Annotated in this window: 65 protein-coding genes (2 of these 65 running past the window's edge); 61 read left to right on the top strand and 4 right to left on the bottom strand. The window is 70.3% G+C overall.

From position 1 onward, the window contains the following. Positions 1-258, top strand: the final stretch of a protein-coding gene (locus AB0F17_RS28485) for a tripartite tricarboxylate transporter permease (protein WP_358028680.1). It extends 1248 nt beyond the left edge of the window; only the last 258 of its 1506 coding nucleotides appear in the window; the start codon falls outside the window, past its left edge; its stop codon occupies positions 256-258. Positions 259-305: 47 nt separating this feature from the next. On the opposite strand, the gene AB0F17_RS28490 is transcribed toward AB0F17_RS28485, so the two are convergent. Further along, positions 306-2048 (bottom strand): proline--tRNA ligase, encoded by a 1743-nt coding sequence (locus AB0F17_RS28490; protein WP_358028682.1) that lies wholly within the window; start codon positions 2046-2048, stop codon positions 306-308. Positions 2049-2119: 71 nt separating this feature from the next. Beyond that, positions 2120-2794 carry a hypothetical protein gene (locus AB0F17_RS28495; protein WP_358028685.1) on the bottom strand — a complete coding sequence of 225 codons (675 nt, stop codon included), beginning with the start codon at positions 2792-2794 and terminating at the stop codon, positions 2120-2122. 130 nt (positions 2795-2924) lie between these two features. On the opposite strand from AB0F17_RS28495, the gene AB0F17_RS28500 reads away from it, so the two are divergent. Continuing rightward, entirely contained in the window at positions 2925-3899 is a 975-nt protein-coding gene (locus AB0F17_RS28500; RefSeq protein WP_358028688.1) for an acyl-CoA dehydrogenase family protein, read from the top strand. Here the strand turns inward: AB0F17_RS28500 and AB0F17_RS28505 are convergent. Then, entirely contained in the window at positions 3885-4313 is a 429-nt protein-coding gene (locus AB0F17_RS28505; RefSeq protein WP_358028690.1) for a hypothetical protein, read from the bottom strand. The two genes, AB0F17_RS28500 and AB0F17_RS28505, sit on opposite strands and share 15 nt — an antisense overlap. A 151-nt stretch (positions 4314-4464) precedes the next feature. On the opposite strand from AB0F17_RS28505, the gene AB0F17_RS28510 reads away from it, so the two are divergent. From AB0F17_RS28510 to AB0F17_RS28750, 49 genes are all read left to right on the top strand, one after another. Further along, positions 4465-5532 (top strand): LLM class flavin-dependent oxidoreductase, encoded by a 1068-nt coding sequence (locus AB0F17_RS28510; RefSeq protein ID WP_358028692.1) that lies wholly within the window; start codon positions 4465-4467, stop codon positions 5530-5532. After that, entirely contained in the window at positions 5529-6614 is a 1086-nt protein-coding gene (locus AB0F17_RS28515) for a hypothetical protein (protein ID WP_358028695.1), read from the top strand. Before AB0F17_RS28510 ends, AB0F17_RS28515 begins: the two co-directional genes overlap by 4 nt. A gap of 52 nt (positions 6615-6666) precedes the next feature. Further along, positions 6667-8172, top strand: coding sequence for an AMP-binding protein (locus AB0F17_RS28520; RefSeq protein ID WP_358028698.1), 1506 nt, complete (start codon positions 6667-6669; stop codon positions 8170-8172). Positions 8173-8313: 141 nt separating this feature from the next. Continuing rightward, complete coding sequence (locus tag AB0F17_RS28525) at positions 8314-9615, top strand: FAD-dependent oxidoreductase (protein ID WP_358028700.1); 1302 nt, start codon at positions 8314-8316, stop codon at positions 9613-9615. Positions 9616-9631: 16 nt separating this feature from the next. Continuing rightward, positions 9632-10195 (top strand): hypothetical protein, encoded by a 564-nt coding sequence (locus AB0F17_RS28530; protein WP_358028702.1) that lies wholly within the window; start codon positions 9632-9634, stop codon positions 10193-10195. Positions 10196-10319: 124 nt separating this feature from the next. Next, a complete protein-coding gene (locus AB0F17_RS28535) occupies positions 10320-10667 on the top strand; it encodes a hypothetical protein (RefSeq protein ID WP_358028704.1) in 348 nt (115 codons plus the stop codon). Positions 10668-10670: 3 nt separating this feature from the next. Then, the gene (locus AB0F17_RS28540) at positions 10671-12131 is read left to right on the top strand and encodes a recombinase family protein (protein ID WP_358028707.1); all 1461 of its coding nucleotides are present in this window, start codon (positions 10671-10673) and stop codon (positions 12129-12131) included. Between the two features lie 473 nt (positions 12132-12604). After that, positions 12605-12841 carry a hypothetical protein gene (locus AB0F17_RS28545; RefSeq protein WP_358028709.1) on the top strand — a complete coding sequence of 79 codons (237 nt, stop codon included), beginning with the start codon at positions 12605-12607 and terminating at the stop codon, positions 12839-12841. Between the two features lie 10 nt (positions 12842-12851). Next, positions 12852-13595 carry a hypothetical protein gene (locus AB0F17_RS28550; protein ID WP_358028712.1) on the top strand — a complete coding sequence of 248 codons (744 nt, stop codon included), beginning with the start codon at positions 12852-12854 and terminating at the stop codon, positions 13593-13595. Continuing rightward, the gene (locus AB0F17_RS28555; protein WP_358028714.1) at positions 13592-13819 is read left to right on the top strand and encodes a hypothetical protein; all 228 of its coding nucleotides are present in this window, start codon (positions 13592-13594) and stop codon (positions 13817-13819) included. Before AB0F17_RS28550 ends, AB0F17_RS28555 begins: the two co-directional genes overlap by 4 nt. A gap of 53 nt (positions 13820-13872) precedes the next feature. Further along, positions 13873-14160, top strand: a complete 288-nt coding sequence (locus AB0F17_RS28560) for a hypothetical protein (protein ID WP_358028717.1) — start codon at positions 13873-13875, stop codon at positions 14158-14160. Between the two features lie 176 nt (positions 14161-14336). Continuing rightward, on the top strand, positions 14337-14735 hold the full coding sequence (locus AB0F17_RS28565; RefSeq protein WP_358028720.1) for a hypothetical protein: 399 nt from the start codon (positions 14337-14339) through the stop codon (positions 14733-14735). 155 nt (positions 14736-14890) lie between these two features. After that, entirely contained in the window at positions 14891-15343 is a 453-nt protein-coding gene (locus tag AB0F17_RS28570) for a hypothetical protein (protein ID WP_358028723.1), read from the top strand. Then, on the top strand, positions 15340-15795 hold the full coding sequence (locus tag AB0F17_RS28575; protein ID WP_358028726.1) for a hypothetical protein: 456 nt from the start codon (positions 15340-15342) through the stop codon (positions 15793-15795). The genes AB0F17_RS28570 and AB0F17_RS28575 overlap by 4 nt, the downstream gene beginning before the upstream one ends. A gap of 3 nt (positions 15796-15798) precedes the next feature. Then, positions 15799-16194: a hypothetical protein gene (locus AB0F17_RS28580; RefSeq protein ID WP_358028729.1), complete on the top strand. Its 396-nt coding sequence runs from the start codon at positions 15799-15801 to the stop codon at positions 16192-16194. 2 nt (positions 16195-16196) lie between these two features. Next, complete coding sequence (locus AB0F17_RS28585; protein WP_358028732.1) at positions 16197-18617, top strand: hypothetical protein; 2421 nt, start codon at positions 16197-16199, stop codon at positions 18615-18617. A gap of 190 nt (positions 18618-18807) precedes the next feature. Then, positions 18808-19161 (top strand): hypothetical protein, encoded by a 354-nt coding sequence (locus AB0F17_RS28590; protein ID WP_358028735.1) that lies wholly within the window; start codon positions 18808-18810, stop codon positions 19159-19161. Between the two features lie 61 nt (positions 19162-19222). Next, a complete protein-coding gene (locus AB0F17_RS28595; protein WP_358028738.1) occupies positions 19223-20656 on the top strand; it encodes a hypothetical protein in 1434 nt (477 codons plus the stop codon). Next, positions 20653-21072, top strand: coding sequence for a hypothetical protein (locus tag AB0F17_RS28600; RefSeq protein WP_358028740.1), 420 nt, complete (start codon positions 20653-20655; stop codon positions 21070-21072). The genes AB0F17_RS28595 and AB0F17_RS28600 overlap by 4 nt, the downstream gene beginning before the upstream one ends. A gap of 44 nt (positions 21073-21116) precedes the next feature. Beyond that, positions 21117-21371 (top strand): hypothetical protein, encoded by a 255-nt coding sequence (locus AB0F17_RS28605; RefSeq protein ID WP_358028743.1) that lies wholly within the window; start codon positions 21117-21119, stop codon positions 21369-21371. Between the two features lie 302 nt (positions 21372-21673). Then, positions 21674-22894 carry a helix-turn-helix transcriptional regulator gene (locus tag AB0F17_RS28610; protein WP_358028746.1) on the top strand — a complete coding sequence of 407 codons (1221 nt, stop codon included), beginning with the start codon at positions 21674-21676 and terminating at the stop codon, positions 22892-22894. A gap of 114 nt (positions 22895-23008) precedes the next feature. Continuing rightward, entirely contained in the window at positions 23009-23449 is a 441-nt protein-coding gene (locus AB0F17_RS28615; protein ID WP_358028749.1) for a hypothetical protein, read from the top strand. A gap of 501 nt (positions 23450-23950) precedes the next feature. Further along, complete coding sequence (locus AB0F17_RS28620; RefSeq protein ID WP_358028751.1) at positions 23951-25369, top strand: DNA modification methylase; 1419 nt, start codon at positions 23951-23953, stop codon at positions 25367-25369. 242 nt (positions 25370-25611) lie between these two features. Then, entirely contained in the window at positions 25612-26121 is a 510-nt protein-coding gene (locus tag AB0F17_RS28625) for a hypothetical protein (protein WP_358028753.1), read from the top strand. Continuing rightward, positions 26118-27716 carry a terminase family protein gene (locus AB0F17_RS28630; protein WP_358028756.1) on the top strand — a complete coding sequence of 533 codons (1599 nt, stop codon included), beginning with the start codon at positions 26118-26120 and terminating at the stop codon, positions 27714-27716. The genes AB0F17_RS28625 and AB0F17_RS28630 overlap by 4 nt, the downstream gene beginning before the upstream one ends. 168 nt (positions 27717-27884) lie before the next feature. Continuing rightward, on the top strand, positions 27885-28106 hold the full coding sequence (locus AB0F17_RS28635; protein WP_358028759.1) for a hypothetical protein: 222 nt from the start codon (positions 27885-27887) through the stop codon (positions 28104-28106). A gap of 119 nt (positions 28107-28225) precedes the next feature. After that, on the top strand, positions 28226-28738 hold the full coding sequence (locus AB0F17_RS28640; RefSeq protein WP_358028762.1) for a hypothetical protein: 513 nt from the start codon (positions 28226-28228) through the stop codon (positions 28736-28738). A gap of 78 nt (positions 28739-28816) precedes the next feature. Next, positions 28817-29332, top strand: coding sequence for a hypothetical protein (locus AB0F17_RS28645; protein WP_358028764.1), 516 nt, complete (start codon positions 28817-28819; stop codon positions 29330-29332). A 218-nt stretch (positions 29333-29550) separates the two neighbouring features. Beyond that, positions 29551-30174, top strand: a complete 624-nt coding sequence (locus AB0F17_RS28650; RefSeq protein WP_358028767.1) for a hypothetical protein — start codon at positions 29551-29553, stop codon at positions 30172-30174. A gap of 156 nt (positions 30175-30330) precedes the next feature. Further along, complete coding sequence (locus tag AB0F17_RS28655) at positions 30331-30534, top strand: hypothetical protein (RefSeq protein ID WP_358028770.1); 204 nt, start codon at positions 30331-30333, stop codon at positions 30532-30534. Next, positions 30531-30758 carry a hypothetical protein gene (locus AB0F17_RS28660; RefSeq protein WP_358028772.1) on the top strand — a complete coding sequence of 76 codons (228 nt, stop codon included), beginning with the start codon at positions 30531-30533 and terminating at the stop codon, positions 30756-30758. The genes AB0F17_RS28655 and AB0F17_RS28660 overlap by 4 nt, the downstream gene beginning before the upstream one ends. Positions 30759-30795: 37 nt before the next feature. Beyond that, positions 30796-31092: a hypothetical protein gene (locus AB0F17_RS28665; protein ID WP_358028775.1), complete on the top strand. Its 297-nt coding sequence runs from the start codon at positions 30796-30798 to the stop codon at positions 31090-31092. 11 nt (positions 31093-31103) lie between these two features. Then, positions 31104-33032 (top strand): hypothetical protein, encoded by a 1929-nt coding sequence (locus tag AB0F17_RS28670; RefSeq protein WP_358028777.1) that lies wholly within the window; start codon positions 31104-31106, stop codon positions 33030-33032. Continuing rightward, the gene (locus tag AB0F17_RS28675) at positions 33023-33250 is read left to right on the top strand and encodes a hypothetical protein (protein WP_358028779.1); all 228 of its coding nucleotides are present in this window, start codon (positions 33023-33025) and stop codon (positions 33248-33250) included. The genes AB0F17_RS28670 and AB0F17_RS28675 overlap by 10 nt, the downstream gene beginning before the upstream one ends. Next, entirely contained in the window at positions 33247-33435 is a 189-nt protein-coding gene (locus AB0F17_RS28680) for a hypothetical protein (protein ID WP_358028781.1), read from the top strand. The genes AB0F17_RS28675 and AB0F17_RS28680 overlap by 4 nt, the downstream gene beginning before the upstream one ends. Beyond that, a complete protein-coding gene (locus AB0F17_RS28685) occupies positions 33425-35743 on the top strand; it encodes a phage minor head protein (protein ID WP_358028783.1) in 2319 nt (772 codons plus the stop codon). Before AB0F17_RS28680 ends, AB0F17_RS28685 begins: the two co-directional genes overlap by 11 nt. Then, positions 35743-35907, top strand: a complete 165-nt coding sequence (locus AB0F17_RS28690) for a hypothetical protein (protein WP_358028786.1) — start codon at positions 35743-35745, stop codon at positions 35905-35907. Before AB0F17_RS28685 ends, AB0F17_RS28690 begins: the two co-directional genes overlap by 1 nt. 10 nt (positions 35908-35917) lie before the next feature. Further along, positions 35918-36274, top strand: coding sequence for a hypothetical protein (locus AB0F17_RS28695; protein ID WP_358028788.1), 357 nt, complete (start codon positions 35918-35920; stop codon positions 36272-36274). A gap of 89 nt (positions 36275-36363) precedes the next feature. Beyond that, complete coding sequence (locus AB0F17_RS28700; protein ID WP_358028790.1) at positions 36364-36759, top strand: hypothetical protein; 396 nt, start codon at positions 36364-36366, stop codon at positions 36757-36759. A 59-nt stretch (positions 36760-36818) separates the two neighbouring features. Continuing rightward, a complete protein-coding gene (locus tag AB0F17_RS28705) occupies positions 36819-38618 on the top strand; it encodes a major capsid protein (RefSeq protein WP_358028793.1) in 1800 nt (599 codons plus the stop codon). 79 nt (positions 38619-38697) lie between these two features. Next, a complete protein-coding gene (locus AB0F17_RS28710) occupies positions 38698-39546 on the top strand; it encodes a hypothetical protein (RefSeq protein ID WP_358028796.1) in 849 nt (282 codons plus the stop codon). Between the two features lie 14 nt (positions 39547-39560). Continuing rightward, positions 39561-39938, top strand: coding sequence for a hypothetical protein (locus AB0F17_RS28715; RefSeq protein ID WP_358028799.1), 378 nt, complete (start codon positions 39561-39563; stop codon positions 39936-39938). Continuing rightward, on the top strand, positions 39935-45511 hold the full coding sequence (locus AB0F17_RS28720; protein ID WP_358028802.1) for a hypothetical protein: 5577 nt from the start codon (positions 39935-39937) through the stop codon (positions 45509-45511). Before AB0F17_RS28715 ends, AB0F17_RS28720 begins: the two co-directional genes overlap by 4 nt. Then, positions 45508-46596: a hypothetical protein gene (locus tag AB0F17_RS28725; RefSeq protein WP_358028805.1), complete on the top strand. Its 1089-nt coding sequence runs from the start codon at positions 45508-45510 to the stop codon at positions 46594-46596. The genes AB0F17_RS28720 and AB0F17_RS28725 overlap by 4 nt, the downstream gene beginning before the upstream one ends. Before the next feature lie 139 nt (positions 46597-46735). Next, entirely contained in the window at positions 46736-47011 is a 276-nt protein-coding gene (locus AB0F17_RS28730; RefSeq protein WP_358028808.1) for a hypothetical protein, read from the top strand. A 140-nt stretch (positions 47012-47151) separates the two neighbouring features. Next, positions 47152-47811: a hypothetical protein gene (locus AB0F17_RS28735; RefSeq protein WP_358028811.1), complete on the top strand. Its 660-nt coding sequence runs from the start codon at positions 47152-47154 to the stop codon at positions 47809-47811. A 64-nt stretch (positions 47812-47875) separates the two neighbouring features. Continuing rightward, positions 47876-48688, top strand: a complete 813-nt coding sequence (locus tag AB0F17_RS28740; RefSeq protein WP_358028814.1) for a hypothetical protein — start codon at positions 47876-47878, stop codon at positions 48686-48688. A 6-nt stretch (positions 48689-48694) separates the two neighbouring features. Then, on the top strand, positions 48695-49213 hold the full coding sequence (locus tag AB0F17_RS28745) for a hypothetical protein (protein WP_358028817.1): 519 nt from the start codon (positions 48695-48697) through the stop codon (positions 49211-49213). A gap of 315 nt (positions 49214-49528) precedes the next feature. After that, positions 49529-49957: a DUF4262 domain-containing protein gene (locus tag AB0F17_RS28750; protein WP_358028820.1), complete on the top strand. Its 429-nt coding sequence runs from the start codon at positions 49529-49531 to the stop codon at positions 49955-49957. A 34-nt stretch (positions 49958-49991) separates the two neighbouring features. Here the strand turns inward: AB0F17_RS28750 and AB0F17_RS28755 are convergent, their stop codons facing one another. Then, a complete protein-coding gene (locus AB0F17_RS28755; RefSeq protein WP_358028823.1) occupies positions 49992-50486 on the bottom strand; it encodes a hypothetical protein in 495 nt (164 codons plus the stop codon). Positions 50487-50612: 126 nt separating this feature from the next. On the opposite strand from AB0F17_RS28755, the gene AB0F17_RS28760 reads away from it, so the two are divergent. From AB0F17_RS28760 to AB0F17_RS28805, 10 genes are all read left to right on the top strand, one after another. Then, positions 50613-50825 (top strand): hypothetical protein, encoded by a 213-nt coding sequence (locus AB0F17_RS28760; protein WP_358028826.1) that lies wholly within the window; start codon positions 50613-50615, stop codon positions 50823-50825. A gap of 246 nt (positions 50826-51071) precedes the next feature. Then, positions 51072-51554 (top strand): hypothetical protein, encoded by a 483-nt coding sequence (locus tag AB0F17_RS28765; protein WP_358028829.1) that lies wholly within the window; start codon positions 51072-51074, stop codon positions 51552-51554. Between the two features lie 136 nt (positions 51555-51690). Beyond that, entirely contained in the window at positions 51691-52146 is a 456-nt protein-coding gene (locus AB0F17_RS28770) for a hypothetical protein (RefSeq protein WP_358028832.1), read from the top strand. Positions 52147-52292: 146 nt separating this feature from the next. Continuing rightward, the gene (locus AB0F17_RS28775) at positions 52293-52589 is read left to right on the top strand and encodes a hypothetical protein (protein WP_358028835.1); all 297 of its coding nucleotides are present in this window, start codon (positions 52293-52295) and stop codon (positions 52587-52589) included. A gap of 61 nt (positions 52590-52650) precedes the next feature. Next, positions 52651-52911 (top strand): hypothetical protein, encoded by a 261-nt coding sequence (locus AB0F17_RS28780; RefSeq protein ID WP_358028838.1) that lies wholly within the window; start codon positions 52651-52653, stop codon positions 52909-52911. A gap of 1 nt (position 52912) precedes the next feature. Beyond that, complete coding sequence (locus AB0F17_RS28785) at positions 52913-53380, top strand: hypothetical protein (RefSeq protein WP_358028841.1); 468 nt, start codon at positions 52913-52915, stop codon at positions 53378-53380. A gap of 20 nt (positions 53381-53400) precedes the next feature. After that, entirely contained in the window at positions 53401-53793 is a 393-nt protein-coding gene (locus AB0F17_RS28790; protein WP_358028844.1) for a gamma-glutamylcyclotransferase, read from the top strand. After that, complete coding sequence (locus AB0F17_RS28795; RefSeq protein WP_358028847.1) at positions 53790-54305, top strand: hypothetical protein; 516 nt, start codon at positions 53790-53792, stop codon at positions 54303-54305. The genes AB0F17_RS28790 and AB0F17_RS28795 overlap by 4 nt, the downstream gene beginning before the upstream one ends. Further along, on the top strand, positions 54302-54892 hold the full coding sequence (locus AB0F17_RS28800) for a hypothetical protein (RefSeq protein WP_358028850.1): 591 nt from the start codon (positions 54302-54304) through the stop codon (positions 54890-54892). Before AB0F17_RS28795 ends, AB0F17_RS28800 begins: the two co-directional genes overlap by 4 nt. Before the next feature lie 58 nt (positions 54893-54950). After that, positions 54951-56606 carry the 5' end (the start) of a hypothetical protein gene (locus tag AB0F17_RS28805; protein ID WP_358028853.1) on the top strand. 2232 nt of this gene lie beyond the right edge of the window, so only the first 1656 of its 3888 coding nucleotides appear in the window; its start codon is at positions 54951-54953; the stop codon falls past the right edge of the window.

Genomic DNA, 56606 nt, shown 5'->3' on the forward strand with positions numbered 1-56606 from the left:
GCGTACGGGTTCGGGCTGGTGGGGTTCGTGCTGCGGCGCACCGGCTATCCGGTGGCGCCGCTGATCCTCGGGGCGGTGCTCGGGCCGCTGATGGAGGTGCAGTTCAGGCGGGCGCTGGCCTTCAGCGAAGGGGATCCGGCGGTGTTCTTCACCCGGCCCGTGTCGCTGGCCATCCTCGTTATCGCCGCCGCCTGCCTGGTCGGGCCCGTGGTGCTCCGCCGCCGCGGCAAGATCAGGATGCCCGCGGCGATGGACTGACGCGAAAAACGGCTCCCCCGCCACTGGCGGGGGAGCCGTTTTTCGCGTTATGAGCAGGCGGCCAGTACGCGGTCGGCGGCCGTGTCGAGGGGGATCTCCTCCTTGGTGCCCGTGACGCGGTCACGGAGCTCGACCACGCCCTGGGCCAGCCCGCGGCCGACGACCACGATCGTGGGCAGGCCGAGCAGCTCGGCGTCCTTGAACTTGACCCCCGGCGAGACCCCGGCCCGGTCGTCGACGAGGACGCGCAGCCCGCGTGCCTCCAGGTCGGCGGCCAGCTCGAGGGCCGCCTCGATCTGGTTGTCCTTGCCCGTGCCCACGATGTGCACGTCGGCGGGCGCGACCTCGCGCGGCCAGACCAGCCCGAGCTGGTCGTGGGCCTGCTCGGCGATGACCGCCACGGCCCGCGAGACGCCGATGCCGTAGGAGCCCATCGTGATGCGGATCGGCTTGCCGTCCGGACCCAGGGCGTCGAGCCCGGCCGCGTCGGCGTATTTACGGCCGAGCTGGAAGATGTGCCCGATCTCGATGCCGCGGTCGATGGACAGCGGCGAGCCACAGCGGGGGCAGGGGTCTCCGGCGCGCACCTCGGCGGCCTCGATCGTGCCGTCGGGGATGAAGTCACGGCCCGCGACCACGCCGGCGGCGTGCTTGCCGCGCTCGTTGGCGCCGGTCACCCAGGAGCTGCCAGTGACCACGCGGGGGTCGACGAGGTAGCGGATGCCGAGGTCGCGCAGGACCTGCGGCCCGATGTAACCGCGCACCAGGCCGGGGTGCTTGGCGAAGTCCCCGGCCTCGAAGATGGCGGGCTCGCCGGGGGCCAGCGCGGCCTCCAGTCGCTTGAAGTCGACCTCGCGGTCGCCGGGCACGCCCACGATCAGCGTCTCGACCTTGTCGGAGCCGGGCGTGGTGACCTTGACGACGACGTTCTTCAGCGTTTCGGCGGCGGTGATCGACAGGCCGTGGTGCTCGTTGACGAACGACACCAGCGACTCGATGGTCGGGGTGTCGGGGGTGTCGAGGACGCGCTGCGGCTCCAGCCCGTCGAGGGCGCGGACCGGGGGCGCGGTCGTGGTGACGGCCTCGGCGTTGGCCGCGTAGCCGCAGGAGTGGCAGGCGACGAAGGTGTCCTCGCCGGTGGGCGTGGGCGCCAGGAACTCCTCGGAGGCCGAGCCGCCCATCGCGCCCGACGTGGCGAACACGATCTTGTAGCTGATGCCGAGCCGGTCGAAGGTCCGGATGTAGGTCTCGCGGTGCTGCTCGTAGGAGTGCTTGAGCCCGTCGTCGTCGAGGTCGAAGGAGTAGGAGTCCTTCATCAGGAACTCGCGGCCGCGCAGGATGCCCGCGCGGGGCCTGGCCTCGTCGCGGTACTTCGTCTGGATCTGGTAGAGCGTGACCGGATAGTCCTTGTACGAGGAGTATTCGCCCTTGACCATGTCGGCGAAGAGCTCCTCGTGCGTGGGACCGAGCAGGTAGTCGGCGCCCTTGCGGTCCTTGAGCCGGAAGAGCGTGTCACCGTATTCGGTCCAGCGGCCGGTGGACTCGTAGTATTCGCGCGGCAGCAGAGCGGGGAACAGCACCTCCTGACCGCCCATCCGGTTCATCTCCTCGCGGACGATCTTGGCGACGTTCTCCATCACCATCTTGCCGAGGGGCAGCCACGAGTAGATGCCGGGCGCCACCCGCCGGACGTAACCGGCGCGGACCAGGAGCTTGTGGCTCGGCACTTCCGCGTCTGCCGGGTCGTCCCGCAGGGTGCGAAGAAACAACGACGACATGCGCAGCAACACGGCTACTCCTTGGTGGGGCCCGGATATGGAGGACTACAGGCTATCGACTCGGAGCAACCTACCGCGCGGCCTTATCCGGTGATGGAGATCCAGCCGACCAGCGCGCCGGTCACCCCGACCGCGAACGGGGCGGTCAGGACCGCCGACAGCGCCAGCGCACGCGCCCGGCCCGCCATGGTCCTGCGCAGCGCCAGCACCAGCGCGACGGACAGGACACCGATCACGATCGCGGGGCCGGGCCAGAACGCGGGCTCGCTGTCGAGGAAGCCGGGCGTCGCGCGGTCGATCGTGTCGGCGAGCAGCAGGGCGCCGATGACGCCGGCGGCGACATCGCCCCAGCGGTCCGTCCTGCTCGTCACGTAGGCCAGCAGGCCCAGCCCGACCAGCAGGACGAGCGCCCAGTTCAACCCGATCGCGGGCCCACCGGCGACGGGGCCGAGGTCCGTCCCACCGCGCAGCACGCTGCCGCCCAGCGACGCGACGATCATGGACAGAGCGGCCAGGAACGTGGCGAGCAGCGCCCACCCGAAACCCGAGGCGCTCGCCCCGACGACCAGCGCCAGCGCCAAGTACATGTAGGGGTCATAGAGCTGGCCGAGCCACTGGGGAACCCGTCCAGAGGCGACAACGCCGATGATCCCGACGGTCATTCCCCCCAGGAAGGCCGCCACCACGTGAAGAGCGATGCCGCGTTGCCGCCGGTCGTATTCGGCGAACTCGGCATAGTCGAGTGCTGTCTCTTTCATCTCCAGTCCCTGGTCATCCCACCCCCGGAAACTTCTGGGAATGACCACAATCAGATTATGTGCCTGTACAGAAAAGGCAAATTTCGGCCAACCATATGTAATCAAGCAATCGCTTGGTTACACTGATCCGGTGACCGTCACAGACGAGCTGCGCGCCGTCGTCCGCGCCTACCTCGCCGACCGCCCCGCCGCGCCCTGGCCGGCGTTCGCGCGCGACCTCGGCGCCGCCGGGCTCGCCATTCCCGAGGAGTACGGCGGAGCGGGCTGCGGCCCGGCCGAAACCGCGGTCGTGGCCGGAGAGCTGGGCAGAACCTTGTCCCCCTACCCCTTCCTGCAGAGCGCCGTCCTGGCCGTCGAGGCACTCAAGGCGGGCGGCGACGAGGCGGCGATGGCCCGGCTGCTGCCCGCGCTGGCCGACGGCTCGGCGACGGCGACCGTCGTCCTGCCGGGCGACGGCGACCTGACCCTCCGGGACGGGCTGCTCACTGGCGTCGTCCCGTACGCGCTGGAGGGCGACGTGGTGCTCGCCTACGCGGACGGACTCCTGGTCGAGGCCGTGCCCACGCGGCGCCTGGCGCACCCGACCATGGACGAGAGCCGGCCGCTGGCCGAACTGACCTTCGACCACGTCCAGGTACGGCCGGCCGGCGACGGCGCGGCGTGGAGCCGGGTGCGCGACCTCGGCATCGCGGCGCTGGCGGCCGAGCAGGTGGGCGGCGCCGAACGCTGCCTGGAGATGGCCGTCGAGCACGCGAGGCTGCGCCACCAGTTCGGCCGGCCGATCGGCTCCTTCCAGGCCATCAAGCACAAGCTGGCCGACCTGCTGCTGCTCGTCGAGTCGGCCAGGTCGGCGGCGCGGGCGGCGGCCGGGTCCGAGTCCTTCGCGGCGATCGCCGGGTCGTACTGCACCGAGGCGTACCTAACGGCGGCGGGCGAGAACATCCAGGTCCACGGCGGGATCGGCGTGACCTGGGAACATCCGGCCCACCGCTACCTCAAGCGGGCCACCTCCGACGCGCAGCTCTTCTGCCCGCCGCAGGCGCACCGCGAACGGCTGGCCGCGTACGTCTTCCAGGGCCCGGCCGGCGGGTCAACCGCCCAGTAGCGTTTCCCAGGGACGCGGGGCGTTCGTGCTGCGAGTGGTGTCGAGCGCCTCGGCCAGCCGCCAGAAGCCCGGCTTGTCGCGTACGCGCTCGCGGCCCAGCGGATCGATGGCCCGCAGCTCGAAACGGACGCCCATCACGTCGAGCACCGCCGACCGGCTGTCGCCCGGCCCGTTGGGCCTGCCGAGCTCGTCCTCATACGCGGGATTGCACACCTGCTCGGCCAGCAGCGCCGCCACCTCGGAGGCGTAGGGGCCGTCGCGCCATTCGATGTGCCAGCTGTGGTCGGAGCCGCGCCACCAGGTCAGATCCCGGCACGACTCGATGAACTCGGCCTCGGTCGCGAGGGCGGCCATCACCCGGCCGAACGCCTCGAAACCGCGGCCGCTGGTGAGTGAGAAGTCATCGGCCCGCATATCGGGGAGCGTGCCATCTTTCGGCCGCCTTAGCGCGTGCTTTCGCCTCACGTGCATCACTCTGATCGCGAACGCGCCCTTCCCGCAAGTCTTTGGTGCTGGTAGTCTCTACCAAGCGAGCGCTTGGTTTACTACTTTCGCCGGAGGCGCGATGACGTCCCTACGGATCAGCCTGGGGTACGAGCTGGAGGTCCGCGGGCGCTCCCGCGAGGTCGAGCAACAGGCGTTCCAGAACGTGATCGACCAGGTCGTGCTCGGCGACCGGCTCGGCTTCGACACCGCCTGGTTCGTCGAACACCACTTCACCCGAGGGTTCTCCCACTCCTCCGCGCCCGATCTGGTGCTGGCCGCGATCTCCCAGCGGACCGAGCGGATCCATCTCGGGCTGGGCGTGGTGCTGCTGCCCTTCCAGTCGCCGATCCGTACGGCGGAGCGGGTCGCCACCCTCGACGTGCTGAGCGGCGGCCGGGTGGAGTTCGGCACCGGGCGGGGGGCCTCGCCCCTGGAGTACCAGGCGTTCCAGCGGCCGTTCGAGAAGTCGCGGCAGATCTGGGAGGACTCGCTGGACGCGACCCTGGCCATCTGGCGGGCCGACGGGGAGCCGGTCAGCCGGTCGAACGAGTTCTTCGAGATCCCGGACGTGGCGGTCTACCCGCGCCCGGTGCAGCAGCCGCACCCACCGGTCTGGGTGGCCTCGACGTCGCTGGAGGGCTACCTGGCGGCGGCCGACCACGGCTACAACCTGCTCGGCATGACGATGGTCAAGGGCATCGACGACGTGGCCGCCGACATCGCCCAGTATCGCGAGCGCCTGGCCGCGGCCGGGTTCGACCCCGCCTCGCGCCGGGTCGCGCTGATGATCCCCTGGTTCGTCGCGCCCACCCGCGACGAGGCCAACGAGAGGGCCGCCGACGCCGTCCTGTGGTACATCCGCCGCCAGGTCAACCTCGTCACCCCACCGGACTACTACGACGCGCGGCACGCCACCCATCGGGTCCTCGGCCAGCTCGCGGCCGGGATGCCGCCCGAGGAGGCGATGGCGACGCTGCGGGAGCACCTGATGGTCGTGGTGGACGACGTGGCGGGCTCGCGCAAGGCCCTGGCCAGGATCGCGGAGGCCGGGGCGACGGATCTGATCATCCAGGCGCAGGTGGGCGGGCTGGCGCACGACCGGGTGTGCGAGGCGATGACGCTGTTCATGACCGAGGTGGCCAAGTGACCGCCGCGCGGTGGCTGACGCGGGACGATCTCCGGGCGGGCGCGCGGTCCGCGACGGGGCTGCTGCTGGTCGCTCCCGACGCCTCCAGCGCCTTCCCGCTGGGGTCCGGCGACCGTGCGGAGGCGGAGGGACTGACCGGGTCGGCGCTGCGGGCGGTGGGTGTCGGCGAGCGCGACCGGGTCGTGGTGGCGCTGGCCGAACCGATGGGCGCCCTCTGGGCCGCCGCGGCGGCGGATGTGGCGTCGGCCGCGGCCTCCGTGGGGCCGCGCGGCCGGATGCGGCTGATCCACGCGCTGTCCGCCCTGGGCGCCACCACGCTGGTCGCCACCCCGACGGGCGCAATGGACCTGCTGGCCAGGCTGCACCTGGAGTTCCTCCTCGACCCGCTCGACCTGGGGCTGCGGCACATCGTGCTGACCGGGGAGATCGCCTCCAAGCGGACGCTCCGCCACCTGGCGGTCGAGTTCGACGCCCACGTGACCGAGGTGTACGCCAACCCGTTCAGCGGCGGCGCCCTGGCCTGGCGGACGGCGGAGAACGACCCGCTCACCCCACTGGCCGACGGCGTGCTGCACCTGGCCTCGCTGACCAAGGACGTGCTGCGGCACTCGGAGCCGTCCGGGGTGGCCGAGTTGGTGATCACCCCTCACGGTCACTCGGCGCTCGGCGACGCCGTCCTGCGTACCGGCCAGGTGGTGCGTACCGACTCGCCCGCGTCCGGTGACCCCGGGTTGCCCGCTCCCGCGCACACGGTCGGCGAGCACGTGCTGGTCCGGGGCGTGTGGCTGTCGCTGCCGCGGATCGAGAAGGCTCTGGCCAAGATCGACGGCGTGTCCAGATGGGAGCTGTCGATCAGCCGGCCGGGCACGCTCGACACCGCGGTGCTGACGGTCACGTTCAGCAGGGAGAGCCTGGTGCGCAACCCGATGTGGCGGGGGCGGATCCAGCAGGCGATCCAGGGGCTGACCCCGATCTCGATCGGCGTGGAGATCGCACCGGAGATCGCCGAGGCACCGGGCCCCGGCGTGCTGACCGACCTGCGCGGCCACCACCTGGGCCGCGACCGGACGCTGATCGTGTAGCCGGGGGCGCGCACCGATGGGACCGATGCCGGACTGGGGGACGCTCCCTCGCATGCTTCGCGACCAGGCGGACCGCCATCCGGACGCGGTCGTGATCGTCGACGGCGGCACGCGCGTGACCATGGCGGAGCTGCGCGCCGGAGCCGCCCGCGTGGCACACGGGCTCATCGAGCTCGGGGTCCGGCCGGGTGACCGGGTGGCCATGTGGGGCGTCAACGACCCGTACTGGGTGACGCATGCCTTCGGCATCTGGGACGCCGGTGCGGTGATCGTGCCGCTCTCCTCGCGCGCCAAGGGCCTGGAGGCGGCGGCGATGATCGCGAAGACCGGCGCCGAGGTCCTGGTCACGGGCGAGGGTCCGCCCGGCGTCGTACTCGCCGACCTCCTGCCGCCGGGCACCGGCCCGCGCCACGTGCTGGGCCCCGGCACTGCGCGGGGAGCGCACGCGAGCGGCGCCGGGGGGCCGCAGGACGTCGAGGAGCGGGCGCTGGCCGTACGGCCAGGCGATCTGTGCGAGATCATGTCCACCTCCGGCACCACCGGCACCCCCAAGGGCGTGATGCTGGACCACGCCCAGGTTCTGCGCGGCTACTGGGACTGGGCCGAGATCGTCACCCTGGACGAGAACGACCGCTACCCGGTGATCGCCCCGTTCAGCCACGGTTTCGGGCTCAACGCCGGGCTGATCGCCTGCGTGCTCCGCCGCGCGACCATGATGCCGATCAGGATCTTCACCCCCGACGCCCTGATGTCGCTGATCTCGGAAGGCCGGGCGAGCATCCTGGCGGGCCCGCCGACGCTGTTCCACCGGCTGCTCGACGAGCTGGACCGCGCCGACTGGGACGTCTCGTCGCTGCGCGTGGCCATCTGCGGTGCCGCCGCCGTGCCCGCCGCGCTGATCACCCGGCTGGTCGAACGGGTGGGGCTGGAACGGATGATCAACGCGTACGGCCTGATGGAGGGCACCGTCGTCTCCATGACCAGGGCCGGCGACCCGATCGAGGTGATCGCCGCGACCACCGGCAGGGCGGTGCCGGGGATCGAGGTGCGGATCGTCGACGACGAGGGCAAGGAAGTGGCCGCCGGGGAGCGCGGCGAGATCCTGCAGCGCGGGTACGGGGTCATGCGCGGCTATTGGGAGGAGCCCGGCAAGACCGCCGAGGTCGTCGATCCGGACGGCTGGCTGCACACCGGCGACATCGGCGTGCTCGACCCGGCGGGCAATCTCGCCATCGTGGACCGCAAGAAGGAGCTCTACATCGTCAACGGCTTCAACGTCTCGCCCGCCGAGGTGGAGTCGCTGCTGCTGCGCGAGGGCTCACTGGCGCAGGCGGCCGTGATCGGCGTACCCGATCCGGTCTCGGGTGAGGCGGGCTGGGCGTACGTGGTGCCCAGAGCGGGAATGACGGTCGATCCGGGCACGCTGCTCGGCTGGGCGAAGGACAACATGTCCAACTACAAGGTGCCGAAGCGGATCATCGTGGTCGAGGCGCTGCCCGCCAACGCGAACGGCAAGATCGACAAGATGGTCCTCCGCGCCCGCGCGGCCGGCTCCTGAACCCCCTGTTCGGGAAAGACCCACATTCGCGAGATGGGTTCATTCGTCGCGGTGATCGGGGATACATCGATCACAGTGCCTGGTTGTATCTGGTGGGACGCATGCCCCGTGTAACAGAATCGCCGACATAGAGGAGGCAGCGTGACGTTGCGCGTGGCGGTCATCGGGTCGGGCCCTGCCGGTATCTACACGGCCGAGGCCCTGGTCAAACAGGCGCAGGAGGACGTGCGGGTCGACGTCGTCGAGCGGCTGCCCACGCCGTACGGGCTCGTCAGATACGGCGTCGCGCCCGATCACACGTCGATCAAGTCGATCGCCAACTACCTCCGCCGGGTGCTCGAACTCCCCGAGGTCCGCTTTCTCGGCGGCGTCACGCTCGGCGCGCACCTGTCGGTCGAGGACCTGCTGAACCACTACGACGCGGTCGTCTACGCCACCGGCGCGATGGTCGACCGGAAGCTCGGCATCCCGGGCGAGGACCTGCCGGGCAGCGTGGCCGCCACCGACTTCGTCAACTGGTACTGCGGCCATCCCGACGTCTCCGCCTCCATGTTCACCCTCGACAGCCCCGAGGTCGCGGTCATCGGCGTCGGGAACGTGGCCGTCGACGTCGTACGCGTGCTGGCCAAGACCGCCGACGAGCTCAGCTCCACGGACGTGCCGCACGACGTGCTCGAACGTCTGGGTGCCAGCCAGGTCAAGGCCATCCACATGATCGGCCGCCGTGGCCCGGAGCACGCCAAGTTCACGCTGAAGGAGCTGCGAGAGCTCGGCGACCTGGCGAACGCCGACGTCTGCGTCCGCGACGACGAGGCCGTCGTGCTGGGCGGCGACTTCCCCCGCCAGATCCGCGGCAACATCGACGTCCTTCAGTCCTGGGCGGCCCGCCCCCCGGTCGGCCGCCCGCGCCGCCTCGATGTGCGCTTCTGGCTGCGCCCGGTGGAGATCCTCGGCACGGACCGGGTGGAGGGGCTGCGGCTCGAACGTACCCGGCTGTCCGAGGAGGGCCGGGTGGTGGGCACGGGCGAGTTCGAGACGCTCCCGGTGGGCATGGTGCTGCGCTCGGTGGGCTACCAGAGCGTCCCGCTGCCGGGGGTGCCGTTCGACGAACGGTCGATGACCGTGCCCAACGAGGCCGGACGGGTCCGCGACCGCGAGTACGTGGCGGGCTGGCTCAAACGCGGCCCCACCGGCGTGATCGGCACCAACAAGTCGGATGCGGCGGAGACGGTCCGCACGCTGCTGTCCGACCTGGCGGGCCAGGATCGGACACGGTCGGCGCCCATCGACGCGCTGCTGCTCGAACGGGGTGTACGGCCGGTGACGTACGACGAATGGCTGGCCATCGAGGCGGCGGAGGGCGCGCTGGCCAAGTCGCTGGGCCGGGGCGAGCGCGTCAAGCTCGCCGGCCTGGAGGCCATGCTGCGGGCCTGCCGGCCGTGATGGCGGACGCGTCACAGTGAGAGACCAGTCCCTTCCCGGGTTCGAGGAAGCCCACCGGGTCCAGCGGGCCCGCTATCCGGCCGCCGAGCCGGGCTGGCAGCCGGTGCACACCGTGTACGTCCCCGCCGACCGGCTGTCGCCGAGCACGGTCGTGGGATGGCGCGCGCAGGCGCTGGACCTGGTCAAGGAGCACCTGAGCGGCCCCGACGAGCTGGCCGCCGTGTTCGAGGTGCCCGACGCGCTCGCGCGGGACGTACACGAAAGAGTGCTGCGCAAGCTCGCCCGCGAGCCGGTCGAGGACCTGCGGATCGACTTCGAGGACGGGTACGGCGGGCGGCCCGGCGACGAGGACGGCCACGTCGAGCAGGCCGTCGAGGCCGTGGCCGTGATGCGGGCCGCCGGAGCGCTGCCGCGCCGGTGGGGGCTGCGGGTCAAGTCGTTCGCCGACGGGGATCCTGGGCGGTCGGTGCGGACGCTCGACGGGTTCGTCACCGGGGTCGTCGAACGGGTGGGCGAGTTGCCCGCCGGGTTCGTGGTCACCTTCCCGAACGTTACGCTGTCATCTAAGGCAGCCCCATAGGAGGGTCATCACCGTGACGGCATCATCTAAGCCATGTCCCCTTAGGGGGGAAACGGTCTAAGAGGGGCCGTCATACCCTGTTGTGTAACTCCGAGAGGGCACAACCCCCGTCGATTGGAGATCCATGCCAACCCCCGGTGCGCCTCAGGCGGCCCTGAGTGCGACGCAGAGCGGCGAACACCCCCACGCCGGTCTCCCACACTCCAAGGTCGGCCGATGGGCGCCCTACGCGCGCTCCGGCGGCCTCGCCCGCCTGGCACGTAAGGACACCGAGACCGGCGAGCCGCTCGAAGCACTCGCCGACGTCGGCCTGACGCTGCTCGACGTCTCCGACCACCCGCACCCCGCCGGGGGCCTCGACATCGGCCGGCCCCTGACGGCCCTCATCGCGCAGAACATGACCGCCCTGAACACATACCAAAGCGATAGGGCGGCCGAGCGCCGCCAGTCCCGGCGGAACTTCGCTCGATAAACGATGCCGCAGCAGAAACGCACGGGTCTTCTATGGGGCCTGTACGCGAGAATCAGCAACGATAAGAACGTCAATACCGACGACGAGGGAATCGGCGTCGACAATCAGCTCGACGTTTTGCGCGAATGGGTGCACCGCAAGGACCCGCAAGCGCAGATAGTCGAGGTGTACGTCGACAACGACATTCCGGCGTCCGGGAAGATGACCAAGCGCAAGACGCGCGAGGAATTCGACCGGGCTCGGACGGACGCCCGGCGTGGGCACATCCAAGCCTGCGCCGCCTGGCACATCGACCGCTACACCCGGCGGCCGCGTGAGATCGAGGACCTCGTCGACATCGCCGACCAGCACGGCACCCTGTGGGGCACCGTGACCGGCGAGATCGACCTCACCACGGCCGCCGGCCGGCTGTTCGCCCGGATGCTCGGCAACTGGGCGGCGTACGAGGGCGAGCACAAAACCGAGCGCATGCAGCTCAGATTTTCGAGCGATGCGCGAGCAGGAAAGGTTCACACAGGCGGAATGCGCTGCTACGGATATACCGACGACGACACAGGATTGATCCCTGTAGAGGTCGCCGTGATTCGGGAAATGGCCGAACGCGTTCTGCCACCCGATCCCGAGTCGGTACGGTCGCTGACGCGCCTGCTCAAAGAGCGCGGCGTCAAGACGGTACTAGGCAACAATTGGACGAGCACGAGCATCGTCCGGCTGCTCACGAATCCCCGGCTGCGCGGCGCCCGCGCCTATCACGGCGAGGTCGTAAAAGAGGAAGTGTTCCCGCGCGTCTTCTCCGACGAGGAGTTCGCACGCATCGTGACATTCCTTGAGGACCCTGAACGTAAAAAGCCTGACGAGCCCGTGCGTAAATACTTGGCGACCGGCGGCATCGCGATATGCGGGCTGTGCGGGAAGCGGCTGCAGGCGCAGCCGAGCAATACGGGCCGCCGGGGGTACGTGTGCCGTACTTCGGTGCCGTACGGCGGTTGCGGGAAAATCCGAATCCAGGCCGAGGCTTTCGAGGAACACATCGCCGCCGAGGTCCTCGCCCGGTTCGCCTCACCCAAGGTTCGGGCGCGGGTCGAGGCGGCCGCGCACCTCGACGCCGGCGAGGAAGTCGGCGAGCGGATTCTCGCGATCGACGCCGAGCTCGCCGACCTCGGCCGGGATTTGGCGCGCAAGAAGATGAGCAAGGTCGCGTTCCGCGCGGCCGAGAACGTGCTCACCGAGGAACGCAACGAGCTGGTAACCCGGATGCGCGCGGCCGAGCGCGGGTCGCTGCTGCCGCCGGGCCTTGAGCTGACACCGTCGAGCCTGGCCTCATGGTGGACCCACGAGGAAACGAGCCTTGAGCAGCAGCGGGCATTGATCATGAGCGTGCTCGACCACGCGGTCGTCAGTAGGGCGGTTCGTCGCGGCTTCAACGGATACGAGCCGGACCGTGTTGATTTCATCTGGAAGTAAGGTAACAACTCGGTAAAGCTGTTGAGACTTAACTGACTGTGACTGCACAGTTACGGAACGCCGAAATCCCGGGAGGACCAAGGCCGCTCAAAGCCCGCCGGGGGAGCACTAACCGATGATCGACGCCGAAACGCTGACCGAAATGATCGAGTCCGCACTCAAGCGGAACCCAGATCCCGAGGTAAGCGACGAGGCCATCCACACCGCACTAGGAATTTGGAACGCTCCTCTGCGAATCGCGACGTAGGAGGGCGAACAGTACGCGACACGCGGACCTAGCCGAGGCCCCGGAAATCTTACGTAGATTTTCGGGGCCTTCTGTTTTCCAAGTCACAAGCTGCTCTAATCCCGCCACCCTTGTTCGTGGCGCACATAGGGGCGTATGGTTCATCACGCACCCGTGGAAAGGAGCACACCCCGTGACCAGCCGTACGCGCCCGCCCAATCGGCGCCCATTCCGACCAGGACCGACGATGCTGCCCCGACTGTCGCGCCGATGGCGTACCGCCGGGTCGCTCAAACCGGGCGACTACGTGCACACACCCGTCGCCGGATACCGGATCATCTCGGTCGGTCACATCCCCGGCAGCGTCGCTATCGAGGCCGCACTCGACAGCGGAACCCCTATGTTCGTCACTCATCCCGCGGGGCGCTCTCTCGACGTGACGCGCACGTTCCGTGGGCTGCGCCGATTCATGCCTGCGTCTTAACGAGGTGACTGTGACACTCGCATTCCTGGCCACGAGCCGCACCGGATCGAACCCCCGGCTGCACGAGCTGTACGAGATCGCGCTGATCGAGCACGGCGGCGGGCAGCCCGACCGCCGCTCGATCTGGCGGCTGCGGCCGCAGCGCCTGCCCGACGCCGACCCGGCCGAACTGGCCCGCAGCGGCTACCACCAGCGCAAGCACTACGGGCACGACGTCGTGTACATCGACGCCGACCTGCAGACCGCGACCCCCGTCGACCCCTACGGCCTGGCCGCCGAGCTGTCGGCCCGCCTGTTCGAGATCCCCCTGATGACGCTCGACCTGCGCGAGGTCTCGTTCCTCGGCCGCTTCCTTGAGGCGCACCGCGCCCTGCCCGCCTGGTCGCGCACGGTCGACGTCACCGCCGGGGCCGCCTTCTACATGCAGGGCCTGCGCGCCGGGTGGCTCGCCGCCGCCCGGCACGCCGACCGGATGCTGCCCGAGCCCGAACTCGACTTCGCCGCCGCCTACGACCCCCGCCCCGACCCCTACCGGATCGCCCGCGCCCTGCACGTGACCGGCGAGGACATCGGCGACGACTCCGACGCGCTGACCAGGGCGACCCTGGCCATGCACCTATGGACGTCCGCCAACGCCGCCCCGATGATGCCCCCGCCGGCGCACGAGCAGGGCGACCGCCTCGTCGCTCCCACCCCGGCGGCCGGCGACACGGCCGTGCTCAATCTCGCCGAGCTCGCCGACCTCACGTCATGACGGCGTACGTCACGCTGCGCTGCGAGGTCGAGCAGAACGAACCTGGCGGCGACGACATCGGCGTGTGCTGCTCGCTGGTCGTGGCACCCGGCGGCGCCGACGCCGCCGCCGCCCGGGCCTACGCCGCCGGGCTCGGCTGGTCGACCGACGCGAGCGGCCGCGATCTGTGCGGCTGCCAACAGCCGCGCCGGGTCGTGCGGCTCGAATACCCCGACGCCGAGTAACGTACGACCGTTACCCCCCAAGACATCTCGGCCGTTCATTCAAAGGAGTAGAAATGCTATTCATTCTGGAATACGAGCGGGATATCACGGAGACCATTCTCCGGGAAATCCAGGCCGACAATTACCAGTGGACCGGACCCGAGAAAGACCACATCGAATTCCTGCGCGGCGGCGAGGCCGTATTCGTGGTTCGCCGATCCTCGATAATCACGATCGAGCACAAATCGCAGCCCGAGCCGCAGCACGCCCTCGCCGGGCCGGTCGAGGCGGCCGCCCGCGCGAGTGCCCTGCAGCACGCCCTGACGCCCGCTGACAACGCGCACGCCGTCGGGGTGCGCTGACCCGTGACCACCAGACCGCCGGCCGCCCCCGCAGGGGCTGACCGGTGCCCGGACCCGCGCGCCCGTTCGGCGCGGCCCGCCCGGAAGAAGCGGCCGCACCACGCCGCCGGGCAGGGCCTGCGAGCGCGCGGGGCCGGGGCGCGGCCTCACAGGTGCCCGCTCGGGGGCGTGCATCTGTGAGGCCGCCACACCTCCCGAACCGGCGCCTGCAGCGCCGCCTGCCGCACCACCTGCCGCGCGACGGCGTCGGCCGCGACCTAGTGGCGGCGTTCGCGGCCCTCGACCTCGTCGACCAGCCCGACGGGACGGGCCCGCACCACGACCTCGACCTCGCGGCCGCCGTGCTGTATCTCGACCAGGCCCGCGAGGCCGGGTGCGTGACGTGGGCCGAGCAGGCCCACGAGGCCGTCGCCCGGCTGCTCGCCGAGACCCGCCCCGAGCAGATGCGCGACGAGCTGCTGCGCGCGATCGCCCTTCTCCTCGGGTGGCTGTACGCCCTCGACCGGCGGGCGGCGTGGGGGCGCCCGATACCGCGTGTCTCGCGGCGGGCCCGCCGCCGTATGCGGCCGCAGTAGCCTTTCCCCGCAGGGCCCCGGCTGGGGAATTGTCGTCACTTCCGCAGCGACCGGCCGGGGCTTTGTCCTATCTGCGGTCGGACAGTTTGTCCTACTCGACATGTTCACCGTTCGAGGCCTCCCGGTCACGCTGGGTAGCATGCTACCCTCACGGCATGAGAGGAACCCCCGATGATGAAACCAAGGACCGTGAAGGGACGGGAGAGCACGGCGGCGACGAGCTGTACACGTACGTCGACCTGCGCGACCGCACCCCCGACGACGACGAGGCCGACGACGACGAGCCGGAGCCGGCCGTGACCCGCCGCCGCCCGGCCGCCCGCCGCGCCGCCGCCCGCAAGACCAGCAGCCGCACCCCCAAGGCCCCCGCCAAGAAGCGCGGCCGCGCACGGCAGGGCGCCGAGATCGCAGGCGGCGCACTGCTCGTGATGACCCTGATCGGGTTCGGCGCGTACGCTCTGGCCGCGCACGTGCTCGACCTGCCACGCGACGCCGCGCTCGTGCTCGGCGGCCTGGCCGCCGGACTGACCCCGCTCGGCGGCCGCGCGTTCCTGGCCGGCCGCAAGCGGCTCGGCTCGTGGATCACCCCGAGTGGAGTCCGTACGTGATCAGCCTGTGGCAGGCGGCCCTGATCGGCGCGGCCGTGCTCGCCGGGGCAGTCGTCGCCCGCCGCCGATGGGACGCCGTATCGCCGCGCGTCTGGTGGCGCGAGCAGCGACTGCACCGACGGCCCGGCCAGATCATCGGCCGCCTGCTGCGGGTGCCCCTGGTCGCCCTCCTGCTCGTCGCCTCAACCGTCGTCGCGATCCTCGGCGTCGGCCTGCTGCTGCTCGCCCTGACCGCCGTCGCCGCCCTGATCGTCCTGTGGTGGTGGCTGCGCTGCGGTGCCCGCAGCGCCACACCCCACCGCGAGATGTACGAACGCGACGACGTCGACCTGACCCCGCCCGACCCCGACCTCAATCTCGATTGCTTCCCGCGCGTTCTCGGCCCTCCCCTGGCGTCACCGCCCGCGCTCCCCCCTGAAGATCCGGACAATCCCCGCGCACTGGAGTGGTGACCGATGGCACGCAGAGCCGCCGACCTGGTGAAGTACCCGACCCGTAAGCCCGAGCAGATCCGGCTGTACTGCCGCTACAGCGACGAGGTCCTCAGCGACCTGCAGCACGAGTTCTCGGCCCGCCGCCGCGAGCTGCTCAAGCGCTGTTATGCCCTGCTCAAGGAAGCCCAGAAGCACGGCATTGACCAGGGCGACGACAAGTACATAAGGGCGATGCGCTCGACCGTCGGCCTCGTCACGGCCGCCGTGTGCCTCAAGCTCGCCCGCGCCGCGATCAACGGCGTGTACCCGGCGTTCGAGAAGCACTGCGGCGCCGCGATCGACGGGCTGCGCGACAAGCAGTACGGCAAGGGCAAGGGCCGTCCGGCCAAGCCCGAAGAAGAGAAAATGGAAGTCTGATCATGGCCGTGACGAACCGCAGCCTGCGCGAGGAGAAGCGGGCCGAGCGCAAGGCCCGCAGGCAGATCGGCGAGAGCGTCGGCGGCGAGCTGTCGGCCCTGTGGCGAGCCCTGGCCCCGTGGGCGCTGCTCGCGACCGCGATCGTCGTCGCCCCGGCCGCCTGGTGGCTCGCCCGCATCAACGACGTGCAGGTGTTCAGCGCGATCTGCATCGCCCTGGCGGGCGCGGTCATGCTGGGCGTGTCGCTCAAGCTGACCCGGCGTCGCGATCTCGGGCGCTGGCACGAACTGTTCAACGTCAGCGCGCCCGTGGGCGTGATCGCGTGGACGATCGCATTCGGGCCCGACCGGTACGTGCTCGTCGGCGGCGCGATCTTCGGCATCACGAGCGCGATCATCTGGAACAGGCGGCACACCAGCTCGGCCATGCGCGAGCTAGAACTCGCCGCCGGCGGGTACGCCGGGGTGCAGGGCAACGTGCCGCAGCGCTGGCAGGCGTTCGCCACCGAGCACATGCCGCAGGTCGCCGCATCCAAGATGACCGTGTTCACCAACACGCCCGAGGTCCTGCACGTCGGCATCGACCTCGGCCCCGGCGAGGTGCCCGATGACCTCACCGACCGCACGACGCTGCAGAAGCTCACGCGCTTCGGCGGCGGCATCCTCGGCGGCACGACGGTCGCCGTCGGCGACTACCTCGACAAGGTCGGCGTGACGATCCTGCGCGTCGACCCGCTCAAGAAGCCCTTTGCGTGGAACGGTCCGACCGCACCGGGCGAGTCGATCATCGAGCCCATCGAGGGCCTCGGGAAGTACCGCGACGGCCTCGACCTGTCGCTGCTACTGCCGCACGTCGCCGCCAAGACCGAGGACGGCGAGGACAAAGCGCACTCTCACATGACGGTCGTGGGCATGAGCCGCTCGGGCAAGGGATCGGCGGGCGAGCAGATCGACGTGTGCGTCGCCACCCGCAAGGACTCGGCGATTGTGCTGTGCGACCCCGTGAAGGCCGACCAGCAGCTCGGCGCGATCGGCCAGGGCGCGGCCTACGTCTTGACGAACCCCTCGGCGATCCGCGCGTTCCTGCACCGCCTCGTGAACGTGACGATCCCGCGCCGGGCGGCCTACCTCGGCAGCCCCGGGCACAACCTGCTCGGCAAGGTGTGCAAGGAATGGGAACCCGGCTGCGGCCTGACGTGGCTGCTCGTGCACGTGTACGAGGCGGCCGCGCTGTTCAACAACCCGCACATGACGCAGCTCTCGGAGCGGGCCGCCTCGGTCGGCATCCAGCTCATGTACGAGGTGCAGATCGCCAAGCACGACAAGGTCGACACGAACCTGCGCAGCAACGCCGGCGACCTGCTGCACTTCGGGGTCAAGGACCCCGACGACGCCGCCCTCGTGATGCCGCCCGAACTGCTCGACATGGGCGCGACGCCGTGGGCGTGGGGCAACCGGCGGGGCGGCATGTGTTACGCAGCCCTCGGTCACCTGTCGCTGAACCGGCAGGCGATCCCGGCGCGGTTCGGCCGCCCGGCCCGCGACGGGTCCGACATCGAGGGCGCGCTCGCCGAGTACATGCATCTCGTCGACCCGCTCGACCCGATCACGGCCGACTCGTGGGGCGAGCCGTACCAGAAGTTCGCCGCAGCCCGGGCGGCCCGCGCCGACAGCGCCCCGCGCATGCACTCGTTCGCCGGCCGTTCCGCCCCCGCCTACGCCGGGCAGGCCGCTGCCCGGCCCGCGACGATCGCGGGCGCAGTGCTGCTCGACGAGCGGCCCGCCCCGCGGGTGAGCGTCCCTCCGGCGGCCGAGCGCTACAGCGCCCCCGTGGCACCGCCCGGCGGCGACATCGAGGGCGACGCCGACCCGCTCGGCGACGACGAGCCCGAGACCGGGTTCGACCTCGACGACCCGCACGAGGAAGACCCGCCCCGCGCCGACGAGCTGCAGGCCGAGCGCGAGCAGGCCGCCGAGCGCGTCGTCGGCGACCTGGCCGTGCTCATGGACAGCGACGAAGAACTTCGCGAGGCGGCCGACGAGGTGTTCGCCGCCATGGAGCGCCACGGCGGCGAGGAGTCCCCGCCCGACCCCGGCATGCTGCCCGGCCGGGACATGGACTTTCCCGAGGACCCCGACGAGCAGCATTTTCGGCCGATCGTTCACCGCGACGAGGCGTTCGACATTCTGCTCGACGTCCTGCGCACCAAGATCGGCGAGGGCAACACCTTCCGCTGGGCGGACGTGTACGACGAACTCGAACACCGGGCACGCCGGGGCGAGTCGTGGGTGCGTAAGTGCCGTAAGCCGCTCATGGGTTGGGGGTGCATTCAGGAGACCGAGACGTTCGGTGTGTTCGAGGTCATCCACACCCGGCGGGGCGATCTCGACGACTACGCAGAGTCACTAGATGAGGCAGTGTGACGCGGAACTGTGACGCAGAAGATCGTCACAGTTCTGAGGGACTGTGATGCCGTTCCGAGCCCCTCCCCCTTATAGACACGAGGCGGAACAGCGTCACCGTCACAGTACGTGTCACAGTCCCGGCGTCACCGTGCACGGCTCGGCGGACGCGCACGCAGAGTAATCAAACAAGATCACGAACGGAGATCCAATGTCCATCACCCCGCCCCCGCGCGACCCGTACAACGACATCGACATGCCGACCGCCGGCGAACGCCGCCGCCTCGGCCGCACCCGCCCGACCAGGGCCCGCGAACTTTCGAACATGGCCGTGTCGATCATGCTCGCGCTCGCCGCCGTGATCTTCCATCCCGCCCTCGTCGCGCTCGCGCCCGTCCTGCCACCGTGGATCGCGTGGGTCCTCATCGCCGCTTTCGTGGGCGCGGCGAGCGACGTCGCGGCAAGCTCGTACGCCGGGCGTCCGACGCGCACCGCCTCGACCTTGATCGTCACGGTAGGGGGAGGGGTGGTGATCGCCGCGATCGCCATCAGCTTCGTGCCCTGACCCCTCCTGCCCGACCGGCTCGCCCCCCGCTCATGATCAACTCACAGAGAGCGAACCACCTGTGCGACTCCTGACCCGGCTGCACCGAACCCCCGAGCCCGCCCCGGCAGCCGCCGCGCCGGTCGACCCGCTCGCGGCCGCCGAGGCCGCCGAGGCCGCGACCCTGCTCGCGCGGGCCGAGGCCGAGCACCAGGCGGTCGTCAACGCCGCCCGGATCGCCGACGCCGAGGCGGCCGCCAAGATCGCCGCGATCGAGGCCAAGTCGAGGACCGAACAAGACCGCCGTGACGCCCGTGCTGCTGACGAACGGGCCCGTGCTGCCAAAGCAGCACGCGAGACGGAAGCGGCGGCACATCGCGACCAGCGTGCCGAACGCGGCCGCACGACCCGCGTCAAGATCGCCGCCTACAGCGAGCGCACTCGCCGCCTGGCCGTCAACATCGTCGTGAACGTGGGCTGCGGGATCGGGCAGTCTCTGTTCTTCCACGAGCAGCAGGGATTGATCTTGCTGTTCGCCGTGCTGCTCGCCGCCGGGCTTGAGCTGGTGAGCGTCACGACGCTTGACTACGGCCTCGCCGCCCGGCGCGACGGCCGCCCGTACAAGCTCAAGTTCTTCACGGCGGCCCTGCTCGCGGGGGGGGTTGCTGCCCTTAACTACGCGCATTGGTCGAACAGCACGACGCAGCAAGGGCTCGCATGGCCCCTGGCGATCCTGTCGCTGCTGTGCCCCCTGCTGTGGGCCTGGTACGCCGCCGCCCGAGACGCCGAAACGGCCCCTGTGCTGCAGGTTGCTGGTACAGCAGCACGCACCGGCACGGCAGCAGCACGGCAGCAGCAAGCGATCGGCACGGGGCAGCACGGGGCAGCACGGCAGCAGCACGACGGCAGCACGCGACCGGCAAGCTTCACCGCCTATCAGTGGATCATGTGGCTCTCAGACACCCGCGCGGCCAAGCGGTACGCGATCCGCTACAGCATCACCAACCCCCAAGACGCGTACCGTGCTGCCGCGCAGCACGCCGCCGACATCGAGGCCGGCGAGCGCGCAGCGGCCCGCCGGGAACGCCAGGACCTCGCCTATGCCGAGGCCGGGTGGGAGTACGCCGAGCGGCTGCTCGCAGCCGAGCGCGAGCAGGCCGCCGCCGCCCTGGCCGAGCTGCAGGCCGACCTCGGCCGCGCGCACGAGCTGCTCGCCGCCCGCCCGAAGGAACTCGACGCCCCGGCCCGCGACCGCTACCTGCCGACCCCTGACGAGGTCGCCGCGATGCCGACCGACGAGGAGAAGCGCGAGAGCGCCCGCGACGCCTACCGGACCGCCCGCCTCGACGACGTCGAGCTGACCGGCCCGGCGATCGCGGCCGCCTACGGCATGTCGGAGTCGTGGGCGCGGGCCCGCACCCGCGAGGTACGCAAAGTGCTGCGCGTGCAGCTCGACGACGAGGAACGCGCCGACGAGCGCGCCGAGCCCAGCGAGGCCGAGGGGATCGGCGAATGAGCACGGTCGACGACCTGATCGGCCACGCCGCCGAGGCCGCCCTGTCGGGGCTGCGCCGCCTGCCGGCCGACCTCGTGCTGCGCCGCCAGGTGTCCGACCTGATACTGCTCGCCGCCGAGCTGTACCCCGAGGTGACCACGCCGCAGGCCCTGATGTTCGCCCTCGACCAGATGCACGCCCGCGCGGCCCGGCTGGTCGCGATCGCCGCCCTGCCCGAGTGCCCTGGCCGCGCCGAGCAGGAGGCCATGACGCCGCGGCAGCTTGAGCAGGCCGCCCGGCACGTCGCCGCCACGGCGTACGGCCTCGGCGTGCAGGACGGCCGCCGCGGGGCCGACCCGCGGATACTCGCCGCAGCGTTCGACCTGTCGGTCGACCGCGCGGTGCAGTTCGTCAACGAGGCGGCGACGGGCAGGTGAGCGCAGCCGTGGCCGTCGGAATCGTCAGGGCCTATGATCGCCGGGTGGACGGCCCGACGGCAGACGACTGGACAGCGGCAGCGGGTGCCCTGACCGCCCACGAGCAGGCCGCCGCCGCCGCCAAGGCCGCGCAAGACGCCTGGTACGAGACCGTGCGAGCCCTCAAGCGCAAGGGCGCGAGCCGGTCCGAGATCGCAGACCGGCTCGGCCTGACCGATTCCGTCGTGAAATGGATCGTCGAGGACAAGGCCGGTACCCGCCTGGCGCGGCGCCGAGCCCGCCGGGGAGACCCGCAGTAGCGTCGTCGGGACGCGCCGGCTGCTGGACGCTGACGCTCCACCTCGCGCGGCCCCGGCCGGCCTCCCTCGGCAGGGGCCCGCCGGGGCCGTCGCATTTCCCGCCCGAGAAAGCCGCCGGGCATGGCCTAAAAAAAGTGAGGGCCCGGACCGCAAACCCCCGAATGCGGTACCGAGCCCCCGACGCAGCCCGACCGGGGCGTGCACCTGACCGCCCCACTGTACCCGCGCGCCCCCCATGACGGCGAGGGGCCGCGTAGCCTCGAAACCGTAGGCACCTGACAATGCCCTTGCGAGGAAAGAACATGCCCAAAACCCCCGAACCGCAGGACGTGAAGTCCAACGGCGACCGCCTCGGCGACCTACGCCGCGAGGCCAAACAGACGCAGCAGCAACTCGCCGACGCGAGCGGATACAGCCTGGCCACCGTGCAGAAGTACGAGCAGAACCTGCGCGTCCTCGACCGAGGCCAGGTGATCCTCACTTTCGCGCGGGCCCTCGGCGTCCACCCCGCCGCCATCACCGGCCACCCGTTCCACACCGGAGAACACGAGGACAACGCCGCGGCGTCGGCGACGGTCGCCGCGGTGCACCGCGCGCTGCTCGTGCACGGGCGGCCGCCGCGCGTCACCGAGGCCGAGGTAGCCGCCGTCGACCTGGCCGATCTGGCCCAGCGGGTCAGCGCGGCGATCGCCTACCGGCACGCCGCCGCCATGACCCGCACGGCCGACGTCCTGCCCGACCTGCTGCGCGACCTGCAGGTCGCCGCCCTAGTCACCGAGGGCGACCAGCGCCGCCGGGCGCACCTGCTGCTCGCGAGGGGGTACGAGTGCGCGATGCAGTTCGCCTACAAGATGGGCCACGGCGCCGTGAGCACCCTGGCGACCGAGCGGGTCATGTGGGCCGCGCAGGAGACCGGCGACCCGCTACAGGTCCTCGCCTCGCACTGGTACGAGAGCGGCGAGTTCATCGCCATCGGCGAGCACGACGTCGCCGCCGACATCATCGACGACTCGCTGCGCGGCCTGGCCAGGCTCGACCGAACCCCCGAGGCCGTCTCGCTGACCGGAGCGTTCCACCTCAAGGCCGCGCTGAACTCGGCGCGGGCGGCCGACGCGACCGAAAGCGAGATGCGCCTGCGCCAGGCGCAGGCCGCAGCCGAGGACCTCGGCCGCGACGAGAACCATTTCGACCTGCAGTTCGGCCCCTCAAACGTCGCCGTATGGGGCGTGTCCATCCCCGTGGAGTTCGGGCGCGGCCGCGAGGCCGTACGCCGCGGCGAGCGCGTCGCCCTGCCCACCACGTTCGCCGCCGAACGACGCTGTCACCTGCAGATCGACCTCGGCCGGGCGCACTGGCAGAACGGCAACCGCGAGGGCGCCCTCGTGTCCTTCCTGAACGCCGAAGAGATCGCCCCCGTGCAGACCCGGCTGCACTCGGCAGTGCGCGAGACCCTGCGCAGCATGCGCCGACAGCAGCGGCGCGGCAGACTCGCCGAACTATGCCTGCGAGTAGGCGTGGTTTAGGTACCTGTGACCAGCAGCGCGACGCGAAACTAGGACACCTTGTCCGACTACAGTCAGCCCCTGGATCGGTACCGTCAGTTAACAACCAATCCGACTCGCGGAAGCACCTGACAAATGACCGACGAGCGTAAACCCCAGGAAGAGGCGCCCCCGGCCCCTACCATTCCCGAGCAGGCCCCCTCGGCGGGCAGTGATCCCGCCGCGCTGGGGGCCTCTCCCGATTCCCCTCAAGTTACCGACCCGTGTAACCGCGCGGTCATCGTGGGCGCCCTGCAGAGCGCCCTCGCCAACCTCGGGGTTCACACCAAGCAGTACCGGCCCACACGCCATGACGGCTCTTTCGGCGTCTTGGCCTCGGGCGGCGGCATGACGCAGATGGTCGCCCTCAAGGCCGACGGCAAACGTCCCGGCCGTTACGCCTGGTACTGGCTATGGGCAGACGGCCTGCGCGGAGAGGGCCCCATCACCACCGAGCGGGCATGCGACGGCGAGGACATCTCGACAGCCTGCACGAGGATCGCTCGTGTGCTCGGCGTGGTTCCTGTGGCAGTGTAGAAGTCCATGCCGGTCTGACCCATTTCACAACGCCCGTTTGACAGCGGCCGGGGGGAAATGGTCAGAAGCCCGCCCCGAGCGGGCACCGGCTCTTGGGTGACGAGGGGGCGTCAGTCCTCCCGGACCGCCTGCAGCGGCGCACGCCCCCTCGTCACCCCCAAGTCTCCCGGCAACCGGCCCCCCGGCTGCCTACGAACGTGTCACATTCTGCTCACCAGGCCAGTGCGCGCAGGTACTGGCCGCCTTCCGCGCAGAAGTGGCACAACTGAGCGGGGAAACCCGGCGCCTTCCTCGGAGGGGTGGAAGCGCACCCGGCCCCGCTCACGCAGCGCCCCACCAGCGACCCGGCGACGGGTTACCCCCGAGCTGGTGGGGCGCGTCGCGTTTCCAGCCCCGCGCTTTACGGCCCGCGCATAACCCGCTTTCCACGCGGACCGCTCTACCATCGTGATCACAGAACCGGCCAGCCCTTGTCACAAGCCGACACGATCGAGAGAGCGCATGACCAGCCCGATAGCAAGCGATCACGGCATCCGCCCCGAGATCATCGGTCGCGCAGTACCAATCGACAGCGTCACCCGCCACCCCCGCAACTACCGCCGCGGCAACATCCCCCTCATCACCGATTCCCTGCGCATCAACGGCCAATACCGGCCGATCATCGTGCAAGCCTCGACCGGCCACATCTGCGCCGGAAACCACACCTGGCAAGCCGCGCAAGAACTCGGCTGGCATCTCATCGCCGCCGACCTGCTCGACCTCGACGACGAGGCAGCGCTACGAATCTTGGCCGTCGACAACCGCGCGAATGACCAGGCCGAGAACGACGACCAGGCGCTCGCCGCAGTCCTGCGCGAACTCGACGCAAGCAGCGCAGGACTAGCCGGTACCGGTTGGAACGACGACGTGCTCGCCGAACTCCTCAGCGGCTTGCCTTCCTTGGCGCAGCAGCCCGCGGCCCTCGGAGACACGGGAACAGACCTCGACGAGATCGACGAAATCCCAGAGCCCCCAGCAGACCCAGTTACAGCACCCGGCGATCTTTGGCTGCTCGGCCCCCATCGCATCCTCTGCGGCGACTGCCGCAACCCTGAGCATCTGGCGCGACTGCTCGATGGCGCCACCATCAATGTCGCTTTCACGTCGCCGCCGTATGCATCCCAACGCACCTACGACGAAACCTCCGGATTCAAGCCGATCCCGCCCGCCGAATACAGCGACTGGTTCGAGCAGGTACAAGAAGGAGTACAAGCGCACCTCGCCGCGGACGGCTCCTGGTTCGTCAACATCAAAGAGCACTGTGATAACGGGCAGCGGAATCTGTACGTCAAGGACCTGACGATCGCGCACGTCCGACGTTGGGGCTGGCGCTTCGTCGACGAGCTCTGCTGGGTGGACACGAGCAATGGATTCCCTGGCGCATTTCCGAACCGCTTCAAAGATGCATGGGAGCCGGTTTTCCACTTCTCTACGGCCAAGGTGATCAAGTTCGACGCCCTCGTGAACGGCCATGAGAGCGACGGTGTCCGACTGTATGACCCAGACAAGAACATGGTCCTTCGCCCGCACGGATACTCCAAGCAGCAGGGCGACAAGAGCGTTGGGATCGCGCGCCCAAGCAATGTGCTGCGTATCGCGGCTGGCGGCGACGGAACGCACCCGGCCGAATTTCCCGTCGCGCTGCCTTCCTGGTTCATCCGCGCCTACAGCGATGAAGGCGACAACGTTTTCGACCCGTTCATGGGCTCTGGCACCACGCTCGTCGCCGCCCACAACGAGCAGCGCATCGCCTATGGCACAGAGATCAGCCCTGCCTATGTAGATGTCATCTGCCGCCGCTGGCAGATTGCGGCAGGTGTCCTACCTGTCCTGGCGGAAACGGGAGAGCAGCACGACTTTCTTTCTGCGCAGGCGCCATGACAGCCGATCCGCTTGTACTGGCCCCCGACCTTGACCCGTGGGCACGGCAACGTCAGGAAACGCCACGCCGATACGCCCAATTCGCGGTCTATCGCGACCTCGGCCGGACCCGGAACCTGACACGAGTCGCTGAAAACCTGACACTGAACCCTGGTCATGTACGCAACGTCGCAGCCGAGGGCCGATGGACGGTCCGCGCTGCGGCGTGGGATGCGCACCTTGACGCGCAGTACGCCGCCCGCATGATCGAGGCTCGGCGGACAGCAGCCGACCAGGACGCCCGGTTGCTCGACGGCATGCTCGCCCGCGTCGCCGCCGCGGTGCAGGCGACCAGCGGTGCCGATCTGACACCCGCGGAGACGGCTCGATGGGCGTCGATCGTCCTGCGTGAAAGACGTGGCCTGTACAGCAGCACCCATGGCCAGAGCCTGCCCGGCGCGGCCGCCGCGGTGACCGACCCCACCGAGCGGCGCCTGATCGGCCTCGACTCGGCCGACGGCGAGTCGACCGCGACCGAGACTCGTGAGCTGGAACTGATCCGCCTCGACCGGCTGCAGGCCGCTCTGTGGCCCGACGCCATGACCGGCGACACGACAGCAGCTCGAACGATCCTGCGTGTGATGGATCGCCGGGCGCGCCTGCTCGGCCTCGACACTGCCAAGACGATCAAGACGGTCCTGACGACCGAACTCGACGAGCGGATCGCAGCCCTGACCGAGCGCATGCGCCTGCAGGCAGCGCAGGGCCGATGACCACGCCGCCCAACGGCCTCGACACCGAGGCGTGGCGCGAACTCACCCCCGACCACAAGGCCTTGTACGCCGACCGGCTCGCCGTGGCGTGCGCCCGCATGGGCATCGGCCTCGGCGACGTCCCGAGCCCCGGTGTCCTGGCCGGGCAGCTCGACCGCGAGTTCGTCAGCCGGGCGCACCTGCGCCTGATCGACCAGGCGTTCGCGCGGGTCCTGGCCGGCGAGGTCGACCGCGTGTTCATCTCGACCCCGCCGCAGGTCGGCAAGTCGGTCCTTGCCGGCGAATGGGCTCCGTTCTGGTGGCTGACCCACAAGCCCCGTTCCAAGATCATCGTAGGGTCGTACGCCGATGCCCTGGCCAAGAAGCGAGGCCGTCGAATCCGCGCGCTCGTGCGCGATCACGGCCTGCCGTACGGCCTCGAACTCGACCCCGAGTCGGCCGCAGTCAACGACTGGTCGCTGACGTGCGGCGGCGGCCTGCGAGCCGCAGGCGTCGGCGGATCGCTTACGGGCATGCCCGGCGACCTCGGCATCATCGACGACCCCCACAAGGACCGCGCCGAGGCTGACAGCGACGAGATCCGCGAGAACGTGTGGGACTGGTACAGCTCGACGTTCAACTCCCGGTTGTCGCCCGGCGCCCCCGTGATCCTGATCATGACCCGTTGGCACATCGACGACCTCGCCGGGCGGCTGATCGCCAAAGAAGGACGCCGCGGCGACGGCGGCCGATGGCTGGTGATCGAGCTGCCCGCGTTCGCCGGGGCCGGCGACCCGCTCGGTCGCGCGATCGGCGACCCGCTGCCGCACCCCAAGGTCGCCGAGGACGACGTCGAGGGCGCCCGCGCGCACTGGAACGAGAAGCGCAGCACGAGCACGGCGCGCGATTGGCCGGCGCTGTACATGTGCGACCCGCTCGACCAGGTCGGCGCGCTGCTGTCCGAGGAAGACCTCGACCGGCAGTACAACCCCCGGCCGAGCACCGAGCGGCAGATCGTCGCCGTCGCCGTCGACCCCTCGGGCGGCGGCCGCGACGAGGCGGGCGTCGTCGGCGGCTACCTCGGCACCGACGGGCACTGCTATTGGGCCGAGGACCGCTCGGGCGTGATGCAGGCCGAGGCGTGGGGCCGGGCCGCCTGCGAGTTGGCGTGCGAGCTGGACGCCGATCGGATCGTGTTTGAGGGCAACTACGGCAAGGACATGGCCCGGCTGACGATCCGCACCGGTTGGGAGTCCCTCGGCCGCGAGTGGACCGAGCAGCACCCCGGCGAGCCGAACCCGTACCTCGACCGGCTGCCGCCCCGGATCGTCGAGGTCAACGCCCGGCGGGGCAAGCTGCTGCGGGCCGAGCCGGTCGCCGCGCAGCTCATCGCCGGGCGGGTGTGGCTGACCCGGCGCATGCCCGAGCTTGAGGCGCAGTGGCTCACGTGGAAACCGACGGGCAGTCTGTCGCCCGGCCGTATCGACGCCTCGGTGCACCTGGCGCTCGCGCTGCTGCGGCCGCCGGGTACCGACATGGTCGTGTCCTCGCCGGGCGGGCGCGGGCCGTCGGGCCGTTCGCCGATCCACAAGCGGCGGCTGCCCGGCGCGAGGTGAGGGGCGGCCGCCGGGTCAAGCGCGGGTCAGCCCGGCATCGGCGTACGTCCCTCACTTGATCTTGCAAAAGTGAAACCCCGCTGCCTTATGAGTGACACGGTTGCATGATGAACCACACAGGCGTAGTGTTCATCATGCAAGCAGAGAGCAGGCGAGGAAAGGAACCCCATGGCCAAGGCCCCCACGATCGAGGTCGAGATCATCCGCTGCCCCTGCAAGGTGCACAACGGCGAGGGCGTCGAGGTGCCCAAGGGCGGCGGCCTCGCCAAGGGCGGCCCCACCATGACGCACAACCTCATCGCCACCGTTCGCATGGGCCTCTACAGGACCGCGAGCGGCAAGCTCTCGGGCCCGTGGCCGATCGGCACTCACGGCCCCGCCGACGTCTGAACGCTCAACCGTCCACGAGGCCCGCAACGGCCCGCAGAACCCTTCACCGACCCGAGACGCCCTGACACACCGCTACCGGCCCACTACGGTCCGTACAGCGCCCGGAAGGACCACGCCAGATGCTGACCACCTTCACCAAGTACCAGCGCGAGGCCGCCCTGTGGGCGGTACATGAATACCGCACCTCCCCCAGTCAGCGCACGAGCGACGAACTCGCCGTGCTGCACGACCGCCTTGACCGCCTTGAGGGCGGCGGCCTGCTGGGCATCACCGACGAGCAGCGCGACCTGCTCGTGCGGGCCCTGCTGCGCCACCCCAAGGTGTGCCCGTCCCCGACCGGCTGCGGCTACGACGACCACATCGGCGACCTGCTGCTGCGCGTCACCGACGCGACCGGACCAGGCGAGTACGACAGCGAGGCGAGCGCCGTCGTCGGCGCCCTGTACCGGCTCGTGATCGGCAATACGCAGGTGATCGTCGAGTGCCTGTACGCCACCGACGACGTCGTCGAGGGCGGGCAGCTCGCCACGGTCATCCCGTGGACGGCCGGCGGGCCCGACCGCGAGCCGTACCCGCTGCGCTCGCTGACCGTCCGCTCGTGGTTCCTCGCCGAGGTCCTCGCGACCCGCTGAACCACCCGCAGGGGCCCGCGCGGGCCCCTGCCACCCCCTCACCCCCCTGACCGGCCAGCACCTGACACAGGAGGACCCATGTTCAACGCTTCCGCCCCCGACGTGATCGCGCACGCCCGTTACCGGATCGAGGTCGTCGAGGCCCACCGCGCGTACCACAACGACGTGAGCCTTTTCGACCTGGTGACGGGCGAGCGGCTGCAGCAGCGCCGCAAGGTGTACGACACCGACGTGAACAAGGTCGCCGACCTGCTCGTCGCCCGTCAGGACGCCAAGGGCGACCCCGAGTCGCCGCTCACCACGGCCGCGCAGTTGCGCCTGCTCGCCGAGCGGCTCGCCGGGCAGCTCGACGCCGCCGAGGACGTCGCGCAGCACGGCGAGGTGATGCACCACCTGGTCCGCGCCGCGCACGACCTGCACATGAGCACGGGAACCATCGCAATCAACCAGCGGCACCGCGCGCAGGACGCCGACGAGCCGCAGCGGCACATCGCCGAGCAGCACGCCACCCGCGCGAGCACCGCGTTCGGCGAGGCCATGGCCGAGTGCGCGTCGGCCCGGAACGAGCTGATCAGGTTCAAGCACGGGCAGTAGCGGTCTGGCTTATATGGTCACGGTGTTGCGTGATGAGCCCTACGAGTGTAGTGTTCATCATGCAAGCCCACTGAGACAGAGGAGAGAACATGAGCCCCCGCGCGGTCGCCCTGGCTGCCATCGCCGCCATCCTGCTGTGGGCCGCCGCCTCGACAGCCATGAACGCGACCGTCTGCGACCTGCTGCACCTCCTGTTCGGCTGACCAAAGGAAACGATCATGGCTATCTCGGGAACCGACCACATGGCCAGCAACAAGGCCACCACCACCGCGCGGCGCATCTCGGCCCGCCCCGACCTGTGGGTCATCAGCGACCGGCCCGGCCTGTACACGGGCAACCAGGCCACGACCGCTATGGTCCTGGCCGAGATCAAGGCCCGGCACACGCCGCTGCCGAACGACGCGGCCTTGATCGCCTCGTACGAGCAGGAACTGCTCGTGCCGCCGATGCCGGTCGACCCGTGGGCCCTGCTGCAGACCCTGCGCGACGCCGCCCGCGCCGCCTCGTCGCTGACCGAGACCGAAGAGTTCGAGGTTGCGCCGTTCGGCGGCGACGTCGCCGAGATCCACGCTCGGACGGCCGAGACCGTCGAGTACCTCGCGAGCCTCGGCGACCGCTGCAGCGAGATCGCCGGCGAGATGGCCGAGGGCGTCACGCTCGGCGCGGGCGGTCAGGTCGAGTTCGAGCCCGACTCGACGCCCGCGCACGTGGCGTGGGCCCGCTCGGCGTCGGCGTCGCTGACGGCCGCCGAGCTGTTGTCGCGGGCGGCCGAGCTGCTGCACACCGCGCAGCGCGAGGCCGCTCAGGCGCAGCGCCTCGGCCGCGAGCGCGCGGGGGGTTAATCCGGACCGTTCCGGAACGATCCAGAACGCCGCCGGGTCCTTCCGGAACGATCCGGAACGCCACGCCCTGTAAGCCCTGCACGGACGACCGTGCAGGGCTTCCTGCTGTGTACGCTGGCCGTACCGCCTACCTGCGCAAACACCCTTGGAACCCCTGTGTCTCCGTTCGTCCGCCGTGCCTCGTACGTCCTTCTGACCCTCGCCGCGATCGCGGTCCTCGTCTTCCTAACCTGGCAGGCCCTGCAGGTAGTGACGGCGCTGCTCGTGCAGTTCCTGCTGCTCGTCTTCCTCGCCGTCATGGGGCCCGAGGCCCTGCTCGGTAGCGGCGACGCGCTCGCCCTCGGCACGCTGCTGCCGTGAGCCTGCTGCCCGAACGGCCAGGCCACCCGCCCGAGCCGGCGACCGCGCCGGACGGGCAGCCGTGGGGGCCGCACTACCTCGTGCCCTGCTCACGCGTCGTGCCGGGCGGCCCGTGGGAGCACTGCGGCCGCCGGCCGACCCGCCGGTTCATCAACGGGTGGTACTGCCGCGATCACGCCCCGGCCTCCATCACCCGCCGCGAGCCGGGCTCGCCGTCGGCCTGACCGACCGTTACGGCCTGTATGTATATCGTTTTGAAGCGTGACCATATCCGCGTTCCTGCTCGCCCTCGGCCTCACGCTGCGGATCGTGCGGTTCCTCAATAGCGACGTGCTCGCACAGGGCCTGCGCGACGCGATCGGGCACCGGTACGGCGAGGCAAGCAAGGCCGCGTACCTGGTCGGCTGCCCGTGGTGCGCCTCGCCCTACGTCGCCGCGCCCGCCGTGGCGATCGCCTACTACGCCGGGGATCACCCCGCGTTCGTGATGATGGCGGCGGCCGCGACGATCAGCTATCTCGTGGGCCTGGTCTCGATCAACCTCGACGACGACCACTGAGAGGGGCGCAGGTGCCGCAAGAGCACATCCAAGACGGGCCGACCGGCTACCAGGTCAAAGCCGGGCGCACCGGCTACCAGGTAGAGCACGCCACCCGCACGAGGAACGGCCAAGTCCGCTCCCTGACGGCCGCCGTGCAGGTCCTGCAGGGGCGCCGCATCAACCGCGGACCCAAGCAAGCATCGACAGCAACGCAACTGCCTTGGCAAGTGGAAGCGTGGTCGATGTACGACCTCGTCGGCGAGCTGCGGTTCGCCGTTAACTGGCTCGCCTCGGCGATCTCCCGCTGCCGCCTAGTACCCGCCCGCCGGGTGACCGGCAGCGACGAGCCCGAGATCATCACCGACGGCCCGGCCGCCGAGCTGCTCGCCGACTGGGCCGGCGGCCTCGCCGGGCAGGCGCAACTGCTGCGCCGGGCCACGCAGCAGCTCGTCGTCGCGGGCGACACCTACATCGTGGGCCGCACCCTGCCGGGGGGCGCTGACGACGAGGTCGGCGAGGAGGAATGGCGGGCCTACAGCACCGAGGAAACCTCGTGGTCGGGCGCCGGGTGGCAGGTCAATCCCGGCGACGGCGCGATCCCTGTCGGCGCGCAGGACCACATTTTCCGGTGCTGGCTTCCCCACCCCCGCAGGTACGTCGAGGCCGAGAGCAGCGTGCGGTCGGCGCTGCCGGTGCTGCGCGAGCTGCACGGCCTGACGCAGCGCGTCAGCGCCGAGATCGACAGCCGCCTCGCCGGGGCCGGGCTGCTGATCCTGCCGCAAGAGTTCCAGTTCCCCGCGGGGCAGTCGGCGCAGTCAGGCGACGCCCGAGACGGCGAGGACGATTTCATAAACACGCTGATCGACTACATGGTGACGCCGATCTCGGACCGGGCAAGCGCCTCGGCCGTGGTCCCCCTGGTCATCACCGCGCCCGGCGAGCACATCGGGCAGGCCCAACTGATTCAGTTCTGGTCGGAACTCGACGACCGCTCGAAAGAGCTGCGCGAGGAAGCCCTCGACCGGTTCGCCCGCAGCGCGGACATGCCGCCCGAGGTAATCAAGGGTTTGTCCGATTCGAACCATTGGAGCGCATGGGCTATATCGGAAGATGGCGTACAAATGCACGTTGCCCCCCTGCTTGGCATCCTGTGCCTGGCCTTCACCGTCGGCTGGTACCGGCCCTCACTCGCCGAACTCGGCGTCGAGGACGCCGACGAGTACCTGGTCTGGATGGACACGAGCCCCCTCGAACTCAAGCCGGACAAGTCCGAGGCCGCCAAGGAGCTGTACGACCGGCTAGAGATCGGCGGCGACACCCTGCGCAGAGAGACAGGGTTCGGCGAGGACGACAAGCCGACCGACGACGAGCTGCGCCGCATGATCCTGTACCGGTTCCTTGAGAAGGTGACCGACCCGGCGCTGCTGCTGCAGGCCCTCGGCGTCAACAGCTCGGGCATCCCCGAGGGCCTGGCCGAGCAGCCCGTGCCCGCGATCCCTGCGCCGCGCGATCCGGGCGACGACCAGGTCGACCAGGCCGACGGCGCGGCCGCGCCGGGAACGCCGGCCACGCAGGACGACGCCCGCGACGGCGACGGCTCACGCACAGCGGCCGCCGCCGCCGACGAGCCGCCCGCCGTGGCGATCGTCGCGGCCGCCGAGGTCGCCGTACGCCGGGCCATGGCCTACGCGGGCAAACGCCTGCTCACCCGCACGCAGCGCGGGCAGTACGCCGACGTGCCGGTCGACGAGCTGCACATGCACATACCCATCACCGAGCAGCGGTTCGAGCTGCTCATGTACGACGCCTGGACCGCGCTTGAGGGCGTCGTGCCCGGCCGCCCCGAGGTCATCACCGCGTGCGATCGGTACGTGCGCGATCTGCTGCGCCACGGCGTCAAGCACGAGCCCCGGTTCCTCGCCAAGACCCTGTGTGACGAGATCGGCCTATGCCCATGACGGGCCTGCTGCGCCGCGTGCTCCACTGGTTTTGCGGGCCGGTACTCCCCCATGACGAGACGGCGCACACCGAGTTCGGGTTTTGCAGTGAGTGCCCCGACAGCGGCCCGTATAGCGAGCTGCTGAGATGGCGCATGCGGCAGCAGGTCGAGAACGCGCGACTGCTGCGCGAACTGCCGATCGAGCCCGGCGCCGACGAGATCGGCCGTACCTCGTGACCCCCGGCGACGGCCTGCGCGAGGGCGTGCCGCTCGGGCACAGCGTCGCCGCTCACGTCATCCATGGGTGGTGCTCGCACTGCGGCGGCCCCGGCCGCAGTGTGGCGCACGAGGTCGAGGCGTGGCGGGTGTGGGCGCACCGCATGCTGCTCGCCGTCGAGGAAGGGGCGCGCGGTGGCGGTTGACCCGTGGCTTCCTGCCCGGCTGCGCCATGATGCCGAGCTCGTGCGTGCCGAGCAGAACGTCGAGGCGGCCGTGCTGCTCGCCGTCGAGGCGTGGCTGCAGCGCGTACGCGAGCTCGTGCTCGGCGAGGGCGACGGCGGCCTGTCAGCCGCGGCGCCGCCGCCCGAGCCCGAGCAGTGGCCAGCGGCCGAGCCCGTATGGGTCCTGGCCATGGAACAGCTCGTTCTGCCCGAGATCGCCGAGCTGTTCAGCGAGCGCTTCCTCGCCGTGGCGCGGGTCGCGGTCGACGCCGCGCAGCCGTACGTCGAGGCGTATATCGACGAGGTCGCGAGCCGTCTCGTGCTGTTCCCGGCGTCGGCGTTCGAGGAGATCCGCCCCGAGTTGGCCGAGGCGATCAGCGAGGGCGAGACCCTCGACCAGATCCGCAGCCGCATCGAGAGCATCCTCGATTTCGACACCGCGGCCGACGCGCCGGGCACCGCGGACCACGACCGGACCAAGCGGCTACGGGCGCAGATTCGCGCGATCGAGCGCAAGCTCGACCCGGCGACCGGCGACCAGACGCTGACCGGCGAGCAGGTCTCGGTGCTGCGCGCCACCCGGCGCGAGCTGTACGAGGAGCTGCACGAGTCCGAGCGGCGTTGGCAGTGGAAGGCACGCAGGATCGCGCGCACGGAGACGATCGGCGCCTACAACGGCGGCGCGCACGAGGGCGCAGTGTTCAGGTCCGACGTGCTCGGCCTCGACATGGCCAAGAGATGGCTTGCCACCCTCGACACGAGGGTGCGCCCGACGCACCTCGCCGCGAACGGGCAACTCGTCCGGATCGCCGACGAGTTCGAGGTCGGCGACGCGAGCCTGCGGTTCCCCGGCGACCCGCTCGGCCCCGGAAACGAGGTCATCAATTGCAGGTGCACGACCTTGTACGAGGACGTCGAGGACCTCGACATCGACGAGCGCACCCTGCTCGACAGCCCGCCGGCCGACGCCGGTATCAGCGCGGCCGCCCGCCCACCAGAGAGGGAAAATCCTGTGACCTTGACCGCTGCCTCGGGCGGGCCGTACACGGGCGGCATGATCGCGCTCGTGCCGTCGCCCGCCGACATCGAGCGCCTGGCCGTGCCCAACGGGGAGCTGCCCGAGGATCTGCACCTGACCCTGCTGTTCCTCGGCAGCGGCGAGGACATCGCCGACATCGCCCCCTACGAGCGTCAGGAGATCATCGCGCGGGCTGCCGCCGTGGTGGGCACCCTGCGCGACGAGGGCGTCACCCTGCCGATCGAGGGCAACGCCTTTGCGATCAGCGCGTTCAACCCCGGCAGCGACGACACGGCGATCGTGCTCGGCGTCGGCGGCGAGTACCTGGCCGCGCTGCAGCGGGCCATCGCGTACGACGTCGCCGACGTGTACGCCTACCCGGCGCAGCACATGCCGTGGGTTGCGCACGTCACCCTGACCTATGACGACGACCTCGGCCAGGTCGCCGCGCTCGCCGACCGGACGGGCCCGATCGTGTTCGATCGGCTGCGTGTGGCGTTCGGCGAGCAGGTCGTCGACATACCCCTGACCGCCGAGCAGGCCGGCGACATGGCCGCCATGGACGCGCTGACCGCCTCGGCCTGGAACGAGCTGCAGGCGATGCCCGCCATGCCTGCGGCGTGGTTCGCCGAGCCGACCCCCGACGAGCTGCCGCCGAACTCGGGCGGCGTCCACTACGCCGACGGCCGGGTGTACGGGTGGGTCGCGCAGCGCGGCGTGCCGCACGAGGCGTACCCCGGCCAGATGCTCACGATCGAGGCCCTCGGCCCCATCGACACCACGACGTTCCTGCGCGCCCGCATGAACCTCGACGACGGCTCTACCGTCCGTGTGGGCGCGTTCACGATGAACGTGGGCCACCACCGCGACGGCGCCGAGTGCGAGACCGAGATGTGCCAGTTCGACGACACGCGCACGGTCGCCGGGGTGATCACGGTCGGCATGAACGAGGGCGGCATGTGGTTCTCTGGCGCGGCCGCCCCATGGATGAGCGATTGGGATCGGGTGGTGTTCGCCGCCTGTCAGCCGAGCTACCACATGCGGCAGAACGAGTTCGGGCAGTGGTCGCTGCGCGCGGTCCTGTCCGTACCGGTGCCTGGCCATCCGTCGCGCCTGGCGGCGGCCGCTGTCGTCGACCGGGCGAACCTCGCCCTGACGGCGGCCGCAGCCGCGGGGGCGCCCGAACTGCCGGCCGACGTCGCCGAGCCTGGCGTCGACCACGAGGACCACGCCGCGCGCCTGGCGCGGCTCGACGAGAGGATCACCTGCTGATGAGCAACTGCGGCTGCAACAAGGGAGGCGGGACGGTACTCAAGTACCGCGTGCAGGCCGCCAACGGGGAAGCGAAGGATTTCGCCACCAAGGGCGAGGCCGACGGCTACCGCACGACCAACCAGATCGCCGCCCCGGTACGGGCCGTGCGGGTCAAGGCATAGGGGGATGACCATGATTGAGCCGAGTCCGCTCAACCTGGCCGAGGTCGGGTACCAGGCGTACGGCAACTTCGCCGACTGGACTAACTTCGCCGGCAACACCATGCCGACATGGGCCGAGCTGCCCGAGCCGCAGCGCTGCGCGTGGGTCGCGGCCGCCGGGGCGATCCGGTCGGCCGTGCTCACCCCGCCCGGCCGAGGCAGGCCACGCAGCGCGTACGAGGCGTCGCACCCGATGATGATCGGCCGCAGCGCCGCCACGGCGGCGGCCGTCTGCAAGTGCCCCGGCGGCTGCTGCGGGCACGACGCCGGGCCGCAGCATGCCGAGGTCGGCGACGCCCGGGCGGCCGAACCCGGCGGCCGAGCCTGACCGCGCCCCCGCAAAGCAGCCGCCCCCGGCCGTCCACTACACGGCCGGGGGCGGTGTCATGTCCTGCCACGATGGGAATCCCGGCTGTTGTGGCTACCCCCTGGCCAGAGGGCCCCAAGCCGCCGCCCCGGCACCTGCGCACCCGCCGCTGCCGCAACGGCACCTGTTGGACCTGCACGCCGCACGCCGAGCTGCGCGACCTGCTCGCCGTCGGCAAGACCATCGCATGGCGGCAGCGCCTGCTGATCATCCTCGTCGAGGCGGGCATCACCACCCGCGCGCAGATCGAGGTCATGACCGACGAGGACCTGCTCGACATCCGCCACGTCGGCGAGGGGAACCTCGCCTACCTGCGCGACGCACTCGCCGGGTACGTCGAGCCGGTCGACGACGACGTCGTGCAGCCGCCCGCCGACGCCGACAGGCTCGCCGCACTGATCAAGCAGGCGGTGCACCGGAACCGCGGCAAGCGTGCTCTACCCTGACAGGGATCGCCGCTGGTGAGGGGGCCGGGCGCACACTCCGTACGAGAGGTGCCCCGGGGATGACCCTGCAGGAGCTGCTCGATCTCATTGCGGCCGGCGACGGCGATGCCCTGGCGGCCGCGCTCAACAATCCCGACATCAACCTCGGCGAGCTGGAATCGGCCGCCCTGGCCGCGTTCCAGGACATCCGAGCCCGTCAGTCCGAGGGCCTGTCGGCCGAGGACATGACGGCCCTTGAGGCCCTGGCCGACGGCGTCGAGGCGCTGCGCGGCGAGACCACCCGGCGCGATCAGGTGGTCGCCGACCAGGCGGCGCGGGCCGACGCCATCGAGTCCCGTATCGCGCCGCCCGTGGCTGACGCCGCTGGTGCCGACGACGTCGACCAGGACGACGGCGGGGCCGACGCCGCGATCGACGGCCACGCCGACGCCGGGGCAGGCGACGGCGATGCCGCGCAGGGCGCCGAACCGGTGCTCGACACCGTCGCCGCCTCGGCGACCCCGAACCCGCCGCCGGTTCCCGCAGTGCCTGCCCGGCGGCCGCGGGTCAACCTCGGCGCGCTGCGCAACCGGGCGCCCGCCCCGGCCCCGCCGAACGGCGACGACCGGGCGATGCTCGTCGCGGCCGCCAACGTCCCCGGCTTCAACAGCGGGGCCGAACTGGAGATGAACCAGGTCGCGCAGGCCGCAATCTCGCGGTTCGCGGTCATGCCCCGGCCCGAGAGCGGGCACGAGGGCAGGGTTCAGCACTCGGTCGCCCTCGTGCGTAAGCGCGTCGACCCGCAGCTCGTCGCCGACGGTGCCGACGACGACGGCGTGCTCGACTTCGCCGCCAACGAGCGCAGGCTGCCGGGCGGCAGCCTGATCGAGGCCCGCAAGCAGCACAAGCTGTCGGCGGCCGGCGGCTGGTGTGCGCCGTCCGAGACCTGGTACGACATCGCCTGCGAGCGCGAGACCACGGCCGGGCTGCTCAGCATTCCGGAGGTCACCGCCTCGCGCGGCGGCATCAGGTGGACGCAGGGCCCCGACTTCGCCGAGCTGTTCTCGCACGCCGGATATTTCATCCAGACCGAAGCCCAAGCGGACGCGGCGGTCGAAAAGCCCTGCTTTGAGATTCCCTGCGAAGATTTTCTAGAGTGCAGGCTCGACGCGATCGGCCTGTGCCTTTCCGCGGGCATCCTGACCGCTCGCGCTTGGCCCGAGCTGATCGCCCGGTTCATCAGGGGCAGCTTGACCGCGCACGCGCACCGCTACAGCGGCACCACGATCGCCCGGATCGTCGCCGGGTCGACGGCCGTCGCCCTGCCGCCCGCGCAGTTCTCGGCGGCTGTCGACGTGCTCGGCTCGATCGACCTGCAGGCGACCGACTACAGGTACCGGCACCGCATGGACCCGAACGCGACCCTTGAGGTCGTCGCCCCGTACTGGCTGCTCGGCGTGCTGCGCTCGGACTACGCCAAGCGCAACGCGGTCGACAACCCGTACATGGTCAGCGACGCAGAGATCGTGTCGTGGTTCGCCGCCCGCGGGGTGTCGGTTCAGTTCGTCTACAACTGGCAGGACGGGTTCTCCACCCCTGCCGGCACGATCGGCGCCGCCGTGCCGCCGACCACGTGGCCGGCGTCTGTGCAGATCCTGCTGTACGCCGCGGGCACGTGGGTGAGGGCGACGCAGGACATCATCACCCTCGACGCCGTGTACGACAGCACCCTGTTCCGGATCAACCGCTATAACGCGATCTTCACCGAGGAAGGGCTGTGCGTCATCCAGCGCTGCCCCGACTCCCGGCTGCTGACGATCCCGATCTGTGCGACCGGATACTCGGCCGATCAGGTCCCGGTGGTCTGCCCGAGCATCTGACCGGCCCGTACGGCCCGCGCCGACTACTCCCGGCGCGGGCCGTACGGCTACCAGCCCGCCCGCTGAGAGGGGCCCCAACGTGCCAAACTGCGCACCCCTGTACGTGCAGCCGCCGACCGTCGAGCCCTACCGGTACGGGCTTTTCTCCGTGGCGCAGATGCCCGCCGAGACCGATCCGCATTGGCGCTGCGGCGTCGAATGGGAACCGCTCGCGTGCATCCCGGCGCACGGCGTCGGCGACCAGTGCGACAACCCCGGCGTTCAGAAGGAACTCGACGACGGCGTGCCGCTCGTCTCCGCAACCCCGTTCGTGATCCACGCCAACTACCTGTGCCGCCTGCCCGGCCGCCCCGACCCCGCCGAGATCGAGCGCCGCGCCCGCGAGGCCCTGCGCCTCGGTGAACAGCGCGCCGTCGAGCAAACCGTGTGGACCGGCGAACTCGGCAACACGCCGTTCCTCGCCGACCCCGCCGCCGTGGTGCTCAACGACGGCGGCCTGCCCGTCGCGGCCGCCGACGCGCTGAACATGACCGGCGGCATCGCCGCCCTTGAGTCCTACCTGCGCGCCAACTACGGCGGCACGGGCGTCATCCACGCACCCGCAGGCGCCATCCCGGTCATGGCCAGGTACCACCAGCTTCGCGAGCCCGACTCGGGACCGCTACGGACATGGCTCGGCACACCGGTCGCCGCCTACGGCGTCGCCCCCAACATCGGACCCGACGGGCTGCCCGCGCCCGACGGCACGGCGTGGCTGTACGCGACCGGACCGGTAGCGATCCGCCGGGGCGACGTGTTCCTCAACCCGCCCAACCTGGCCGGGGCGTTCAACCGGACGACCAACGAGGTCGCCATGCTCGCGGAACGCGAATACGTCGTCGGGTGGGACTGCCTGCACGCCGCCGTGCTTGTCAACATCAACTGCTGAACCGGGGGGAACCCATGTCCGAGGAGACCACCAGCCCGCCCGACGAGCAGGGCGGGCCGTGCGAGATCGTCGAGCTGCTCGTGCCCGCCCGCGAGCGCGGCCGAGTCGCCCGCGCCCTGCTGCAGGCGGCCGACGAGCAGGGCCTGCCGCCGGGCGTCGTGCTGTCGACGTCGACCGGCTACAGGGTGCCGCGCCGGGTGGCTGACGCCGCCGACGTCGCCCTCGCCGAGAGCGTCAATGACGGCGGCCCGCTGCCCGGCACGCAGGTGTACGCCGCCGCCGTAGGCAGGCCCGGGTTCCGGCGTGACGGCGAGCAGCCGGTCGACCCCGAGGCCGTTCCCGATCCCGAGCTGCCCGAGCAGGTCGCCAAGCGCGGGAAGGGCCGCCGATGAGTACGCCATTTCAGCCGCTTCCGTGCGCCGCCGACTCGGGCGGCGGCGAGCCCGGCGTCGACGTTGAGGGCACCCTCGTCTGCGACGTCAACGCCGCGGGTGAGGTCGTCGGGACCGCGCTCGTCGAGGCCGTGTACGACGAGACCGGGGCCCGTACGGGTACCCGCCTGGTCAACGTGATCGACGGCACCCTGTACGTGCCCGTGGGCACCGTGCAGCCGTGCCGCGAGGGATGTTGCCCCGAACCGGTGATCTTGTGCGACGTGCAGCCCGACGGCAGCTCGGTGCAGTTCATCCGCTCCTACACCGGCGACGAGACGGGCGCGGTCGAGTCGGCCGACACGCTGCTCGACGGTAGCCCGTTCGTCCCTACCGGTACGGTCGGGTCGTGCGATCCCTACCGGCTGTGCACGCCTCTGTCGGATGTGAATCTCAACGGCGATTGCGGCCCCGGCGAGACGCCGAACACGGTCCTCATCGGCGCCGAGGGCGTCGCCACCGACAGCGTGGTCAACGACGACCCGACAGCCGACCCGCTATGCGGCGGCGTGTGGGACCGGCCGAGCGAACCGTCGCCGTTCACCGTCAACGAGTCGTTCCGCAACGCCACGTTCGACCAGCCTGGACCGGTCACCCAGGGCACCGCCCCATACGCCGGCCTGACCGCCTCGCCCGGATGGACCGGCAGCAACGTCGACCCCGCCGGCCAAGGCTGGTTGCAGACCTCCGACATCAACAGTTTCACCAACGGGATTTGGCAGGTCCCGAACCCGTTCTCGACCGCGGACGGCATGACGGCCCAGGTCACGTTCGCCTCACACGACGGCACCATTACGCCCAATGGTGACGGAATGGCGTTTGTTTTCACAGACGGGTCTATTCCCCCCCAGTCCACCGCGGTCGGTGGCGGCGGAAACCTCGGCCTCGCCAACTGGCAGGGCGGATATGTCGCCGTCGTCATGGACGAATACGGCGGCGTGTGCGGCGGCAACTCGATCTGTCTGTCGCGGGCCGGCGGGTCGGCCGTCCCCCCTGGTACGGGGTTCGGGTCGTTCGCGTCGGTGTCGGTGGCCCCGCACAACATCAGCGCGGACACCGGCCGCGCCAACCCTGGCAAGTTGATCACCTCGATCATCAGCGAGGGCGGCCAGACGTACGTGTCGGCCTCGATCCTGTGGGCCGGCGACACCGAACCGACCGTGTACTTTGACCGGTTCAACGTGACCGCGGCCGGCCTACCGCCGGCGCCGGCCACGCTGCGCATGTCCCTCTACGGCGGCAGCGGCGGGGCGTTCCGCAGCGAGCATGAGTTCCGCGACGCCACCGCGGCCGCGGCCGGCGCCCAGCAGTGGCGCGCCTTCCCGATCGTGACGGACCCGATCCCCGCCTGTGTGACCAGCGTGCGGGTCGAGGCGTGCGTCGACGTGACGTTCACCGAGGACACCCAGGTAACCGGCAACGGAAACCCCGAGGCGTTCCTCTGGCTCGTCAACACGGCTACTAACACCGTGCTCGACAAGGTGCAACGGTCGTCCCAGCCTTCCCAGGTCGGCACCTCGAACACGATGTGCGTCGACGCCGTGGTGCCGGTCGCCCAGCTCGCCAACTTGCGCGTGTACGTGGGCGCCGAGACGCGCGACCCCAACGGCATCTACGGGTCGAGCTGGGAGAACCTCGAGATCACCGTCGCCGGCCTGGGGTGTCCGGTGACCCCGGTTCGCACGCTCGCAATCTCGGCGCCGTGCCCGATTGACGTCAACATCATCGGGGGCACCGCGGACGGAACGCCGGCCCCGGTCACCGTGGTCAACACGCCGGCGACATTCGAGGATGTCGCGGTGTGCATGGTCGTGGCCGGCGTGGTGACGTCCGGTTTGCGGCGCGAGGTGCGCGCCCCTGACGGGTCTGTCACCGTCTCGTTCCTGGGGGCCGACGGGGTGCCGGTCACGCCCGACACATGGGTCGCCGGCCCGTGCGCGAGCCCCATTTTCACGGGGTTCGTGTGCGACATCATCCCGGGCACGCCGGCCACGCCTGACCAGACGTTCACCGACGATTTCTCGACCGCGGTCGAGTCCGGCGGCGGCACCTCCTACACCTGGGCGAACTTCGGCGGTTCGGGTCTGCCTGTCTCGGTGTTCCCGACGCTGCCGTCGCCGCTGGTCGGTACCGGCATCCAGTTCGGTAGCGCCAATCAGGCGATCAACTACGTGCTACCGGCCGCCGCGACCGACATTCACATCGTCGCGACGAACTTCGGAACCACCAACGGCGATCAGATGGGGTTCAGCCCCGACCCGCCGATCGCCGTCACGGGAGACGGCACGATAGCGGCGTTCGTCGTCAACCCGACGTTGCCCGTCGGCACCGCTGACGTTACCGTCGGGCCGGCGTCGACGTTCAACATCAACGTTCCCGACGCCAACGGCGGCGGCGGCATCATTCAGACACAGATCAGGTTCACGATTCCGGGCGCCGCGGCGACCGCGGAAACCTCGGTGCCGCTCAAACAGTTCCACCTGATCAATGATGGCGTTCACGTGCCGAGCTACACCGACATGAACGGCGACCCCTACACCGCTGTCGGTTCGATCGGCCCGTGCCCCGACGATTGCGCTCCGCTGGTCCTCGGCCCCGTATGCGTCACCTCGAGCAGTTTCCCGGGCGCCATCCTGCCGGCGGTCGCCGTGCAGGACTGCACCGACGACACGGTCGCCTACCTCAACGCCGCGACCGGCGTGCCGTGGCCGGGCACCGTCACCGTGGTCGTGTGCCCGCCTGACAATCAACTCACCGAAGAAATCCTGTGTGACGCCGGCACCGACCCACCCACCCCGTTCCGGCGGCTCTACACGCTGACCGCGCTCGGGTCGGTCCTCGTCGCCGACGAGGATCTCGCCGGCACCCCCTACGTTGCGGTCGGACCGGTCGGAGTGTGCGCGGCCGACTGTACGTCGTGCCAGACGTTGACCCTGTGCGATTTCGGCGCCGACGTGCCCGTTCTCATCACCGGCATTTCCACCGGGGGCACGCTCAGTAACGGCGTCACGTGGTCAGGTGCACGCGGCTCAGCCGCGAATTTCAATCCGCAGCACAACAACGCCGATGGTTCGTGGTGGGGCATGGCAGCCTTCCCGAACTCGACGGTTGCCCCCGACACGTGGTTCTTCGACCGGCCGGTCGATGTCGAGTTCAGCGTCGTCATCGCTTACAGCCCCGCAACGGGTTCTGGACTTATCAATCAGGTTCAGGTTCCCCTCGGGTCCGAGCTGATCTCGTCGGCCGCTGACTACAGCTATGACGTCGCTACAGGGATCGTCACGGTTGACAGCTCCAACAGCGGAGACTGCACCAAGGTCACCGGCCCGACCGTTGCCAAATCGGCCCGGTTCGTCCTTCGCAACGTCACCCAATTCACGCTCGATTTCCTCGGGCAGCGGATCGCCATCTGCGGCCAGTTCTCCAACTGGCGGTTCGGCTCCATCGCCGTCACACCGGCAACGACAACATTTTTGCGTACCATCTGCCGCGACTGCGACGGGGCCATCACCACCGTCACCGACACCCAGGCGGACGGCACCACCCCCTACATCCCGATCGGCCCAGTCGGCGAGTGCGGCACCCAGGCCGACGCCGAGCCGCAGTGTTTCGCCACACAGATCTGTGTTCAGCCTCAGGGCGTTCAGGAGTTCATCTCCAACGCGGCCAACCTGACGTCAACGGTCGCGGTCCCGAACATTGACCCGGTGTGGCAGTGGTCCAACGACCCGGTTCTCGGGCCGTGGTTCAACATGTACGACGTGGGTGTTTTCCCGGGGTGGATCACCGTTGACCCCGGCACCACTCAGGGTGTCGCGAACTGGGTTGCCCCTCACCCCGACAGCAGCCCGAACACGTCGGGGCTTCCCGGCGAGGGTCCGACCATCGGCCCCGGGAACGCCCAGTGGTACGCGCGAGCTCAGTTCACTCTGCCCGCGAACGCCGATCCCGCGTCGATCAAGATCGCCGCGACGGTGCTCAACGCCGATCAGCTAGGGGTCGAGTTCCGCCTCAACAACGGAGCTTGGCAGCCGGTCAACGCCTCGCACGTCGACCCGCCGTTCAGCTTCCCCGCCCAGGTGATTCCGGGCGCTCAGGCCGGACTGAATGAGGTATTTGTCCACGTCACCGAGACTGTGTTCGGGTCGGGTGCGGCCGGCGTGAAGATGCACTTGATCGCTAGCTACAACCTCGGCGACCAGCAGTCATGGACGCAGATCGTCTGCGACGACGGTACGGTCTCTTACTTCACCAACGCCGGCGAGCAAACCGACGCGCTGCCCCAAGACTGGGTGATCGTCCCATGCGGTGCAGGCTCAGCGTGCCCGTGTGTGGACTGCACGAATGCATCCACGTTGCTCGTGTGCGACCTACCCACGGGCGACCCCGACGGCATCCCGACCGTAACCAACCTCGGAACCCAGTTCATAGCCAACACCTCCAACGCCGTGTTCCAGCAGAGGCCGGGGGGCGGCGGCGCGCTGTGGACCGGCGGTCAGGTCAACTTCGGCCCCGACGTCGACCCGGTGCTCCCGGGCATCTCCCAGCTACACCGCTACGCCTCGGCCACCGTGCAGGCCACCCCGCCGAGCTGCACCGACGGCACGGCAACCCTGGCGTTCTCGGTCCAGGTGCAGAACATCGGCCCCGGCGCCGGCTGTTCGGGAGTCGGCCGATTCCGGCTGTTCAAGATCTCTGACGGGTCGACGCTCGCGGCCGGCAGCTCGCCCCCGATCAACACCCCTGTCGGTGTGCTCTACACGTTGACGATCAACGCCAACGTGTCGGCCGCGGACCTGAGCGCCGGCAACATCGCCGTGTGGCTGGACCTGGAAACGTGGCAGACGGCCGGCTGTCCCCCGCCCGACAGCAAGGCGTGGCAGGCATCGAATTTCACGGCCGCCTACGCCTACGGCCAAGAGGGTTGCGAAACGCAGTTCTTCCGGACGGTGGTCACTGATTGCGAGACCGGCGAGACGCTGGCCACGGTCGACACGACCGTCGACGGCGCCCCGTACGTCGTGACAGGGCAGGTCGGCGAGTGCACCGGGGCGAGCTCGAGCGGCTCGACGTGCCCGTGTGTCTCGGCCCAGGACATCGGCCAGGCCGTCGCCGACAACTCGACGTGCTGTCCGATCACGGTCGCCGAGGTGTGCCTCGCCAACGGACACCCCGGCGTCATCATCCGCAACGACGACGGCACGCTCACCCGCGCCGACGTCATCACAGGATTGACGTTCGCCGACGTCGACGTCGTCAACTGCGCGCCCACGATCAATGCCCAGGCGCGCCTGTTGACCGCGGCCCAGGTATGGACCCCGGGAACCGACGTGGTCGGGACGCTCACCGGGCTCACGGTCACCGGCTTGACCGGCACATACAACCTGGTCGACCAGTCCGGTACGGCCGTCGGCCCGCTCGCGGCCGGCGTCTCGATCAACTGGAACAACGATGAGGAAGGACCTTTGCAGGGCCCCCAGAGCATCACGGCCGCCGCGGCGTCAACCGTGCTGGTCGCTTGGACCCAGCGTTGAGCAGCATCGCACCGTTCTTCCATCCGTTTCCGGCCGGTAACGCGTTCTGGCAGGAATCACGCAACGCCGGCGCCTCCTATCTGGCGGCGCCGGCCGCGGCGAGCACAACCCAGGTGATCGGCGCGACCGGCACCCAGCGGTTCCGGCAGTTGTTCACCATCCCGCCCGGAGTGGCCGGCACGTACGCCGTGACCGTGTCGGGCGACACCTTCGCCAACCCGCCCAACGTGCCGGCGCGCGTCGTGTACGACGGTGTCGACCAGGGGCCCGTAACGCCCATCTCGGGGCCGGCTACGTTCACACTGCCCGTGGTGGCCGGCGCGCACGACTTTCAACTCTGGATCGGGCAAGCGACCTCGGCCGGCGCAACGGTTCCGGTCGTCACCGCGGCGTTCGCCGGCGTCATCCTCGCCGGCGCCGGCGCGGCCGGCTGTTGCTGCCCGATCAGCGAGACGGCGCGCTGTTACCGCGTGGTCACCGGGTCGGCGTTCCATCGCGCCTACCTGGTCGACTGTGGGGCCGGCCCCGAATGGCACGACATTGTCAGCGGCGCCACGGTGCCGGCCGACGACATCGAAAACTGTGCGTGCGGCACCGTGCTCGAACTGCCTGACCTGCACATGGCCGGCGCCGCTTTCAACGACGCCCCGAACGAATTCATCTGCAACGTGGTCCCGACACCGGACGTGGCGACCGGCTGGGCTGTCACCGGCGTCTGCTACGACCCGACCGTCGGCGCGCCGTCGCTCGACTGGACAGCGCCTCTATCGAGTGTCGCGCTCGAGTACGGGTCGGCCGCCGGCAACTCCGGCGGAGTCATCCTGACGTTCTCCTCAACGCTCACGGGCACTATCACCTGGGCGACGAACCTGACGATGATGAACGTCGGCGAGCAGCGCATATCCCAGGCGCTCGCCGGCGGCATCCGCGCCGTTCTCACCTACGTCTCGGGGCCGGCCGGCAACGCGAGCGCGGGAACCATCCGTATGGAGGGCGGCGGCGCGCTGGGCATCCATCGCACCGCGACGAACATCGTCGCGCCTATCCGGTTCCGGCTCGACTTCTACTCGGCGCCGTGCCCATGAGGCCGGCATATGGAAATGAGGTGGCGTGATGGGAGCGACGACGACAACAGCGATTCCGGGCCCTCAAGGACCAGCCGGCGCGACCGGTGCGACCGGTGCGACCGGTGCGACCGGCCCCGCCGGCGGACCAGGCCGGCGCGTGTTCTCCGAGGCCGGCATCACCAACGCCTCGGGAAACGTGACATTCACCTTCACTCCCGCATTCGCCGCGGTTCCCGTCGTCACACACGCCGTGCAAACCGCTATCGCCGACATCACCGAGTGCCGCGTGTCGGCGATCTCGGCGAGCTCGGTCACGTTCAACGTCAGGCGTGCGCCGGCCGTCGTCATCCTGGGTATCAGCGTGCTACAGGTGCCCGTGCCGGCCTCAGGCGTGACCGTGCACTGCCATGCCGTCGAGGCCGGGCAGACCTGACGCCGAGCCGTACCCGGCGCAGCCGCGCCGGGCGGCTACCCTGCTGATAGATCGCCGCTGGTGAGGGGGCCGGGCGCACCGTTCCGTGATGAGAGGTGCAGCCGATGCCGGCGACCTGTTGGTCATCTATCGGTGCCGAGGTGATGCGGGCTACGCGGCTCGACTCCTGCGGCGCCCCTGTGGTCGGGCCCTGCTCGACCGTCGTCAGCGACGGGTTCGTGTCGATCGCTTGGGAAAGCGAGATCAAAGAGGGCACCGAAGTCGAGATCCTCAAGGCCAACGGCCGCCTATGCGTGAGCGACAAAGCCTGCGACGAGATCAAGTGGTTGAACATCACGTTCGCGTTCTGCCAGGTCAACCCCGACCTATTCGAGATCATCACCGGTCACCCGCTCGTCGTCGACTGGGAGGGAACGAGCGTCGGCAACAGGGTCGGGAGGAACATCCTGTGCGACGGCGGGTTCGCCCTTGAGGCATGGACCCGCATTCCGGGGCAGCCCTGTGTTGTCGGGCAGGAAGACAGCAAGCCGTGGGGCTACTTCCTCGCGCCGTGGGTCAAGGGCGCCGTGTTGACCGGCTTCACCATGGAGAACGACGGCGCCAGTTTCGAGATCACCGCGCGGACCGAACTCGGCGGAAACTGGGGGGTCGGCCCGTACAACGTGGACGCGACCAACGCGGCCAATACGGCGGGGCCGCTGCTCACGCCGATCGGCCCTCTCGACCTGCTCGACATGCACCTGACCACGATTCAGCCGCCGACCGTCCCGGCCGACTGCGGCTGCGTCGCCCTGCCCTGACCGCCGACCGAGGCCCGGCCGCCGCCTCGGCGTGGCCGGGCCTCACCCCATGGAAGGGGGCCGCGTGACGATCCGTACGACCCCGTGCGGTTGGACCCTCGACACGAGCTGCTGCATCGCGTGGCCGGACCTGACGCCCGCGCAGCAGGCGTTCGCGACGTCGGTCGCGACCGAGATCGTGTGGCGGCTGTCGGGCTACCGGTTCGGCCTGTGTGAAACGACCGTCAGGCCGTGCCGCCTGCCCTGCACCTCGACGTCGTACGCGCCCGCCTGGCCCATCTCGGGGCCGCTTGGGGCGGCGTTCACGCCCGTTCTCGACGGCGGGCAGTGGCTGAACCTGGCGTGCGGTCGCTGCCCCGGCGATTGCTCGTGCGCGACGCTGTGCGAGGTGATCCTGCCGGGCCCCGTCGACTCGATCGCCGAGGTCCTGCTTGACGGCGCGGTCGTCGATCCCGGCGATTACCTCGTGCTCGATCACCGCGCCCTCGTCGCCCGATCGGACTCGGGCGAGTGCTGGCCCATGTGCCAAGACCTCAGCTTGCCAGACAGCGAGGTCGGGACGTTCAGCGTGCGGTACCTGCAGGGAATCCCGATTCCGCCGGGCGGCATCGCCGCCGCCTCGGCCCTGGCGTGCGAGTTCGGCAAGTCGTGCGCGAACCTGTCGGGCTGCCGCCTGCCCCGGCGGGTGCAGTCACTCACCCGCGAGGGCGTGCGGCTCGACTTCCTCGACCCGATGAACTTCCTCGACGACGGGCTGACCGGGCTATACGAGGTCGACCTGTGGATTCGGGCGGTCAACCCCGGCGGCCTGGCGCGCGGCGCCCGCGTGTACAGCCCGGATCGGCGACGGCCGCGCACCGTGACGAGCGGCGGGTGAGCGGCCGTGCCTGACACGACGGCGCTGCCTCTGGCGCAGGCGCTGCTGTCGTGCCTGTGCGCCGAGCTGGGCGAGACGGTCGGCGGACCGGTGTGTTACTGCTGCCTGTCGCCCGGCCCCGAACCGATGGATTGCGGGCAGGGCCCCGAGGGCGAGGGAACCGCGTGGGTGCGGGTCGTGCGGACGTTCCCGACGACGGCGAAGTTCCCCGTACCGGCCAACGACCCGAACCGGTGCGTGACCGGCCTGTACGCGGTCGAGCTGGAACTCGGCGTGTTCCGGTGCGTGAGCGTCATGGACGACGACGGCGTGCCGCCGAGCTGCGAGCAGCGCACCGCGGATACCGAGAAGATCCTCGACGACGCCGCGGCGATGCGCCGGGCCGTCGTGTGCTGTTTCATCACCAAGGGGCGGCAGGCGATCGTCGGCGAGTGGCGCAGCCGGGGGCCCGATGGCGGGTGCGCCGGGGGCGCGATGACGGTCACGGTCGAGGCCGGCGACTGCTGCCCTCCGGCCGAGCCCTGACGTTCCACGTTCGACCGTCACAATCATGTATGCCGGCGTAGCATCGGGGGCGGATCGCACGCCACACCCCGAACCCCCGGCGAACTTCCCAGGCTCTACCGGGGGCGTACCGAACGTCAGGCGCTCGCCGAGGTCGACATCGGCTCGCCGGGCTAATAGGGAAAGCTCGACGTCTGGGGGCCCGATCCTGCAGGCCGCGGAGTCTCTCGCACCGCGGCGCAAGAGGAACGGCCGAGACCCCGCCGGCGAGAGACAGGGCCCCGCAGTGCGCGCGTGCTGCGGGGTCTCCTGTTTCCCGGCCCTTACTCTGCCGTCATGACGCAGCGCCGTGACCTGCCCGTTCCCCTGCTCGACACGGCGGCCGCCCTGCGGCGCCGCCGGGAGAACGAGGCGGCGGCATACCTGTCGCGGGCCCGGCGGATGATCGCCGATCGCGGGTGGCTCGTGCAGTCCGAGACCGGTCTGCCCCGGCCGCTGTCGTACACGGCGGGCCTGTCGCTGCGGAATCTGCCCGAGCTGCTCGTCGTGGGCGTGGCCGAGCGCGAGGCGGCCGAACTGCTGAACGCGACGGCGAAAGTCATGATCGAGTCGCCTGTGCGGTTCACGGTCGGCTCCGAGCTGGACGTCAAGGTCGGCAGCGCGCCGCCGCGCCGGGCGCACACGGTCATTCACGAGGGGAACCTGCAGTACCTCGCGCTCGTGCTGTACGGGCCGCAGCCGTGTATCGAGATCGTGCTCGACTGACGGCAGACGCAGAGTGCGGCCTGGCCGGGCTGCTCTAGGGCTGACGGGTGAGTGTTGGAACGATCCCGGCGGCCGCCAGGCGGCCGCCGAGTGCGTCGAGGATGACGGCCCCCATCATGATGCCGCCCTCGTCGAGGTCGCTTTCGCGCACCTGGACCAGGGCCGGCCAGTCGAGGGCAGGCCCGATCATCAGGGCCGCGCACCCGGCGTCGACCGCGCGGTCAGCCCATCCCATCGGCGACGCCTTGCGCACCCCGAACACGAGCGGGTCGGCGAACGCCGGCCACAGCACCGACATGAGCGGGGCGGGGTCGCCGGGCCCGAGCCGGTCGAACAGCAACTGCCACCCGACGCCCGAGGGGCCGATGCCGCGCCCGGGGCGGAAACGGGGCAGCCCGTTGTTCAAGGCCATACGGGCGAACAGCGACTCGAACCATTCGCCCGGCGGCGTCGAGACGTAGAGCAGCGGAATTTTCTCGTCGCCGAGGTACAGGGATCGGGTTTTGACTTCCGTCACGGGTGCTCGCATGGCCGCCATGATGCCCGGCCGGGCGGGCCCGGCGCGGCGATATCCAGGGGCGTTCTGTCGGCCTTGGTGGTTACCCTGCTTGTAAGTAACGACTTGCAATGACTCTCCGCACAGGAGGGGGCCGACATGGGGATGCGCTGCCCGTTCCCTGCGTGCGAGTGCACGCATCACATCTGCGTCGCCGGGTGGATCGACTACACCGACAAGGGCGGGCGAGATCGGGCGATCCCGTGCCGTCAGTGCCGCCCTGAGGTGTCGGCCGCACTGCGCTCGATCTGGCACACCCGAGACCAGGCGCAGGCGCGGCTGCGCGGCGGCGGGCGGTCGCGTCGCAGGTGACGACGCGGTAACGATGCGTAGCTTATGAGTGACACGGTTGCATGATCAGCCCTACATGTGTAGTGTTCATCACGCAACATCAGCCCGTGGAAAGGTGATCAAGATGACGAACCCCGGAACTTCCTGGGCGGCCCCGACCAGCAAGGTTCCCGCCGTTCAGTGGGGCTGACAGACGGCGGGGCCCCGACTCTCGTCGGGGCCCCGCCCCCGCCGTCGGAACGTCACCACGACCCGAGAAAGGCAACCATGATCGACATCAAGCCCCTGGATTTCCCCGCCTACGGGGACCGCATCACCCTGACCCGCTACAGCGAGGGCTCGGCCCACACGGGCGACCTCGCGAACCCGGAACTCGTCGCGACCGGCACCGTCATCGAGACCCCGCGCAGCGGCTCGGCCTTCCTGATGATCGAGACCGACCGGCCCGCCGAGGGCGCGCTGTCCTACAGCCCGACCGACCCCGAAGAGTGGTCGATCACACCCGAGCGCATCACCCTGTCGCCCCGCGCCCTATGGCAGTGGACGATCGAGCCCGCCAAGCCCGAGGCCGCCGTCATCACGGCGGTTGTCGACCTGCGCGGCGTGCCCGTCGAGCAGATCGAGCTCGTGCTGCGCGGCTCGCTGCGGCAGATGGGCTGCACGCTGATCCCCCACACGTTCGGGCCCGACGTCGATACCGTCGCTGACTGCGCGGGTGTCGACAAGGTTCTCGCGATCGAGATCGTCTGACCTGACCGCAGAGCGCCCTGCGACAGCCCTGCAGGGCGCTCTACGGCCGCTACTCCCCGCGCCCGACCGATCACCCCCTGCGGCCGCTGGCCAGCCGCGTACGGCCCCCAGAGGGCCGGGAAGGACTCCAACCCCCATGCGCCACCTGATCGCCGCCGTAGCGGCCGCTCTGTCCCTCACCGCCTGCGGCTCGGCGACCACCGCCCCCGCAGCCGCCCCCGCAACCGCACCTGCCACCCCCGCCGCCGCGACGACACCGGCCTCGCCGTGCGCGGCCGCCTCGGCGACCGTCGCCCCGTTCCGCGACCGCGCGCGGGCCGCATGGCTCGACAACCTCGCCGACCCGGCCGCCATGAAGCGTCAGCTCAAGGCGCTGGCCGCCGACGCGAGCGACGCGTTCGCCTCACCCGCGTGGAAGACCGCTTTCGCCGAGTGCAAGACGGGCGGCGGCTGGGGCGACGTGGGCGAACTGATGATGTGGAACGTCGACATCTCGCTCGCCGCGCTCGGCATCGAGACAGCCACCAAATCCCCCGAGTCGATCATGCGGGATCTCGCCGCCCGACTCGACCGCGCCGTCATCCTCAACTGATCAAGAAAGGTAGTCGCCCATGTCCGATTCTGTACACCCCGACGACCCGTACGAGCCCGGCCCCGACGAGGGCCCGTTCTAACCGGAAGGATCACGATGCTTTCCTCGCATACCGCCGAGACCTCGACCGCCACCATGAGGCAGGCATGACCGCCCGGCCCGAGGACCGTGCGGGTCTGGCGCTGCTGCAGGCCGCTTACGAGCGATGGGCGACCATGCCTGACATCACGCTGCAGATGAACCGCCGCGACGCCTACGCGCTCATGTGCGGCATGCAGTATCTGAGGCGGCACCCCGACATGACGCCTGCCTTGCTCGACTCGTTCGAGCGGGTCGGCCGGGCCGCGCAGCAGGCCGCCTGCGATGACGCCGAGCTGTACACCATGGCCGAACTCGGATGGTCTTCGGCGCACGACGTCGACCAGGACGTCGACCCGAACTGACGCAACGCGCCGTACGGCCCGCTTCCCCTGGTGGGGGGCGGGCCGTACCTATGTTCGAGGCATGGCACAGATGACAGTGAGAGCGGCCGCGCGGGTACTCGGCCTGCAGCACGGCCAGGTCGTCACCTACGAGGAGACGGCCCTGCTGCGCAGGCTGGTCGACGGCGGCAAGCTGGTCGACGTGACCCCGCCAGCCCCCGAGCCCGAGCCGGTCGAGGCGGCAGCGGCCGAGGGAGTCGACCATGGCGAGGCGGCGAGCCGGGCCAAGCACCCCGCGTTCCGGCACCGCCCCACGGCGACCGGGCTGCCCGAGGACGGCTGACATGGCGCGGGTGCGGGTGCGGCTCAATCAGGCGGCGTACCGGGAACTCGTCAACGGCCCGGCCGGGCCCGTGGTGCGGCAGGCCGAGCGCATCGGCCGCCGTACGGTCAACCAGGCCAAGAAGAACGTGAAGGTCGACGACGGCCACCTGCGCACCTCGATCGACCACAACGTGACCGTGTTCCCCGGCAGGGTCGTGATGCGCGCGGGCAGCCCGCTCGACTACGGCCTGTACTTGCACGAGGGCACCGGCCTGTACGGGCCCAAGCGGCGGGTCATCCGACCGTTGAACCCGGCCAAGACGAAAGCGCTGCGGTTCGAGGTCAAGGGGACCGGGCGCGGCGGGCGGGGTCTGGCCAAGGGGAACCGGCCGGTCGTGTTCGCGAAGTTCGTGCGCGGCATCAAGCCTGATAAGTGGCTGGTCAGGGCTTTCCGCGACGCCTGCCCTTACCCTGTGCGGGAACGCTGATCACAACCCCCGGAGCGACCATGAACAACCTCCTGATGTACCTGACCGGCGGCGGCATGAAGGGCGGGAATCTGCATCACCTGCTCGACGGCGCGACGTTCGTCGACACCGTGGCGACCGAGCCGCGCTATCGGCTGTGGTCGGTGCGCGACGAGTTCCCCGGCCTGCAGGCGGTCGAGGGCGGGGCCGTGGTGCTCGGCGAGCTGTATCAGGTGACGTACGAGATCCTCGACCGGCTGCTCGCCGCCGAGCCCGCCGAACTCGAACTCGGTGTCGTGCACCTGGTGACGGGGTTCGGGTCGCTCGCGATGTTCATGCGTTCCGAGGCGCTGGCCGCGCCGGGCCTGACGGATATCAGCGACTTCGGCGGGTGGCGGGCCTACCGCGCCCGCCTCGACAAGGGGGACGTATGACGACAGCCGCAGTGACCAAGAGGCCGCGCCGTGCGAGGGAGGCCGAGCCGGTCGACGTCGACCAGGCGGGCGAGGAGTTCGACGAGGAGGCCGGGACGATCGAGCCGACCCGTGTGATCCCGCCCGAGCTGCGGTTCACGACCGAGGACCTCGCCGACGAGGACGTGCCCGACGAGGCCGACCGGTCGATCGAGTTCGACCTCGACGGGTTCGTCGGCACGATCGTCGCGCCGCACAAGCTTGAGGAAGTGCTCGCGCAGCTCATGGAGGCCGGGGCCCGCCGCGCCTCGACGGCTGATGCGCTGTTCGCCGGCCGCCGCTTCCTTGAGCGGGTGCTGTCAGCTGACACCCTTGATCATTTGCAGCGGCGCCTCGACGACGATCTCGACCCGTTCCGGATCTCCCATCTGTACGACATCCTGGAAAAGGTCGTGAAGATCCTCAATAAGAAGCTTGAGGAAGAGAACCGGGCCCGCGGGGGCCGCCCGGCCAGGCGCCGCCGGGGCAGGTGAGCGTGCGGGTTGAGGCGTGGCGGGCGGCCCTGCATGGGCCGCCCCGCTCGTTCGCCCTCGACGGCGAGGCGTTCCCCGTCACGGGCTCGTGGTCGTGCCTGCTCGACCGGCTGCGGTTCGAGGCGTGGCAGCGCGACGTGCTGTACGACCTGGTCGACGACGCCTCGGCCGGCTACCTCGACGACCGGCTCGACGACCCCGGCGACTCGCTGACGCTGCGGCAGATGCGGCGGGTGGCCGAGGGCCTGGTCGAGGCGGCGACCGGGCGCCGCTGGTGGGTGGCGCAGAAGCTCATCGCGTCCGTAGCCGACCAGTGGGCTGACCTCGACGGCGCGCTGCTGCTGCGCGGCGTCGACCTGGCCGCCCTGGCCGCCGAGTCGCCGGCGCGGGTGTGCAACCTGATGCACGGGCTACTCGTCGAGGGCAGGGATACGCGCGAGCGCGACGTGTTCGACTTCAAGCTGCGGCAGCCGCCGCCGTGGGTCGACGTGCGCCAAGTCGAGATCATGTCGGCCGAGGAACAGGGCGCGGCGTACATGGCCGCCATGGGCGGCGTGAGACGAGGCGGGCCGGTCTCCGGCCCTTAGCCTGATAACTGCTGCTGGTGAGGGGGCCGGGCAACCCATCTGTACGAGGGGTGCCCCGTTGTCCGAGCAGCCACTAGCGTCGAGCCGGGTCGAGCTGTCGATCGACTTTGACGATCTCGACGAGGAACTGCAGCGCGACCTCAAGAAGCGCATGCAGCGGGTCGCCAAGGACGCCGAGAAGACCCTCGACAAGATCCCCCAGGCAAGCCGCAAGGCCGGTAAGGCCGTCGCCGACGACCTCGGCAACGGCGCCGACCGGGCGGCCGCCAAGGTCAAGCGGGCGGCCGCCGCCATCGAGGGGGCCCTCGACGACGCCGCCGAGGCCGGCGGCCGTGTAGGGGATGAGGTCGCAGACGGCGCCGACCGCGCCGCGGCGTCGCTGCGGCGCCTGTCGCAGGCTGGGCAGGGCTCGCTGTTCGACATTGACGAGTCGGGCGGGTTCGTCGAGGTGCGGCAGCAGATCGAGGCCGTTCAGGGGGCGCTGTTCGACCTCGACACGGTCGAGATCGATCGGGTCGAGCAGGTGGCCGATCGGGCCGCGACGACGCTGCGCGGCCGCCTGGTCCCGGCCGCGGAGCAGGCCAGCGATGCGATCGCCTCGATCGGCGGCCGCGGGGGCGGCGGGGCCGGGCTCGACGACCTCGGCGACCAGGTCGCCGACTTCGGCAAGAAGGCCGACCGGTCGGGCGTCTCGCTGAACAAGTACACGGGCCGCCTGGGGCTGCTCGCCTCGGCGATCGCGTTCGCCGCGGGCGCGGCGCCGCTGCTGGTCGCTGCCGGGGCTGGGATCGCCGCGACGGCCGCGCTCGCGGTCGGGCCGATCCGCGACGTCATCAAGGGGACGACCGATCTCGCGGATCGGTGGGACGGGCTGACGAGGGCTCAGCGGCAGGCCGTCGTGTCGACGAGGCAGCTCATCACGCAGTACAAGGCCGTGAGTGCGGCCGTCGAGCCGTCCACGTTGCGGCTGTACAACGCCGCGGTGTCGGAGACGATCCGGCTGCTGCCCCGGCTGCGGCCGCTCGCCGAGACCACATCCGAGGCGCTGATCAGGTCGACGCAGACGATCGGGCAGGGGTTCGATTCCCCGCGCGCCCGGGAGTTCTTCGCCTTCCTGGAGCGGTCGGCGGGCCCGGCGGTCGACGCGTTGACCGACCTCATGCTCGACCTCGGCGCGGCGCTGGCCTCGACGGTCGAGGCCCTGGCGCCGCTCGGCGGGTCGGTGGTCGGCCTGGTCGGCGTGCTGCTGCGGCTGCTGACCGTTCTGAACGACGTCAGCCCTGTGTTGGCGCAGCTCGTCGTGACGGCGATCGCGCTGCGCACGCCGCTCGCGGCCGCGAGCGGCCTGCTCGGCAGCGGCGCTAAGAAGGTGGCCGGGTTCGCTACCTCGGCCGGCAAGGCGGCGGGGGCGGCCCGGCTGCTGAACGTGGTCGCCGGGGCGGGCCCGAACCTGTACGTCGCCGCCGGGATCGCGATCGCGTTTTTCGCGATCAAGGCACTCAACGCCAAGTCGGCGATTGACTCGACGATCAACTCGATCAACGGGATCAACAACGCGACCGGCAACAACATCAAGGGGTACGAGGCGGCGAACAAGGCGCTCTCCGCCAAGCTGATTCCCGCGCAGCAGCGGCTCGCGGCCGCCTCGCGCGAGGTGACGCGCGACGCCTCGCAGATGAACCTGCAGATGCTGCAGGGCGCCCTCGCGGCAAAC

The organism is Nonomuraea sp. NPDC026600, from assembly GCF_040638335.1.
Lineage (GTDB): Bacteria > Actinomycetota > Actinomycetes > Streptosporangiales > Streptosporangiaceae > Nonomuraea.

Bases quoted from the DNA above. Each gene is read 5' to 3' on its own strand.
- AB0F17_RS28775 (WP_358028835.1), top strand. From the start codon at position 52,293: ATGACCGCCCGGCCCGAGGACCGTGCGGGTCTGGCGCTGCTGCAGGCC.
- AB0F17_RS28780 (WP_358028838.1), top strand. From the start codon at position 52,651: ATGGCACAGATGACAGTGAGAGCGGCCGCGCGGGTACTCGGCCTGCAG.
- AB0F17_RS28755 (WP_358028823.1), bottom strand. From the start codon at position 50,486: ATGCGAGCACCCGTGACGGAAGTCAAAACCCGATCCCTGTACCTCGGC.
- AB0F17_RS28720 (WP_358028802.1), top strand. From the start codon at position 39,935: ATGAGTACGCCATTTCAGCCGCTTCCGTGCGCCGCCGACTCGGGCGGC.
- AB0F17_RS28540 (WP_358028707.1), top strand. From the start codon at position 10,671: ATGCCGCAGCAGAAACGCACGGGTCTTCTATGGGGCCTGTACGCGAGA.
- AB0F17_RS28690 (WP_358028786.1), top strand. From the start codon at position 35,743: ATGAGCAACTGCGGCTGCAACAAGGGAGGCGGGACGGTACTCAAGTAC.
- AB0F17_RS28630 (WP_358028756.1), top strand. From the start codon at position 26,118: ATGACCACGCCGCCCAACGGCCTCGACACCGAGGCGTGGCGCGAACTC.
- AB0F17_RS28760 (WP_358028826.1), top strand. From the start codon at position 50,613: ATGGGGATGCGCTGCCCGTTCCCTGCGTGCGAGTGCACGCATCACATC.
- AB0F17_RS28620 (WP_358028751.1), top strand. From the start codon at position 23,951: ATGACCAGCCCGATAGCAAGCGATCACGGCATCCGCCCCGAGATCATC.
- AB0F17_RS28555 (WP_358028714.1), top strand. From the start codon at position 13,592: ATGACGGCGTACGTCACGCTGCGCTGCGAGGTCGAGCAGAACGAACCT.
- AB0F17_RS28520 (WP_358028698.1), top strand. From the start codon at position 6,667: ATGCTTCGCGACCAGGCGGACCGCCATCCGGACGCGGTCGTGATCGTC.
- AB0F17_RS28790 (WP_358028844.1), top strand. From the start codon at position 53,401: ATGAACAACCTCCTGATGTACCTGACCGGCGGCGGCATGAAGGGCGGG.
- AB0F17_RS28610 (WP_358028746.1), top strand. From the start codon at position 21,674: ATGCCCAAAACCCCCGAACCGCAGGACGTGAAGTCCAACGGCGACCGC.
- AB0F17_RS28560 (WP_358028717.1), top strand. From the start codon at position 13,873: ATGCTATTCATTCTGGAATACGAGCGGGATATCACGGAGACCATTCTC.
- AB0F17_RS28770 (WP_358028832.1), top strand. From the start codon at position 51,691: ATGCGCCACCTGATCGCCGCCGTAGCGGCCGCTCTGTCCCTCACCGCC.
- AB0F17_RS28645 (WP_358028764.1), top strand. From the start codon at position 28,817: ATGTTCAACGCTTCCGCCCCCGACGTGATCGCGCACGCCCGTTACCGG.
- AB0F17_RS28785 (WP_358028841.1), top strand. From the start codon at position 52,913: ATGGCGCGGGTGCGGGTGCGGCTCAATCAGGCGGCGTACCGGGAACTC.
- AB0F17_RS28650 (WP_358028767.1), top strand. From the start codon at position 29,551: ATGGCTATCTCGGGAACCGACCACATGGCCAGCAACAAGGCCACCACC.
- AB0F17_RS28795 (WP_358028847.1), top strand. From the start codon at position 53,790: ATGACGACAGCCGCAGTGACCAAGAGGCCGCGCCGTGCGAGGGAGGCC.
- AB0F17_RS28590 (WP_358028735.1), top strand. From the start codon at position 18,808: ATGTCCATCACCCCGCCCCCGCGCGACCCGTACAACGACATCGACATG.
- AB0F17_RS28715 (WP_358028799.1), top strand. From the start codon at position 39,561: ATGTCCGAGGAGACCACCAGCCCGCCCGACGAGCAGGGCGGGCCGTGC.
- AB0F17_RS28570 (WP_358028723.1), top strand. From the start codon at position 14,891: ATGAGAGGAACCCCCGATGATGAAACCAAGGACCGTGAAGGGACGGGA.
- AB0F17_RS28585 (WP_358028732.1), top strand. From the start codon at position 16,197: ATGGCCGTGACGAACCGCAGCCTGCGCGAGGAGAAGCGGGCCGAGCGC.
- AB0F17_RS28510 (WP_358028692.1), top strand. From the start codon at position 4,465: ATGACGTCCCTACGGATCAGCCTGGGGTACGAGCTGGAGGTCCGCGGG.
- AB0F17_RS28675 (WP_358028779.1), top strand. From the start codon at position 33,023: ATGCCCATGACGGGCCTGCTGCGCCGCGTGCTCCACTGGTTTTGCGGG.
- AB0F17_RS28635 (WP_358028759.1), top strand. From the start codon at position 27,885: ATGGCCAAGGCCCCCACGATCGAGGTCGAGATCATCCGCTGCCCCTGC.
- AB0F17_RS28705 (WP_358028793.1), top strand. From the start codon at position 36,819: ATGACCCTGCAGGAGCTGCTCGATCTCATTGCGGCCGGCGACGGCGAT.
- AB0F17_RS28600 (WP_358028740.1), top strand. From the start codon at position 20,653: ATGAGCACGGTCGACGACCTGATCGGCCACGCCGCCGAGGCCGCCCTG.
- AB0F17_RS28505 (WP_358028690.1), bottom strand. From the start codon at position 4,313: ATGCGGGCCGATGACTTCTCACTCACCAGCGGCCGCGGTTTCGAGGCG.
- AB0F17_RS28615 (WP_358028749.1), top strand. From the start codon at position 23,009: ATGACCGACGAGCGTAAACCCCAGGAAGAGGCGCCCCCGGCCCCTACC.
- AB0F17_RS28580 (WP_358028729.1), top strand. From the start codon at position 15,799: ATGGCACGCAGAGCCGCCGACCTGGTGAAGTACCCGACCCGTAAGCCC.
- AB0F17_RS28495 (WP_358028685.1), bottom strand. From the start codon at position 2,794: ATGAAAGAGACAGCACTCGACTATGCCGAGTTCGCCGAATACGACCGG.
- AB0F17_RS28765 (WP_358028829.1), top strand. From the start codon at position 51,072: ATGATCGACATCAAGCCCCTGGATTTCCCCGCCTACGGGGACCGCATC.
- AB0F17_RS28640 (WP_358028762.1), top strand. From the start codon at position 28,226: ATGCTGACCACCTTCACCAAGTACCAGCGCGAGGCCGCCCTGTGGGCG.
- AB0F17_RS28625 (WP_358028753.1), top strand. From the start codon at position 25,612: ATGATCGAGGCTCGGCGGACAGCAGCCGACCAGGACGCCCGGTTGCTC.
- AB0F17_RS28695 (WP_358028788.1), top strand. From the start codon at position 35,918: ATGATTGAGCCGAGTCCGCTCAACCTGGCCGAGGTCGGGTACCAGGCG.
- AB0F17_RS28545 (WP_358028709.1), top strand. From the start codon at position 12,605: ATGCTGCCCCGACTGTCGCGCCGATGGCGTACCGCCGGGTCGCTCAAA.
- AB0F17_RS28535 (WP_358028704.1), top strand. From the start codon at position 10,320: ATGCCAACCCCCGGTGCGCCTCAGGCGGCCCTGAGTGCGACGCAGAGC.
- AB0F17_RS28750 (WP_358028820.1), top strand. From the start codon at position 49,529: ATGACGCAGCGCCGTGACCTGCCCGTTCCCCTGCTCGACACGGCGGCC.